Genomic DNA, 56,689 nt, shown 5'->3' with positions numbered 1-56,689 from the left:
TGAGCGGCGATCCGCCGCGATTCGCCGGATCATCGCTGGCATCGACCTCGTCGTCCTCCATCATGCCGAAGTCGACGTCCGCCGCGGCTTCGCCGAGCATCGGCTCCTCCGGTGGATACTGCTCGTCCCCGTGCCGGTAGCGGGCCTCGGCCGTCTCCTCGCGGAGGGTCTGGTCACTGAGGACGCCTTCCTCGCCGACGCCGGAGACGCCGTTCTCGTCGAAGTCGCTCTCGTCGTCGCCCGTCTCGGTGGCGCCGGGCTCGTCCTGCAGGAGTGGATCCTCCTGCCAGCGGTCCGGGTTGAGCTCAGCCGCATCCTCGTAGCTGTCCGGCTGGCCCTCGAGGACCGGGTCGAAGGCTTCGGGGGCAAGCGAATCATTAGGCACCTCGGGCTCCTCGCCCACGATAGTCAGTTCCTCATCGGGAAGGTTCTCTGTCATCTTCTCTGCCTTTCGTCGGTGCTGTGCATCCTTGGATCATCAGCCTACTGATGATCCTGCCCGGGCGACAGTCGGCGCCGTCGCCCGGGCAGGACTCGGCACGTCTAGGCGTGGTCACGCCAGCTGTGCATGGGTTCGAATCCGAGGAGGCGACGGGCCCTGTCGATGGACAGGAGGGTCTCGTGCCGGCCCACTTTCCGCGTCACCCGGACTCCGGGAAAGACCTCGGCGGCCAGTTCGGCACTTGGGCGGCTCATCACGGTGTCCGCTGCCGCGATGATGAAACGGTCAAAGCCGGGCGCCGCGTTCTGCAGGGCGCGCTCCACGGCCTGTGCGCCGTCACGCCCATCGATGTAGCCCCACAGATTCCACTTGCGGGCCAGGGCATCGGCATCGAAGGCTGGGAACTCGGCGTAGTCCTCCGGATCCATGACGTTCGAGAACCGCAGCGCCGTGATGCTCAGCTCCGGGTCCCAGCGGGCCAGCTCGATCGCGAGTTGCTCCTCGAGGTGCTTGACGAGGGAATAGGTGCTCTCGGGCCGGGCCGCGTACTCCTCGTCCACCGGAATGTAGGGCGGAGGGGTGTCGAAGGGCAGGCCGAGCACTGTCTCGCTCGAGGCGTAGACGATTCGTTTGATGCCTGCCCGCCTGCATGCCTGGAAGACGTTGTAGGTGGCCGCCATGTTGTTGTGGAAGGTCGCCGAGTCCGCTTGGAGGCCGGGGGCCGGGATGGCGCCCAGATGCACGACGGCGTCGAGTCCGGTGTGCATGTCGTCGACGCCGAGGAGGGCATCGATCACCTGCCCGTAGTCGCGCAGGTCGATCCGGAGGAAGGATGGGCTGCGTTCCCCGAACTGATCCAGCTCGAGGACGGTGTGGCCGGCGCCGCGCAGTCCGCGCACCACGCTGCGCCCCAGCTTGCCGTTCGATCCGGTGACCGCGACTGTGAGGTCCGCCATCAGACGGGGCGCGTCTCGGGCGAGACGGTCTTCGCCACGTCGGTCTCGGCGAGGTCGCCGATCGCGTCGTCGATCGCCTTCATGACGTCGTCCTCGAGCTTCACACCGGCGGCGACGGCGTTCGATTCCACCTGCTCCGGCCGTGACGCCCCGATGATCGCAGAGGCGACGTTCCTGTTCTGCAGTACCCAGGCGATGGAGAGCTGCGCCATGGTGAGACCTACGCCGTCGGCGATGGGCGCCAGTTTCTGGACGCCGGAAAGGACGTCATCGCTCATCCAGCGCTTGATCATGTCGGCGCCACCCTTGTCATCCGAGGCTCGGGTGCCCTGTTCAGGCTGCTGGCCCGGCAAGTACTTGCCGGTCAGGACGCCCTGGGCCACAGGGGACCAGACGATCTGCGAGAGGCCGAGTTCCTCCGACGTCGGCACGACCTCGCCCTCGATGACGCGCCACAGCATCGAGTACTGGGGCTGGTTCGAGATGAGCTGGAAGCCGAGGTCCTTGGCGAGGGCGTGCCCGTCGCGGATCTGCTGGGCGGTCCACTCACTGACACCGATGTACAGGGCCTTGCCCTGGCGCACGATGTCGGCGAACGCCTGCATCGTCTCCTCGAGGGGCGTCTCGTAGTCGTACCGGTGGGCCTGGTAGAGGTCCACGTAGTCGGTCTGCAGGCGTTGCAGCGACCCGTCGATGGACTCCATAATGTGCTTTCGCGAGAGTCCGACGTCGTTGGGGCCCTTGGGCCCGGTGGGCCCCCAGACCTTCGTGAAGATTTCGAGCGACTGGCGGCGCTCGCCCTTCAGCGCCTCTCCGAGGACGGTCTCCGCAGCCGTGTTGGCGTAGACGTCAGCGGTGTCGAACGTGGTGATGCCGACATCGAGCGCGGCGCGGACGCACTGTGTGGCGACGTCGTTCTCGACCTGGGAGCCGTGCGTCAGCCAGTTGCCGTAGGTGATTTCCGAGATTTTGAGTCCGCTGTTTCCGAGATATCTGAAGTCCATGATCCTGATGCTAACCACCCTGATCAGGCGAGTACAGGGCAATCCGTTCACTCAGGCAACATTCCTGTCATGCTACGCGGGAGGGTGATGTGCAGCCGCTAGACTTGAGGGCGTCCTTCCGTTGCCGCCCACCAGTGAATGAGGAATCTTGGTCCACTTCAGCGCTCGTTTCGCCACCGGGACAGAGCAGCAGGACTGGGATTCGCTCGTCACGGCGAACCCCGGCGGGGGCAACATGCTCCAGTCCGCAGCGTTCGCGGAGGTCAAGTCCCACCACGGCTGGAGGCCGAGGTTCGTGGTGATCGAGGGCGGGGGGTACACCAGCCACACGCTCATCCTCGAGAAGAAGGTGCCCCTGATCGGGGCGCTGTGGTACCTCATCAAGGGCCCGGCAGTCACCGAGGCGGCCCACGTGCCCGCAGCGGCGCAGGCGGTCGCCGACCTAGCGCGGCGGGAGAAGCACAGTGTCTTCGCCATCAAGGTCGAACCGGACCTCGTCGACGGCCCCGAGGTGCGCGAGGCCTTCCGCGCGGCCGGACTCGTCAAGACCTTCAACCTGCAGCCCAATGACAGCACGGCCATCCTGGACACGACGCCGGAGTCCAACCAGTTGCTGCGGAACCTGCACTCCCGCGGGCGCAATGCGGTCCGCAGGGCTATCCGCGAGGGCGTCGAGGTCCAGCGTATGGAGCCGACCGAAGAAACGTTCCGCGCCATGTACTCGCTGATGTCGCACATCGAAGACCGATCCGCCGCCCGCATGCGCTCGTTCGAGTACTACAGCCGCTTCTGGCAGAACTTCGTGGACGCAGGCCAGGGCCGCTTCTACTTCGTCCATGAGGACGGTCAGCCCTCGGTCGGCGCGTTCGTCATCAACTACGGCTCGAAGGGCACGTACAAGGACGGTGGGTCGCGTCCCGGCCGTACCCAGTACGGCGACTCGCACCTCGTCCAATGGACAGCCATCAACGATCTCAAGGACGAGTTCGGGATTGTCGAGTACGACTTCTGCGGCACCCCGCCGAGCGACCAGCTCAAGGACACGAGCCACCCGCACCACGGGCTCGGGCTGTTCAAGACGAGCTTCACCAAGACCGTCACGGACTATGCCGGCTGCTACGACCTCGTGGTCAGCGGCTGGAAGTATCGTGTGTGGAACACGATCGCTGAACGTGTTGCGCGCCAGGTGCACTGGCGGCGCACCCACCAGCCGTTCTACTGACCTACCATCGCGGACTGCTGCGGTGAAGCACGCATGAAAGGCGGCTGTGAAAGACGGTTCCACACCTGGGGACGGCCGATCGCCTTCCACCAACCCTTCGCCCGTGGCGGAGGCCCTGCCCGTGATCAAGCGTCCCTTCGATCCGTCCGAGAACGAGAAGAAGAAGATGGCGGGCGCTGCCGGTGGAGGTAAGGGCCCTCGGGTGCCGGCCCCGCCGAAACGCCCGAAGGCGGAGCCGAAGGCAGCACAGCAGGGTCGCCAGCGACGACCAGCGTCCCGCCCTACCGATGCGCTGCCCACCACCCCGCACAGCGTTCCACCGTCCGGCCGTTCCAACGCCGCCGCCCGCACCATGCTGCGCCGGCTGGTGCAGGGGGAGGCTCCACCGACCCAGGCGATGAGCATCGTCGAACGCCTGGCGGGAAGTCCCTACGCGAACCCCATGATGCACGTGGGCGGCCCCGACGCGAGCGCGCGCAAGGCGCTCGACTTCGCCCTCAACCTGGCCGAGACCATGTTCCGATACGGAGCGGGTGCGCTCGAGGTGGAGACGAGCATCATCGCCGTGACGGCTGCCTTCGGGCTGGAGAACATCGAAGTGGACATCACGAACCAGTCGGTGGTGCTGAACTACTCGGCCAAGGACCAGACTCCGACAACGGTCCTGCGCGTGGTGCGTTCCTGGACCAACAACTACGCCGGGCTCACGGCCATCCATCGGCTCGTGTCGGACATCGCCGGCGGTGGCGTCTCACGGACCGAGGCGGCGCAACGGCTCGACGAGATAACGCACCGACCCAAACCCTTCCCGCGCTGGATGGTCACCGCGGCCTTCGGCATCTTCGCTGCGGCCATCGTCGCCTTCGTCGGCGGAACGCCGCTCGGATCACTCATCGGCTTCGTGAGTTGCATCCTGGTGGACCTGGTGGGCCGCAAACTCGGCGAGTGGCGTGTCCCGGAGTTCTTCGCCGTGGCCACCTGCTCGGTCCTCGTGACACTGATCGCCATGATGTTCTGGTGGATGCAGGTACCGATCGCCCCTGCGCTCGTGGTGGTGGGTGGCATCCTCCTGCTCCTGCCGACGGGTCGGCTCGTGTCCGCCACACAGGACGCCATCAACGGGTTCCCGGTCACAGCTGCTGGCCGCTTCCTCTCGGCAGTCCTGATCTTCGCGGCACTGGTCGCCGGTATCGCCGTCGCCCTCGTGGCAGGGAACGCGCTGGGCATACCGCCCCTCGAGGTCCTCGAGTCATCGGGCTCGCAATATCCGTGGCCGGTGGTGGCCGTGCTGACCTTCATCGCCGTGGCAATGATCTGTATCGCCGAGCAGACGGACGTGAAGCTGGTGATCCCGACGTCGCTCGTCGCCGTCGCGGGGTACCTGCTCCTGATCAGCGCCACGGCCGCGGGAGTCGGGTATCGGCTCGCCCCGGCCCTCGCCGCCATCCTGATCGGGGCGCTCTCCCGCGTGGTCGCCCTGCGCCTCGGGGCTCCACAGCTCGTCGTCGCCGTACCCGCGGTGCTGTTCCTCTACCCGGGGCTGACCATCTTCCGGTCCATGTACATGCTCACCCTCGACTCCCAGGTGGTGAACGACGGCGCCCTGGGGCTCTTCAACGCGCTGACCGTGGTGCTCGCGATCGCGGCGGGAGTGGTGCTCGGTGACAACCTCGCCCGACCCTTCACGCGCAGGCTCAGTTCCGACGAGAGACAGCGGAACCGGCGGCGCTAGGGACGCCGGCGTCCGACGGCTCGCACTGCTGTGCCGGGGGCTCTGCGCCGTGGTTCTGTTGATGGCAGCGGCCACCGGTCCTCCTCCCGGCCGGGCGATGTGCTGCCGCGCCTGTTCGTCACGCGCCTACGCCGCGCCTGTTCGTCACGCGCCTACGCCGCGCCTGTTCGTCACGCGCCTACGCCGCGCCAGTTCGTCACGCGCCTACGCCGCGCCAGTTCGTCACGCGCCTACGCCGCGCCAGTTCGTCACGGGCCTACGCCGAGCTAGGACCGGCCGAGGTCCTCGACCAGTCGATGGGATCGGCGCCCTGCTGCACCAGCAACGCATTGGCACGGCTGAAGGGCCGCGACCCGAAGAAGCCGCGTGAGGCCGAGAGCGGGCTCGGGTGCACGGACTCGACCGTCGGCGTGGTGCCCAGCAGGGGCTTCAGGCGGAGAGCATCCTTCCCCCACAGGATGGCGACGAGGGGACCGCCCCGAGCCACGAGTGCCCGGATGGCCGCGTCCGTCACGAGTTCCCACCCCCGGCCCCGGTGCGATGCGGTCTCGCCGGCGCGGACCGTCAGCACGCGGTTGAGGAGGAGTACGCCCTGTTCCGCCCATCCGGAGAGATCGCCCGACGGCGGCACGGGGGAGCCAGTGTCGGACGACAGCTCGCGGTAGATGTTGGCGAGGCTGCGGGGGATCGGCCGCGTCGAGGGATGCACGGAGAAGCTCAGGCCGACCGCGTGGCCGGCGGTCGGATACGGATCCTGACCCACGATGACCACCCGCACCCTGTCGAGCGGTGTGGTGAAAGCCCGCAGGATGTCCCGGGCATCGGGCAGGATGCGGTGCCCCGCGTCGAGGTCGGAGGCGAGGGACGCTGCGAGCTGATGCAGGACGGGCTCGACCGGCTCGAGTGCTGCGGCCCAATCGGGACTGACCAGATCACCGATCGAGGCCGGTGCCGCGAACGGGAAGACCGACTCGTTGGGTGAGGGAGCAGTGTTCCCCGGCCTTCCCGGCGGGCCGGCTCGGCGGTTGGACGCCCTGTCGGGGAGTGTTGCAGGAAGATCGAAGAGTGCGCCGTCGTCGTGGACCATGCCCCCATTCTGACGTGCCGGACTGCGGGGGTTACCGCGAATGACACGCGTGTAATTCCCCTCTACCATGGGGTGACACGTGTGCGAGAAGGCGAAGAACGGAAGGCGGGAGCGGACATGGCGGAACCACAGCGGCATGTAGACGGCCCGGCCTCCGGACAGGATCCAAGGCTGGCGTTGGGCGACCGCGAGCAGCGCATGCTCGCACTCGAGCGCGAATGGTGGAAGTACTCGGGCGCCAAGGAACAGGCGATCCGCGACCTGTTCAACATGTCTGCCACGCACTACTACCAGCTGCTCAATGCGCTCATCGACACGGAAGCAGCGCTCGCACACGATCCGATGCTCGTGAAGAGGCTGCGTCGCCTGCGATCGACCCGCCAGAAGGCCCGCTCGGCGCGCCGTCTCGGCGCGGACATCTAGACCTGCCCGCACCCTCGACGAACGAAGGATCTCCCCTCACCCATGACAGACCATCCGCGGGACGAGTTCGACAAGGTCCCGGAGGCTTCGGCGCGCCAGGGTGTCCACCGCGAGCGGCTCGTCCCCGCTTCGTCAAGCGGCCTCGCGCTCAAGATCACTGTCGGGATCCTGGCCCTGCTGATCGGCCTGGGTGCCTACTTCATCCTCCCGCGCCTGGGCCTCTTCGCCGGTGGCGACGGTGCTTCCATGACCTCAGCCTCCTCGAGCGCCGATGGGTCGCCGGCCGGAGGGACGGCGGATCCCCCGGAATCGGCCGAGGCAGCCCCGGACTCGAGTGCGAGCTCCACGAGCGGGCCCGACGACGGTTCCACGAAGGAGCCGGACAACGAGCCGACGGCGTCCAGCGGCGCGGACCCCGCGGGGAACGCGGACCTCGCCCAGACCGTGAATGTGCTCAACGGTACCGGCGCGCCGGGCCTGGCCAGTGTTGCGGCCGGGCGTCTGGAATCTGCGGGCTGGAGCTCAGCACTTCCCGGCAACTGGGCGGGCGCCCCTCTCGACTCCTCGGTGGTCTTCTACAACGGCGAGGCGCAGCGTGCCAGTGCCGAAGCGGTGGCAGCGGATCTCGGGATCTCGGATTCCGTCGACAACCCGGACATCTCGCCGGACATCTCCGTAGTGCTCGGCCCCGAGTTCCAGTAGGCCCGGCTCTCTGCCGGTGACGAACCGAGGTCTGCCATCAGTCCTTCAGCGGGATACCGTTCGCGTCCCTCCGGAACTGCTCGGTCCCGACAAGGATCATGATGCCCTCGATCAGTCCCCAGATACCCGCAGCGATGGCGCTCAGGCCGAAGGTGAAGATCGCTCCTACCGTCGACATGAGGATCTGGATGATGCCGATGGTGGTGAAGCCGAGGTAGAACCGGTGGATGCCGAGGGATCCCAGCAGGATGCCGAGGATGCCCGCCACCACGCGTGATTTCTGGGGAGCGTAGGGCTGCCCGAAGGGCCCTTGGTTGTACCCGCCCTGATTGTAAGGACCCTGAGCGGAGGGCGACTGCTGATACTGGCCTTGTGGGTACTGGCCTTGGGAGTACGGTCCCTGGGAGTACGGTCCCTGGTGGGAGGGCGGCGATGGATACGGGTTCGGCTGGTAGGGACTGTGCGCATCGGCAGGGGGGCCGTAGCTGCCCCGACCTGACGTGCCCTGTCCGTACCCTCCGCCATAGTTGCCATGTCCGTAGGTGCCTTGCCTCTGCCCGCTGCGGGCGTCGTCCCCACCCTGGCCGGGAGCGCCCTCGCCAGGGGTGCCCGGATCCGCGGAGTCCTCGGGAGACGAGGGCGGGGTAGCGGAGTAAGGCGGGGTATACGGGTTCGCGGGGGTCGCCCCCGATCCGTCCGTACTCGTTGCGTCCGCCTCGGGTGCGGGGGTGTGGTGATCGTCTCCGACGGGTTTGCCTCCCATGCCCTGCTCGTCGTGGTTTCCGCTGTCAGGGCCGGTTGCTGGCGTCGACACGATGCCTCCTGTTGCTTGTGGTCCGCCCAACCTATGCCCTGAGGGGAATCGGCGCCATGGCGGGCACTGATCGTGCCCGATCCTTCTGGGGAGGAGGTGCCGGGACGCGCTGCAACAGGTTGCACTCAGTGGGTGGGAGTGCTAATTATTGAGTTAGCACTCGCGCGCGCAGACTGCTAAAGCTGTGCGTGGTGGGTGAAGCAGGCAAACCTGTGTGGTGGGGGTGGAGCCGGAACGTGAAAGAGATCGTTCAGGCGCTGCCCGGCCGTCGCGGGCACCACACGCAGGCAAGCATCATGTGCTGAAATGCAACCGTCCCCGAAAGGACCTACGCCGTTATGGCCAAGATCATTTCTTTTGATGAAGAGGCCCGCCGTGGCCTCGAGCGAGGCCTCAATATCCTCGCTGATGCCGTCAAGGTAACGCTCGGCCCCCGTGGTCGCAACGTCGTGCTCGAGAAGAAGTGGGGCGCGCCCACCATCACGAACGACGGCGTGTCCATCGCCAAGGAGATCGAGCTCGACGATCCGTTCGAGAGGATCGGCGCCGAACTCGTCAAGGAAGTCGCCAAGAAGACGGACGACGTCGCAGGCGACGGAACCACCACCGCCACCGTGCTCGCCCAGGCCCTCGTCAAGGAAGGCCTGCGCAACGTCGCGGCCGGAGCGGACCCCCTGAGCCTCAAGCGCGGCATCGAGAAGGCCGTCAAGGCCGTCATCGACGAACTCCTCGCCTCGGCCAAGGAAATCGAGACCAAGGAGCAGATCGCCGCCACGGCGTCCATCTCCGCCGGCGATACGCAGATCGGTGACCTGATCGCCGAAGCGCTCGACAAGGTGGGCAAGGAAGGCGTCATCACCGTCGAGGAGTCGAACACCTTCGGCCTCGAGCTCGAACTCACCGAGGGCATGCGCTTCGACAAGGGCTACATCTCGGGCTACTTCGTCACGGATGCCGAGCGCCAGGAGACTGTCCTCGAGGATCCGTACATCCTGATCGTCAACTCGAAGATCAGCAATGTGAAGGACCTGGTTGCTGTCCTCGAGAAGGTCATGCAGTCCGGCAAGCCGCTGCTGATCATCGCCGAGGACGTCGAAGGCGAAGCACTCGCGACCCTCGTGGTCAACAAGATCCGCGGCACGTTCAAGTCCGTCGCCGTCAAGGCTCCGGGCTTCGGTGACCGCCGCAAGGCGCAGCTCGCCGACATCGCCATCCTCACCGGTGGTCAGGTCATCGCGGAGGAGGTCGGACTCAAGCTCGAGACCGCCACGCTCGACCTGCTCGGTACCGCCCGCAAGGTCGTCGTCACCAAGGACGAGACCACCATCGTCGAAGGAGCCGGCGACGCCGACGCCATCGCCGGTCGCGTGGCCCAGATCCGTGCCGAGATCGAGAACTCCGATTCGGACTACGACCGCGAGAAGCTGCAGGAGCGCCTGGCCAAGCTGGCCGGCGGCGTTGCAGTCATCAAGGCCGGCGCCGCTACGGAGGTCGAGCTCAAGGAGCGCAAGCACCGCATCGAGGACGCCGTCCGCAACGCGAAGGCGGCCGTCGAGGAAGGCATCGTCGCCGGTGGTGGCGTTGCCCTCATCCAGGCTGGCGCGAAGGCATTCGCCAACCTGGAGCTCACGGGTGACGAGGCAACCGGCGCGAACATCGTCCGCGTTGCCATCGACGCCCCGTTGAAGCAGATCGCCTTCAACGCGGGCCTCGAGCCCGGCGTCGTCGTCGACAAGGTTCGCGGACTGCCCGCCGGCCACGGCCTGAACGCCGCAACCGGTGTGTACGAGGACCTGCTCGCCGCAGGCGTCAACGACCCGGTAAAGGTCACCCGTTCGGCCCTGCAGAACGCAGCGTCGATCGCCGGCCTCTTCCTCACCACCGAGGCCGTCGTGGCCGACAAGCCGGAGAAGGCAGCACCTGCCGGCGGCGGCGACGACATGGGTGGCATGGGCGGGATGGGCGGCTTCTAGCCCCCTCCCGGCGCTGACCGCGCCACCCGCGCAAGCAGGAAAGGGCGGCACTCCCGACAGGGGGTGCCGCCCTTTTTGCTGGATCAACTCATGAACATGCGTGCGTTGCTCTGTTCTGCGTCTGCGTACTGCTGGGTGGCGACGTTGAGCGCCTCGTTGATGCCGGTGAGGGATTCCTCGACCTGCTGCTGCGTGGCTCGCCACTGCACAATGAGGTGCTGGAAGTTGGTGGCCGCCTGGCCGGTCCATAGCCCTTCGAGCTCCCGGAGCCCGGCCTGCATGGTGTTGACCTCCGCCTGCAGCCTCGAGATGGTGCCCTGGACCTGGCTGCTCTTGGCGGCCAGGCTATCGGTGTCTACGTTGAAGAATGCCATGCTGTGCTCCCGTGTGATCGCTCTTCCCTGACACTGTCGACGCTAGGTCACGGGAACGGGCGATCAGGAGTCGCTGCGGTTGTTGTGGATAACCGGCTTCCACGACGGCGCCTGTGGAGGAGTGATGCCGGATGCGTGGTCGTCGGGTGCCGCCGGACCGTTCTCAGTGATCCCGTCCCTCTCCGGGCCGTCAACCGGGTCGCTACCCCGGTCGTCGGAGGAATCCGCCGGCGTGTGGGGCAGCCTGATCGAGAGGGTGGCGCCGCCTCCGGGTGTCTCCTCCAGCCGCACCGTGCCGTCGTGCTGCGCAACGAGTGCGGCGACGATGGCGAGACCGAGGCCCGTGCCGCCGGTCTCCCGATAGCGAGACGAGTCCGCCCGGTAGAAGCGCTCGAAGACTTTGGCGGCGTCATCCTCGGAGATACCGGGGCCGTGATCGCGCATCTCGATGACGGAATCGTTGTGGCCGTGAAGCACGGGAGCCACGCCCACGGCGATCTCGATCGGGGAGCCCTCAGGGGTATAGCGGAGGGCATTCGTCATCAGGTTCGCCACCACCTGGCGCAGGCGTGCCTCGTCGCCCCTGGTGGGAGCGGACCGCGGCACGCCGCCGTCGAGTCCGATGACCGAGATGGACCGCTCCGGCGCTGTGGCGCGGGCGTCGAAGGCGGCATCATGCGCGAGGACCATGAGGTCCACGGGCTTGACCTCGAGGGGGCGCTGCTCATCGATCCGTGCCAGTGTCAGGAGGTCCTCGACGAGCTGGCCCATCCGAATAGCCTCGCTCTCGATCCGTCCCATCGCTGCGGCGACGTCCTCCTCCTTCTTCAGCGCTCCGTGACGGTAGAGCTCCGAGTACCCACGGATCGTGACGAGCGGGGTGCGTAGTTCGTGTGAGGCGTCAGCAACGAAGCGCCGCATCTTCGTCTCCGATGCCGTGCGCGAAGCAAAGGCCCGCTCGATATGCGACAGCATGGCGTTCAGGGATCGTGACAACCGCCCGATCTCGGTGGCGGGGCGCTCCACCGTCACGCGACGCGACAGGTCTCCCGCTGCGATGGCGGCGGCGGTCCGCTCGACCCTGGCGAGCGGCGCGAACTGCCGTGTCACCGTGACGAAGGCGATCAGCGAGGCGAGTGCGGTCGTCACGAGACCCGACGTGAAGATGATCTCCTTCGCTTCCTGAAGGGACTCGTTCACGGTGTTGAGCCTTGAGGCGATAGCCAGGTAGCCCTGACCGTTGGCGAAGGGCAGGATCCTCACACGCCAGTCGGCGCTGGCCCTGTCCGTACTCGGCAGGTCGACGCCCTCGCCGTCCAGCTCGGCGAAACGCTCGAGAGTCATCCCGGAGAAGTCGGGGACGTCCGTCACATCCTCGGCCTGGTTCGCCGACTGGATGGCACCACTCTGGTCGAGGATGGCGGCGTAGTAACGGAGCGAGAAGCCGTTGGACGAAGGTTCCTCCGCATAGATGTCCTCCGCGACTTTCCCGGCGTTGGTCAGGAGGTCGGCGTCGACGCGGTCCACGAGCCCCTCGCGCAGGAGGGACACGGTGGCCAGGCCCGTGATGCCCACCGTGACGATCATGAGCAGCATGATAATCGCGACGAGCTGCGAGCGGAGCGACGCCGCGTTCCAGCGCTTGACCAAAGGGCCCCCGCTACCGCTTGTCGGCGGTGCGTAGGAGGTACCCCACGCCGCGCTTGGTCTGGATCAGCGCGACCGAGTCCGAGGCCCTGTCGATCTTCCGGCGCAGATAGGAGATGTAGGACTCGACGATGGACGCGTCGCCGTTGAAGTCGTATTCCCACACGTGATCGAGGATCTGGGCCTTGGACAGGACCCGGTTCGGATTCATCATGAGGTAGCGCAGCAGCTTGAACTCGGTGGGGGAGAGGTCGATGACGTCGCCGGCGCGCCGGACCTCGTGGGCGTCGTCGTCCAGTTCGAGGTCGTCGACGCGGATGACGGCGTCGTCGTCCTCGAGCGGGTGCGTGCGGCGGAGGACAGCGCGGATGCGGGCAACGACCTCGTCGAGGCTGAACGGCTTGGTGACGTAGTCGTCACCGCCGACGGTGAGACCCATGACCTTGTCATCCGTGTCGTCACGAGCCGTCAGGAAGACGACGGGGAAGTGGCGGCCGGCAGCACGCAGGCGCCGGGTGACCGTGAACCCGTCCATGTCCGGAAGCATGACGTCGAGGACCGCGAGGTCCGGGTTGTGCAGTTCCGCGGCGGCGAGGGCGTCGCGCCCGTTGGCGGCCGCAACTACCTCGAAGCCGGCGAAGCGCAGCGAGGTCGAGAGGAGTTCACGGATATTCGGTTCGTCGTCGACGACCAGCAGCTTGGCTTCGGGACCTGTTTTCTTCACCCCACCAGTATCCGCACGTTGTCTGGTAGTTCGCTGGGCACCGCCTGCAGAGTCTCTGCTCATTCGCTGGGCTTGGTGTCACCGATGGAAGCGGCGTCGAGGATCCGGTAGGCATAGCCCTGCTCAGCCAGGAAGCGCTGGCGCTTCGCGGCGAAGTCCTGATCCAGCGTGTCCCGCGCGACGACGGTGTAGAAACGGGCAGCTCGGCCGTCGGCCTTCGGTCGCAGAAGGCGTCCGAGCCGTTGTGCCTCCTCCTGCCGGGAACCGAACGAGCCCGACACCTGGATCGCCACGGACGCCTCCGGCAGGTCTATGGAGAAGTTCGCGACCTTGGACACGACGAGCACATGGATGTCGCCCGCCCGGAAGGCGCCGAACAGCCGCTGCCGCTCCTTGACGGAGGTCTCACCCTTGATGACAGGGGCGTCGAGCCGGGCCGCGAGGTCATCGAGCTGGTCGATGTACTGCCCGATCACGAGCAGCTGTTCGTCCTTGTGCGCGGCGACCAGCTTCTCGACCACGTCCGACTTCGTGTCCGACGTCGCGCACAGCCGGTACTTGTCGCCGTCGTCAGCCATCGCATAGGCGACCCGCTCGTCGCGCGGCAGGTCCACCCGGACCTCCACGCAGTCGGCGGGCGCGATGTAGCCCTGCGCCTCGATGTCCTTCCACGGCGCGTCATAGCGCTTGGGCCCGATGAGCGAGAACACCTCGCCCTCGCGACCGTCCTCGCGGACGAGGGTCGCCGTGAGCCCCAGGCGGCGACGGGCCTGGAGATCTGCCGTCATCTTGAAGATCGGCGCAGGGAGCAGGTGCACCTCGTCGTACACGATCAGCCCCCAGTCGTTCGCGTCGAGCAACTCCAGGTGCGGGTACAGACCGCCGCGCTTGGTGGTGAGGACCTGATACGTCGCGATGGTCACGGGCCGCACCTCCTTCACGGCACCGGAGTACTCCCCGATCTCCTCCTCCGTCAGGGATGTGCGCTTGAGCAGTTCGTCCTTCCACTGTCGCGCGGACACCGTGTTGGTCACGAGGATCAGCGTGGTGGTCTGGCTGGTGGCCATCGCCGCGGCTCCGACCAGGGTCTTGCCCGCACCGCAGGGCAGGACCACGACGCCCGAACCCCCCGCCCAGAAATTCTCGACCGCCAGCTTCTGGTAAGGACGCAGGGTCCAGCCGGCCTCGTCGAGGACGATCGGGTGCGGCGTGCCGTCCACATACCCGGCGAAGTCCTCGGCGGGCCACCCCAGCTTGAGCAGCAACTGCTTCAGCTGGCCGCGCTGGGAGGAGTGGACGACGACGGTCTCGCCGTCGATCCGCGGACCGAGCAACGGCTGAATCTTCTTGGCGTGCAGGACTTCCTCGAGTACCGGATAGTCGGTGGTCCGCAGCACCAGGCCGTGCTGCGGATCCTTCTCAAGACGGAGCCGCCCGTACCGGGACATGGTGTCCTCGATATCGATCAGGAGGGCGTGCGGCACCGGGAACCGCGAGTACTTCAGGAGGGTGTCGAGGACGCGCTCGGCATCGAGGCCGGCGGCGCGGGCGTTCCAGAGCCCCAGCGGCGTCAGGCGGTAGCTGTGCACGTGTTCGGGGGCGCGCTCGAGCTCGGCGAAAGCCGCTATCGCATGGCGTGCTTCCGTGGCCTGCTCGTGGTCCACCTCGAGCAGGATGGTCTTGTCGCTCTGGACGATCAGTGGCCCGTCAACCATCTGCGGGGCTCCCTTCAAGTATTTCCACGTCCATGACGCGGTGCACGGACACGACTTTCTCCACCTGCTTCTCGGGATCGAAAACCCGCAGGCGGCCTCCCGACACCGAGAGTGGAACAAGGACCTGCCGGACGTGATTCCCCTCGCTGTCCGCGGTGCCGAGGCGGATGCGGCTGCGTGACCGGATGGCGGCCCGCAGTGCCTCGAGCCCGAGCAGCGTCTCGCTGTCGGACCCGATCCCGTGATCGGCGGACCCCTGGCCTGATGTCCGCAGGGCGACCAGCTGCGCGCTGATCTCCTCTTCGGCCACCGACCACGGGTTGAGCCGTGACCTGAGTTGTTCCGGCGTGATCCGGACGGGTGGGATGGGCTGCCCCGAGTCGGCGGACCGCGCCACGGCAACGGCGTCCGACGCCGGTGAGAACCCGAGGTCACGCAGAAGTGCTGTCAATTCCTGCGGCGAGGCAGGAGAGACGAGGACGGTCGGGGCGACCTGGACGACGCCGAGGACGGCTGCTCGCGGATCCGCCATGACAGTGGCGGCGACGGCGTCGTCCTCCGTGCGCAGGTAGCTGCCCGCCCGGCCTATGCGCAGGCTGCCGTACCGCGAGGCGGTGTCCTCGACCAGATAGGTGAGGGCCTGCGGGATCTCTGTGGCGGAATGGGTGCGCAGGAACGCAAGGATCGACGACGCGTCCTCGCCGGCGTCGAGGGCCGAGCGGATCGAATCGGCGGAGAAGCGGTACGTGGTGGCCGGCCCCTGGCCCTCGGGCGTGGACATGCGGAGGAGCCCCCGGGCCACCTCGGGCTGCAGGTACCCCGGCGCTACGGCGGTGAGGTCGGCCTGCAGGACGACGTGGGAGACCGGCGCAGGAAGCGCTTCGCGGATGCCGAGCGCGGCTTCTTCGAAGAGCCCTGCCGCGACGAGGCGGCCCGCATCCGTGACCGCTCCGCCGCCCGTCAGCCCGAGGGAGGCCGCCTCGGTCAGCATGCCGGGCAGCAGGCGGGCGAAGCGTCGCTGGAGACGGGGCTGGTGCCAGGAAGCGAGGCTGACGACGGACCGGTCGGTGAGGACCGGCAGGGCGTCGCTAGAGCCGGCATCGTCCTGCCCGCCTTGACCGGCCAGTTCCATCGCGACGGTGAGCAGGCGCTGGCGCACCATCGGAGCATCGGGACGGGATGCCTCGGCGGCAAGGGCGTTGATCGCCGTGCCGTCGGGCAGCTTCGACCCGACGAGGGCCGGCGCTCGATCCACGGCCAGCCACCCCTCCACGAGGAGCAGCCACTGAGCATCACGATCGAGGGATTCCCAGGCGTCGAGCCGCGACGTCTTCCAGCGCGAATCGTCGGGGTCGAGGGTCAGCAGCCCGACGGCGGCCCCGAGTTCCAGCAACCACGCGGCTTCACCTTCGGTGGTCCGGAGGACATCACGGACGCGCCGCAATTCGCGGACGCCGACACCGCCGGAGCGAAGCGTGGCCACCGGTGTGGCGGCGGCGGAGCCGAGGAGCGCGGTCATCAGCCGGAGGGTCTCTGCGATCGCACCGAAGGCGGCGTTGTCCCGCAGGCTCGTCCGCGTGGTGCGCTCGACCGTGACGGGCGGCGCGACGTCCAGGGCAGTGAACACGGCATGGCCCCGCAGCGCGATACCGACGCCGCGGGGGAGCTCGACGTGCAGGGCGTCCAGGGGTGCCAGGAGGCAGCGGTCCAGGAGCCATTGCACTGCCGGTGCGACGCCGCCGTCACCCGCTGTCGCCGTCGAGCCGACCGGTGCGTCCCGCAGCCGGGCGAGGAGTGCGGCCGCGCCGTCGGGGGCGTCCGCCATGAGGCTGTCCCACCGGGTGGGATCAGCCGTCACGACGTCGACGACATGCGCAGCGGAAGCGGAGGTCATGTCATTGGTGTCCGCCTCGGGCGCGACCAGCCCGACTGCGCCGATGAGCGCCGGCCCGAACCGGGGGATGGACCGCGCGAGGGTGCGGAACGGACGGCCGAGGCCGGCCGGATACGGGCCGAGTGCGTCCGCCAGCGCACCGACGGGGAGGAAGCCCGACGTCGGGGTACCTGCGACGAGCGCCCGTTCCACCAGGCCGGCGAGGATCTGGTCGATGGTCTCCGGATCAGCGTCCGTGAGGGCGGTGAGCAGACGCGAACGTGCCACGGGGCCGCCGTCGTCCTCGCTGAGCACCGTGACTGCTTCGAGGACCTGGAGCTGAGGTCGGCTGACGGTGTCGAGCGCACGTTGAAGGCTGACGCGGGTAGAGGCCCTGGCGGCGAGCGCGGCGAAGTCGGGCACCGCGGGAAGGATGAGATCGGGCCGGACGGCGAGGAGGCGGCGCAGGTCGTCATCGCTCCGGTGGGCCAACTGCTCGGCCAGTGCTCGGATTGCGGACATCACATCAAGGCTACCCGTCACCTCTGACAGATCGGCAGCCACAGATCGCCGACGCGGGCCGGGCGATGACCGGTGGAAAGGCCGGGGGCTTCAGGACCTGCGCCGGGCGAGGACCGACCAGACGACCAGGGCGGCCATGAGCAGGAACGCGATGGGGAGGCAGAAGTAGGACGCGAGCACGAATCCGGGCCATACCGTCCCCTGGAGGAACGCCGTCGCGAGGATGGCGGCGAGTGACACCAGCCCGATGGCTGCGAAGACGACGGCGAGCACCGTGAGGACGTGCCGACCGCGGCCGGCGGGCTCGGTCAGGTCGGGCGCCAGCGGATCCCGGGGGTCGCGGGCGGGGGAGTCGGAGGCCGATTCGTCTGGGAGCATAGCCGTCCAAGACTACAAGAACCACGACCCGGGAGCCGCCGGGAAAGCTATATCCTAGGCGGTACAGACTTCCCCGGCGGAGGTGGTCCGCCTCGACACCAGGCGATGCCACGGACCCGGGACCACCACCGCAGGCGAACGCCGCCCGGTCAGCTAAGAAGAGGTAGACGACGTGCCCATCGGCAAGGTCAAGTGGTTCGACGTGGACAAGGGCTTCGGTTTCGTGGCCACGGACGACGGCAAGGAAGTGTTTCTCCATTCCTCGGCGCTGCCCACAGGTGTCAGCGAGGTGAAGATCGGCACCAAGCTCGAGTTCGGTGTCGCTGACGGTCGCCGTGGGCCTCAGGCCCTGTCCGCACGCATCCTCGAGCAGGCGCCGTCCGTGGTCAAGGCCACGCGCAAGAGTGCGGACGACATGGCCGTCATCACCGAGGACCTCATCAAGCTGCTCGACGCCGTGTCCAATGACCTCCGCAAGGGACGCTACCCGGAGAAGGGGCACGGGACGAAAGTGGCGGCGGTCCTGCGCGCGGTTGCAGACGACCTCGACGCGTAGGCTTCCATCATGACCTCGACCAATCTGGGGACCGCCGCCGGCGCCGTCCCGACCGACGACGCTGCGACGCCCGCCGAGGGGGACGCCGTCGCGCCGACGACGACCGAGGCGCCGAGGAAGCCCCGCGCCTCCCGCCGTATCCCCAAGTCGGATGCCGTGCTCGAAGCCGCCGTCGAGCGCGCCCGCAGCGCTGTCCTCGAGGTCGCACCCGAGTCCCAGATTGGCCGCCACGTGTCCGCCGTGATCGAGGGCGAACGCCTCGTCACACACCGGTTCGAGGCTTTCCTGCCCGGCTACGGAGGCTGGCAGTGGTATGCGAGTGTGGCCCGCGTGGCACGGAGCAAGGACGTGACTGTATGCGAGGTCGGCCTGCTTCCGTCCGCGGCTTCCCTGGTGGCCCCCGAATGGCTGCCGTGGTCCCAGCGCGTGCGCCCGGAGGATTCCGAGTCCGACGACGGCGTGCCGCAGGTCGGCGGATCGCAGGATGGCGGCCCCGCACCGGTCGAGGCCCTGGATAGTACCGACACCGAGGGTGCAGACAGTGACGGTGCCTACACCGACGCGGTGGTCCCGGGCGAGTCGGCGGACAACGCTCCGGAACACCCCGACTCCGAGTGACCTGTCCGTGGCGCCGAGACGAGGACGGGACCGCTTGAGTACCTTCCGATCGCTCGGCATCCACAACTACAGGCTCTGGTTCATCGGAGCCTCGATATCCAATATCGGCACCTGGATGCAGCGGACCGCCCAGGACTGGTTGGTGTACGACATCCTGACGCCGCAGAACGCGTCCGCCCTCGGCATCGTGATGGCACTCCAACTCGGCCCACAGCTCGTGATCTCTCCGTGGGCAGGGCTCATCGCCGACACGGTGGACCGGCGCAAGCTCCTCGCCATGACGCAGATCGCCATGGCGCTCCTCGGCGCGGGGCTCGGGCTGATGGTGCTCCTCGACGTCGCGGTCCTCTGGCATGTCTACGCCTTCGCCCTGGCCCTCGGCGTGGTCTCCGCCTTCGATTCCCCGGCCCGGCAGGCCTTCGTCTCGGAGCTGGTGCGCGATGAGAACCTTCCCAATGCCGTCGCCCTCAACAGCGCCTCCTTCAACGGCGCCCGGCTGATCGGTCCCGCTGTCGCCGGGCTCCTCACTGCGGCGGTCGGTCCGGGCTGGGTGTTCATGATCAACGCGCTGACGTTCGGCGCGATGGTGTACGTACTGCTGGCGCTCCGCACGTCGGAACTCAACAGGCAGCCGCGGCAGGCGCCGGGCAAGGGGCGCATCCGCGCGGGATTCAGCTATGTCCGCCACCGGCCCGACCTGATGATCGTCCTGCTCGCGATCTTCATCGTCGGGACGTTCGGACTGAACTTCGCCGTGTTCATCGCGTCCATGGCCCGTACCGAGTTCGGCCAGGATGCCCGGGTCTTCGGGATCCTCTCGTCGGTGATGGCGGTCGGCTCCCTCGCGGGCGCACTCCTGTCCGCCCGACGGGAGAGGCCGCGGCTGCGCTTCATCTTCGGGGCGTCCGCGGCGTTCGGGGTCGCCTGCCTGCTGGCCGCCCTGGCGCCCAACCTGTGGCTGTTCGGGCTGGCACTGGTGCCCGTCGGACTGTGCGCGCTGACACTGATGACCAGTGCCAACGCCTACGTCCAGACGACGACGGACCCCGTCATGCGCGGCCGGGTCATGGCGCTCTACTTCGCCATCTTCCTCGGCGGCACGCCCCTCGGAGCGCCGGTGGTCGGCTGGGTGTCCGACACGTTCGGTCCCCGATGGAGCCTCGGTGTCGCTGCGGCGTCGGGCCTTGTCGCCGCAGCAGTCGGCATCTTCTGGGCCTGGAAGTACCACGAGGTCCGGCTCCGCTACGACCGCTCCGCGCCCCGCCGCCTCCGGCTGGATCACGAACCGGGAGCGGCGGACACATCGCCGTAGTACTTCGTGCCCCCCATCGGGAGTCCTAGAGCAGGTTCTCGACCACGTAGTCGATGCAGGCGATGAGCGCCGACACGTCATCGGGTTCGATCGCCACGAAGGTGGCGACGCGCAGCTGATTGCGGCCGAGTTTCCGGTAGGGCTCGACGTCGACGATCCCGTTGGCGCGGAGGATCGCGGCGATGCGCGCGGCGTCCACGGAGTCGTCGAAGTCCACCGTGACGATGACGTTCGAGCGGTCCTCCGTACGCACTACATAAGGGCTCGCGACGGGGGATGCCTCGGCCCAGCCGTAGAGACGTCCGGCCGAATCGGCGGTACGGGCTGCAGCGAAGGGCAGGCCGCCCTGGGCGTTGAGCCACTCGACCTGCGCGTCGAGGGTCACCAGCGTGGACAGCGACGGCGTGTTGTAGGTCTGGTTGAGCCGCGAATTATCGATGGCCGTCTGCAGGTTCAGGAAATCCGGGATCCACCGGCCTCCGGCCGCGATCCGGGCAGCACGCTCGATCGCAGCGGGGGAGAAGAGCCCCAGCCACAGGCCGCCGTCGGAAGCGAAATTCTTCTGCGGGGCGAAGTAGTAGACGTCCGCCTGGGACACATCGACGTCCAGGCCACCGGCGGCGGACGTGGCATCGACGATAACCAGTGCTCCTTCATCGGCGCCGTCGACCCGCCGAACCGGAGCGGCGACGCCGGTGGACGTCTCGTTCTGCGGCCAGGCGTAGGTGTCGATCCCCGCTTCCGCGACCGGGTCCGGGCGCGTGCCGGGCTCGGAGGTGATGACGCTCGACGTTTCGAGGAAGGGGGCCTTGGTGGTCGCGGACGCGAACTTGGAACCGAACTCCCCGAAGGAGAGGTGCTGCGCCTTCCTGTCCACCAGTCCGAAGGTCGCGACGTCCCAGAACGCCGTCGAACCGCCGACACCGAGAACGATCTCGTAACCCTCCGGTGCGCCGAAGAACGACGACAGGCCCTCCCGGAGGCGGCCCACCAGGGAGCGGACCGGCGCCTGACGGTGGGACGTTCCCAGCAACGACTGGCCGGCGGACACGAGCGCATCGATCTGGCCACTGCGTACCTTGGACGGACCGGCGCCGAAGCGGCCGTCCGCGGGCAGGAGGTGGTGGGGGACACGGGGGGTTTCGCTCATGGGTGCTCCAGCTGTTCGGCGGCGGGTATCGCCATCATTGTGCCCCAGAGGCCCGGGGGCCTCCATTTGTGAACACCCCCGATCGGCGTTCCCGGACGGCCGTCGTCGCGCCCAGGTTGATTGCCGGGCCTGTTGCCGCATGGGTTAACCTTGGGAGGCGTGGGGCGGAACCGGCTGTGGCGGCCGTGGCACCCACCGGCGTGAGGCAGTCCAGCCGCGCACCCGCACCGCACCAAGGAGCTGACCCGGATGACGGACCTCATCGATACGACCGAGATGTACCTGCGGACCATCCTTGAGCTCGAGGAGGAGAACATCGTAGCTCTCAGGGCGCGCATCGCCGAGCGTCTGCGCCACTCCGGCCCCACCGTCTCCCAGACCATCGGGCGCATGGAACGCGACGGCCTCGTCGTCGTCTCCGGTGACCGGCACCTGGAGCTGACGGAACTGGGCCGGCGCCGCGCCACCGGCGTCATGCGGAAGCACCGCCTCGCGGAGCGACTGCTGAGCGATGTCATCGGCCTCGACTGGGCCTACGTGCACGACGAGGCCTGTCGTTGGGAGCACGTGATGAGCGAGCGCGTGGAGCGCCGCCTCTATGAACTCCTCGGGAAGCCGTCCGAATCGCCCTACGGTAATCCCATCCCCGGACTCGAGGCGATCGGCGGCGTCCAGTCGAAGCTGTTCACCGATGGTGTGGTGACCCTGCTGTCCGCCATGGACACATACTCACCCGAGAATCAGGTCACGCTCCTTCGGTTGGCCGAGCCGATCCAGGTGGATCCGGAGCTCCTGACGCAGCTCGACGAGGGCGGATTGCGCCCGGGTGCCCAGCTGGCCCTGGAATCCGTAGGCGGCTACGTGTCCGTGCGTGTCCCAGGCGTCGAGGGGGCCCTCGAGCTGCCGCCCGAGGTCGCATCGCATGTCTTCGTCTCCGTCGCCTGACCACGCCACGACCGTTACGCCGGAAACAGTGTCACGCGACGATCCCGCAGGTCCGCACCAGCTATTTCCAGCCTGCTGAGCCATACCCCACCTAGCCACCGTCACCAGAAACATATCGTTCCGTGATCGGAACGTGACATATGAAGCTTTCTCAGGTAGCCTACATCTCGTGCCAAATTCGCTCTAGATCCGGCACCCTCCTGCAAATCGCCTAGCTCTGCCATTGCCGGAGGTCCGTTCGCACCATCGCATGGCAGAGGCGGGGGAACCAATTTGTGGATCTCTGACAAGAGATCCTTGGGGTTAAGTCGCTGTTCAACCAGTGGCCGGGTGACTCCCATCCGAATCCGACAGCTCACCTCGCAGGCGTTGGGAGAGGCAATCCAACGTGTCCACCAGCTCTTCGCTGGGCCGCCATCGCGCGCCCAAGACCGTCAGTCCGCTGACCACCCTGTCCATCGCAGTCACGTCGAATGCAGGATCGGTCGGCCGCCAGGCAGCCGTGATCGTCGCCGCTTCCGGGCTCGTCCTCACCGCGGGCCTTCCTGCCCACGGCGTCACCGCCCCCGAGCGTGAGGTGCAGTCCTCTGCGGCACTGACCGTCGACCGCGTCGTAGCCGCGGAGATCACGGTTCCCGCCAACGCGAAGGTCTCCTTCGAGCGCGTGGCCGTCGAGGTCACTCCTGCTCCCGAGGTCGTCGAGGAAGCTCCCGCTCCTGTGGTCGAGGCTCCCGAGCCTGTCGCCGTCGTAGCCGCTGCTCCCGTCGTAGCCGCTCCCGTCGCTGCGGCTCCCGTCGTGGCCGCTGCTCCGGCCGCCGCTCCCGTCACCGTGGTTCCCGCCGCAGTGCCTGTTGCGCCCGCTGCAGCACCGGTTGCCGCAGTCCCTGCCGCTCCTGTCGAGCAGCCGGCTCCCGTCCAGTCGTCGGGTGTCGGTGCCGGTCTGGTTGCCTCTGCCTACGCCCAGATCGGCGTCGCCCAGGACTGCACCGCGATGGTCGAGACCGCTCTGCGCTCCGTCGGCAAGTCCGTGGGCGATCTCGCTCCCGGCCAGTTCTTCCAGTTCGGCGATGTCGTCGGAACGCCCGCAGCGGGCGACCTCGTCATCACCGGCGGCCACGTCGCGATCTACGTCGGCAACGGCCAGGTCATCAGCGGTGGCCTCAACGGCATGAACACCGGCCTCCACAGCCTGTCAGACCTTTCCGGCGCCAGCTTCGTCCGCGTCCGCTAGAACCCCACACACCCTTTCCGGCGCCAGCTTCGTCCGCGTCCGCTAGAACCCCACACACGGAGAACTCCCTCATGTCCTCACGCGCCACGATCGCCCGCCACCGAGGAGAAGCGCAAACCACTGCCAGCTTCTCGGCCCTCGCCAAAGCAGTCACCACCAACGCAGGCGGGATGGGCCGCCAGGCCGCCGTCATCGCCGCGGCCTCCGGTCTCGTCCTGACCAGCGGCGTCGCAGCCAATGCGGCGGATCTCCAGCCGCAGCGCGAGGTCGCCACCTCGAACGTTTCCGTGACAACGGCCCGCCCGGCCGTCGTCGCCTCCAGCTCGACGGTGCTTTCCTTCAACAAGACGCCGGTCAAGGTCAACGCCAAGCCGGTCGTCGTCGAGAAGGCCCCTGTGGTCGAGGCCCCTGTGGTCGAGGCGCCGGCAGCACCGGCCCCCGTCGTCGAAGCGGCTCCGGTCGCTGTTGCCGCGGCTCCGGTCGTGGTTGCAGCCCAACCCGCCGCGCCGGCCGCTGCTGCGGCTCCCGTCACTGTCGCGGCTCCTGCGCCCGCACCGGCTGCGGCACGTGCCCCGGCGCCCGCACCGGTCGCCTCCTCCGGAGTGGCCGCCAAGATCGCCGCAGCAGCCAAGGGCCAGCTCGGGGTTATGCAGGACTGCACGCGGCTGGTCAGCAACTCCCTTGCCGCAGCAGGCATCAACTTCCACGGCTGGCCGGCCGGTTACATGTCCCTCGGCCGCACCGTCAGCGCCGGGGAAGCCGTCCCGGGCGACCTCATCTACTACGCGGACGGCGGGGCGGGCGTGGCCCACATCGCGGTCTACATCGGTGGTGGCCAGGCCGTTCACGGTGGGTTCAACGGCAATACGACGGCGATCGCACCGGCCGAGCTCGGCTCGGGCGGCGTCTACATCCGCGTCGGCGGCTGATCAGGACACACCGTGTCGGAAGAAGGACCGCCGCCCTGCGCCGGTCCTTCTTCCGTTAAGGGGTAGCAGAAGCAACCCCTCGCGGCACGTCAACCGGTCGATAGCGGCGATTAGCCCGCGCCCGGTCTCCGGATTACCCTTGCAGTGTCAATCCGAAGCACTTCTCCCGAACCCCGGGATGGCAACCGGTTGCGGGGAACAGGTCAGCAAAGAGGCAAGTTGTATGCGCACTCTTGTTCTGAATGCAGGGTATGAACCACTGGCGGTCGTCACGTTCCGCCGGGCGCTGGTACTTGTCCTTACCGGGAAGGCGAGCGTCGTCGCCGAGGACGAGGAGCCGATCGTGGGACCGACGGAGATTCTGGGCAGGCCCTCGGTGATCCTGCTCAACCGGTACGTGAAGGTCCCGTACCGGCACGACGTGACAGCCACGAGACGTGGCGTCCTCCGCCGGGACAATCATCTGTGCGCCTACTGCGGCAAGACCGCCTCGACCATCGACCACGTCACGCCGAGATCCCGTGGAGGGAAGGACACCTGGGAGAACCTCGTGGCGTGCTGCCTCAAGTGCAACAACGCCAAGGGTGACAAGACGCTGGGCAGCCTTGGCTGGAGCCTGCGGATCGTCCCCCTTCCCCCGCGTGGACCCCAATGGCAGATCAGGGAACTGGAGAAGCCCGCACCCCAGTGGTCCGAGTTCCTCGCGGAAACCGCTGCATGACGGCGAACGCCCTCCGGTTCGACGCCGTCGTCCTCGCAGGTGGCCGGTCCTCCCGCCTGGGCGGCGTCCCGAAGGCGGGACTGATCCTCGACGGGCAGACCCTTCTCGAGCGGACATGCTCCGCCCTCGCGGGTGCCGGCCGGGTGGTCGTCGTCGGTCCGGATCCGGGTGCGGGAACGACGCCGGCCCTGGTCGGGTCCCCGACGTTCGTGCGGGAGGAGCCCGCGTTCGCGGGGCCTGCGGCCGCCCTCGTCGCCGGCTTTCTGAGCTTCGAAGGCCCCCGGGCACCCTGGTGCGCTGTTGTCGCCTGCGACATGCCCCGTGTCGGTGGCCTGCTCGACATCCTGCTCGCGGAGGCAGCCGCCGACGACTCATTTTCGCTGGTAGCGGTCGACGACGGCCGGGACCAGCCGCTGGCCGCGCTGTACCGGACCGCGGACCTGACGTCAGGCATCGACGCCGTCCTCGCCGGCGGGACCGCGGACAATCTATCGATGCGCAGCCTCCTTGCTACTGTGAGGACCAGACCGGTCCCGGTTCCACCGGGCACGACGCACGACGTCGACACCTGGAATGACGCGCGAGCGCTGGGCATCGACGTCCCCTAGAACGCCCGGAGGGCCCATGGACGACCGTCAGAAATTGCTGCAGGACTGGACCGGGAAGCTGCTTGCCGCCTTCGAGATCGACGGGGCGGAGGTCGATATCGATGCCGTCCTCGGGTTGGCCGGCAAGGCCGCCCACGGCGTGGTGCGTCCGGCGGCACCGCTGACGACGTTCGTCGTCGGATACGCTGCCGGCCTGGCCGTCGGTAGCGGTCAGGCGGAGGAACAGGTGGCCATGCGGTCCGCCATGGCGGTGGCCGATGCCCTGTGCGCGGAAGCAGCGACGGACGGCGGTTCCGAATGAGCGAGGCAACCGCGGCGCGCAACGTCGACTGGAAGACCGCCCGGGCCCTCGCGCACGGTGCCGGTAGACCACTGCCGTTCCAGACCGTCAACCTCGCGGACGGCCTCGGTCAGACCCTCGCCGAACCGATCCACGCCCTGCAGTCCATTCCGCATTACGCATCATCGGCAATGGATGGCTGGGCTGTGAACGGGGAGGCGCCCTGGACACTCGTGAGTCACGCCGAGCCGGAGGAGCACCCCCGGGGAAGGCCATCCCCGCACTCCGATTCCGGGGAGGTGTCACTCGCCCCGGGAGAGGCGACCTTCATCCTCACGGGCGGTGTCGTCCCTCAGAACGCGGTCGGCATCCTCAGGACCGAGCATGGCGCGATCCGCGGGAACGTCCTGGACCGCAACGAGTCCGCACGCCCCGACGAGCCGTCGCTGCACGAGCATGTCCGGCCCGCGGGGGAGGAGGCCGAGGAAGGCTCCGAGGCGGTACCCGCCGGCGTCGTCCTGAATCCGGCGCAGATCGCGCTCGCCGCGGTGTGCGGACACGACACCCTCGCGGTCCTCAGGGCGCCGCGCGTGTCCCTGCTCATGACCGGTGACGAGGTCATCGACCACGGGCTGCCCCACGCGGGCCAGGTCCGCGACACCTTCGGGCCGCAGCTGCCCGGCTTCGTGGCGATGCTGGGCGGGCATGTCGACGTCGCCGGCCGCGCGAAGGACGACCTCGACGACGTCGTGGCGGCTATCAGCGCCGAGGCCACGGATGAGTTCTCGCTGGTGAGGGCCTCGGGCGACGTGCTGATCACCACCGGCGGAACCGGTAGCTCGTCCGCGGACCACATCCGCCGGGCCCTCATGGAGCTGGGCGCCGAGATGATCATCGACGGCATCGCGATGCGGCCAGGGCACCCGACACTGCTGGCACGCCTGCCGGACGGTCGCTTCCTCGTGGGACTCCCCGGGAACCCGCTTGCCGCGATGATGGCCATGCTCACCGTGGCCGGACCCCTGCTCGCCGGACTCCGCGGGTCTCCCCTGTCCGATCCCGTCACGGTGACGAGCGCGGACGCCTTCGAGCCCCTGCACGGCAGGAGCCGACTCGTGCCGTATCGCCTCGAAGCTGGCCGGGCAGTACCGAGTACCCATCAGCGGTCGGGCATGCTGCGGGGGCTGGCCTCCGCGGACGGCGTCCTCGTGGTGCCGGCCGAAGGCTGCGAGGCGGGCGACGGCGTACCGGCACTGACCCTGCCCTGGGTCGTCTGACAGGTTCCGGGTGCGCGGCGAGGGGCGCCGATCTCCCGGCCGGCACCCCTCGCGTCAGGCGGCGTTCTCGTCAGGCTGCCCTCGCGTCAGGCGGCCTTCTCGACCCTGATGATCACGGATTTCGACGTCGGCGTGCCGCTGATGTCCGCCGTCGAGTCAAGGGGCACCAGGACGTTCGTCTCCGGGTAGTAGGCGGCAGCGCAGCCCTTGGGCGTCGAGTAGGCGACCACGCGGAAGTCCTCGGCGCGGCGCTCGACGCCGTCGGCCCACTCCGAGACGAGGTGGACCATGTCGCCGTCGTCGAGCCCTGCCTCCGCGATGTCCTCCGGGCTGAGGAACACGACGCGGCGTCCGTTGGAGATGCCGCGGTAGCGGTCGTCCTTGCCGTAGATCGTGGTGTTGTACTGGTCGTGCGAACGCAGGGTCTGCAGGATGAGCCTGCCGGCCGGGACCTGCGGGTACTCGAGGATGTTGGCGGTGAAGTTCGCCTTGCCCGTGGCGGTGGTGAAGGTCCGGCTGTCACGCGGGCCGTTCGGCAGGACGAAGCCGCCGGGCTTGTCGATACGGTCCTCGAAGTCGTCGAAGCCCGGTATCACCGCGCTGATGTGCCTGCGGATGACGCGGTAGTCGGCTTGCGCGGCCGTCCAGTCGAGCTGAGGTGCGTTGTTCCGGAAGGGGCTGTCCTCCCGCGCGAAGAGGCGGTCGCCGAGCTCGCAGACGATCGCGATCTCTGAGCGCATCTCCGAGCTCGAGGGCTTCAGCCGTCCGGTCGACGCGTGCACCGCGCTCATCGAGTCCTCGACGGTGACGCGCTGGTCGCCGCCGGACTGGGTGTCCTTGTCCGTGCGGCCGAGGGCGGGGAGGATCAGTGCGCGCGTGCCGGTGACGAGGTGGGAGCGATTCAGCTTCGTCGAGACCTGCACGGTCAGCCGCGTGTTCCGCAGTGCCCGCTCGGTGACGTTGGTGTCCGGCGTCGCCCGGACGAAGTTGCCGCCCATGCCCATGAAGACCTTCGCCGTTCCGTCACGCATGGCACGGATTGCGGCCACCGTGTCATAGCCGTGCCGACGCGGCGACTCGAAGCGGAACCGCTTGTCCAGCGCGTCGTGGAAGGCTGCAGGCATGCGCTCGAAGATGCCCATGGTGCGGTCGCCCTGGACGTTCGAGTGGCCCCGGACCGGGCAGACGCCGGCGCCGGGCTTGCCGACATTGCCCTGCAGTAGGAGCACGTTCACGACGTCGCGCAGGGTGGACACGGAGTGCTTGTGCTGCGTCAGGCCCATGGCCCAGCAGACGATCGTGCCCGGGGAGGCGATCATGCGGTCGCCGACCTTCGTGATCTCCGCCTTGGAGATGCCGCTCGCCGTGGTGATCTCGTCCCAGCTGGTCTCGCGCAGGCTGGCGAGATAGTCCTCGAGGCCGAGGGTGTGCTCGGCGATGAAGGCGTGGTCGAACACCGTGCCCGTGGCTTCCTCGCGCTCGAGCAGGTGCTTGCCGAGGCCGCGGAACAGGGCCTGGTCACCGCCGATGCGGATCTGCAGGAAGTCGTCGGCCAGGGCGGTCCCGCCGCCGAAGCGCGTGCCGAGCAGTCCCAGCGGGTTCTGCGGGTTCTCGAACCGCATGAGGCCGGCTTCGGGCAGCGGATTGATGGCCACGATGGCCCCGCCGTTCTTCTTCGCCTTTTCCAGCGACGTCAGCATGCGGGGGTGGTTGGTGCCGGGGTTCTGCCCGGCGATGATGATGAGCGGCGCGGTGTCGAGGTCGAGCAGCGACACGGTGCCCTTGCCGACCCCGAGCGTCTCGTTGAGCGCCGATCCCGAGGACTCGTGGCACATGTTCGAGCAGTCCGGCAGGTTGTTCGTGCCGATACCCCGCACCATCAGCTGGTACAGGAAGGCGGCCTCGTTGGAGGTGCGTCCCGACGTGTAGAAGACCGCCTCGTCCGGGCTGTCCAGTGCTCCGAGTTCGTCCACGATGACCTGGTTCGCCTCGTCCCAGGACACGGCACGGTAGTGCGTGCCGCCGTCGTCGAGCAGCATGGGGTGCGTGAGTCGTCCCTGCTGGCCGAGCCAGTAGTCATCGTGGGTCAGGAGATCCTCGACGGAGTGCTCGGCGAAGAACGACGGCGGAACGGTGCGGCGCGTCGCCTCCTCGGCGACGGCCTTCGCGCCGTTCTCGCAGAACTCGGCGGTGTGCCGCTTGTCGCCCTCGGGCCAGGCGCAGCCCATGCAGTCGAAACCCTTGACCTGGTTGACGGCGAGGAGCGTCTGGGCACTGCGGACAGGGCCCATCTGGTCGATCGAGATCTTCAGCGAATTGATGACCGCGGGAAGTCCTACCGCCCGCGTCTTCCGGGCCCCCACCGCCAGTTCGGACTCGTCGATATTGTCCTTGGGCGCCTTGGTTGCCACGCTGTCCACATCCTCGTGTCGAAGTCGACGCACCACGTGGTGTCTGGGGTCAACTAACCTCATCATAGGGCCGAGATAAGGAGAGTCGATGAACCGGGTCACGCAGCGTCGCCGCATCACCAAGTTCCGGATCGGAGCGCAGACAGGGCGCCGTGAAGACGTCCTGGCGGGGGAGGAACCTCTGGAGATCCGCCTCGGCGGTCGGGCCTTCACCGTGACCATGCGGACCCCGGGTGATGACTTCGACCTCGTGGCCGGTTTCCTGGTGTCCGAGGGCGTGGTCTGGGAGCCGGGCCAGCTTCCCAGCCTCCGGTACTGCGCCGGCGTGGACGACAACGGCCAGCAGACCTTCAACGTTGTGGAGGCCCAGCTCCGGCCCGGTGTCGAACTGCCGGACACGGCCATGGAGCGCCACGTGTACACGTCGAGCTCCTGCGGCATCTGCGGTACCGCGTCCATCGACGCTGTCCGGAAATCGTCCCGGTTCGACCTCCGCGAGGACACCGCGTCCGTCGACCTCGGGGTCCTCGCATCCCTGCCCGACCGGCTGCGCGCCAGCCAGAAGCTCTTCGACCGGACGGGCGGCGTGCACGCCGCCGGTCTCTTCACCGCCGAGGGAGAGCTCCTGTGCCTGCGGGAGGACGTGGGCCGGCACAATGCCGTCGACAAGGTGGTCGGCTGGGCACTGCGGGAGGGGATGCTGCCCCTTCGCGGGACCATCCTGCAGGTCTCGGGCCGGACGTCCTTCGAACTGGTGCAGAAGGCGCAGCTCGCGGGCATCCCGGTGCTGGCAGCCGTCAGCGCGCCGTCGTCGCTCGCGGCTGACCTGGCGGACGACACCGGACTCACGCTCGTCGGATTCAGCCGCGGGACGTCCCTGAACTGCTACTCGCACCCGGACCGCATCACGGCCTGAGGGCTGGGCGGGGAAGCGCCTAGAACGGATTGAGCAGGCGCTGGACGAAGCGGCGCGTCCGCTCCTCGCGCGGATTGCGCAGCACCTGGTCGGGGTGGCCGTGCTCGACGACGACTCCGCCGTCCATGAAGACCACCTCGTCCGCGACCTCGCGCGCGAAGGCGAGCTCATGCGTCACGATCACCATGGTCCAGTTCTCCTCGGCCAGCTCCTTGATCACGGTCAGCACTTCGCCGACCAGTTCGGGATCGAGGGCCGAGGTCGGCTCGTCGAAGAGCAGCAGATCGGGCTGGAGCGCCAGTGCGCGGACGATCCCCACGCGCTGCTGCTGGCCGCCGGACAGGTTGAAGGGATAGTCGTCCCGCTTCGACGCGAGGCCCACCCGGTCGAGGAGCCGCTCCGCGTCCGCGACGGCGTCCCGCCGAGACCGCTTCTGCACCTGAACAGGGCCTTCGATGATGTTCTCGAGGACGGTCATGTGCGGGAAGAGGTTGTAGTTCTGGAAGACCATGCCGCTGCGATCGCGGAGGGACAGTGCGTCCTTCTTCGACACCCTGCCGGCGAAGTCCAGCGACGGCCCGCCCCGAAAGGCGACCGTCCCGCCGTCGGGCGTCTCGAGCCCGTTGAGGCAGCGCAGGACGGTCGTCTTGCCGGAACCGGAGGGGCCGACGAGGGCCACGACCTGGCCGCTGTCGAGGTTTAGGTCGATCGACGTCAGGACCTGATTGTCGCCGAAGGATTTTTGCAGGCCCGAGACGGTCAGCAGCGGTCCTTCGGTGGGGGGCGGAAGGAGCGGGTCAGTGGGCGACATAGCGGTCCAACCTCTTCTCGAGTGCGGACTGGCCGCTGGACAGGACGAGGCAGAAGACCCAGTAGATCGCTGCGGCCTCGACGTAGACCAGCATGAACTCCTGCGAGAAAGCGGCGATCTGCTGGGCCTCGCGGAACAGTTCCGTCACGAGGATGACGGACGCCAGGGACGTGTCCTTGACAAGGCTGATGAAGGTGTTCGACAGCGGCGGCACGGACACGCGTGCTGCCTGCGGCAGGATGACCCGGCGCAGGGCCAGGGTGCGGGACATGCCGATGGTGTGGCACGCCTCCCACTGGCCCTTGGGCACGGACAGGATGGCGGCGCGCAGGATCTCGGCCGCGTAGCCGCCGACATTGAGGGAGAACGCGATGATCGCACTCGGCCACGGATCGATGGTCAGCCCGATCGAGGGAAGCCCGTAGAAGATGACGAACAGCTGCACGAGCAGCGGGGTACCGCGAATGACCGAGACGTAGAACCGCGCGACGGCCGAGAGGACCGGCTGCCCGCTGATACGCATGAGGGCGACGACGAGCGCCAGCGCGAGGCCGATGGCGAAGGAGGCGAGCGACAGCGGGATGGTGCCCGCCAGGCCGCCGGAGAGCATCGGCCAGAATGACGTGCGCAGCAGTTCCCAGTCCATCAGTCAGCTCCTCCGGCCGGTGCGCCCCCGTACCCCGGGGGGAGCGGCCCTCCCCGGCCCTTCGACGGGATCACTCGCTGACGTCGGAGCCGAAGTACTTCTCGGAGATCTCGGTGAGCGTGCCGTCGGCCCGCAGTTCGCCGAGGGCCGTGTTGATGGCGTCGACGAGTTCCGTGCTGCCCTTGACGACGGCGACCGCGCTCTCGGAGGTCTCGTCGGTGGTGGCCGCGATCTTGATGCCCTCGTTGTTGTTCGTCTTCTGGTAGTCGAGGTAGGTCAGCTCGTCGTTGATGGTCGCATCCACGCGGCCCTGCTCGAGGAGGGTGACCGACTGCGCCCAGCCCTCGACGGGCTCGACGTTCGCGCCGCTCTCCGTCGCGAGCTCGTACCAGTTGCTCGTCAGGGACTGCGCGGTCGTCTTGCCCGAAAGGTCCTCGAACGAGGAGATGTCGTTGTTGTCGGCGCTGGTGACGATGACGCCGGAGCTCACCGTGTAGGGCTCGGAGAAGTCGTAGGTCTCCTTGCGCTCGTCCGTGATCGAGACCTGGTTCGCGATCACGTCGAACCTGCCGGCCTCGAGGCCCGCGAAGATCGCGTCCCACTGGGTCTCCTCGAACTCGGCCTCGACGCCCATCTTCTCCGCGACGGCGGTGATGACCTCGACGTCGTAGCCGGTGAGCTCGCCGCTGCCGTCCTCGTGGAAGCTGAAGGGCTTGTACGTGCCCTCGGTGCCGATGGTGAGGACACCGGAGTCCTGGATCTCCTGCAGCGAATTCGACGCCGCGGATTCCGAGGATCCTCCTTCGCCTGCCGGGGTCGACGACGACCCGCAGCCGGCGAGCGCAAGGGTGAGGGCGGCAGCGGCACCAAGGATGGACAGGCGGTTGTTCATGGGAATTCCTTCGGTCTGGTGGAACGGGCACGGCGGGTGGGAATGGGAGGAACCGACGAAGGCTTGAAGCCTAGGTACATCCGCTCCACCCGGCCGGGACCGGAGTCGAACACTACTGAGGTGAACACCGGAGCATGTACTTATTGTTCCGAAGTATTGCGGCGGGGGTCCAGGAACCAGCGGCCTAAGCTGGAACTGGCATCCATGGAAGGAAAAGCTATGAGCATGGAAGGCGCGGCCTGGAGCTCGCTGTACAAGATCTCCACGGCGAAGGACGGCAAGCATGGCTTCTCGAAGGAGTCGGTGCGTCGCATCCTCACCTTCGCGGTGCCCTATCGGTCCAAGCTCGTCCTCTTCATCGTCCTGTCCGTCGCCGGGGCGTTCCTCGCCGTCGCCACGCCGGTCCTGGCCGGTCAGGTGGTGGACGTGATCGTGGCGCAGGGCGAGGTCCGCACCGTCGTGCGGCTCGCCGTCGTGATCGCGCTGGTGGCTGTCGCGGACGCCGCGGTGTCCCTGGTGACGCGCTGGTACTCGGCGCGCATCGGTGAGGGTGTCATCCTCGACCTCCGCACCGCCGTCTTCAATCACGTGCAGAAGATGCCGATCGCCTTCTTCACGCGCACGCGGACCGGTGCCCTCGTGAGCCGCCTGAACAATGATGTCATCGGCGCCCAGCAGGCCTTCAGCGGAACCCTCTCCGGCGTCGTCACCAACCTCGTGGCGCTCGTCCTCACCCTCGCGGTGATGTTGAGTACCTCCTGGCTCGTGACGGTCCTCGCCGTCGTCATGCTGCCCATCTTCCTGGTCCCGGCGCGGCGCATGGGCAGCCGCCTCGCCGCCCTCCGCCGCGAGGCCGCCGACCACAACTCGGCCATGAGCACGCAGATGACCGAGCGGTTCTCGGCCCCCGGCGCCACGCTCGTCAAGCTGTTCGGCAGGCCGGACGAGGAGGCCGAGGAGTTCCGCGTCCGCGCGGCACGCGTGCGGGACATCGGGGTGCGGACCGCGATGCTGCAGTTCGTCTTCTTCACGGCCCTGATGCTCGTCTCCGCCCTGGCCCTGGCCCTGGTCTACGGCCTGGGCGGCTTCCTCGCCCTGAGAGGCCAGCTCGATACCGGCGAGGTCGTCACGCTCGCCCTCCTGCTCACGAGGCTGTACGCGCCGCTGACCAGCCTGGCGAACGCGCGGGTCGAGATCATGAGCGCCATCGTCAGTTTCGAGCGCGTCTTCGAGGTCCTCGACCTCGAGCCGCTCATCCGGGAGAAGCCCGACGCCGTCACCGTCCCTGCGGGTCCCGCCACCGTGGAGTTCGACGACGTCCGCTTCGCCTACCCGTCCGCCGACAAGGTCTCGCTGGCGTCCCTCGAGGAGGTGTCGACGCTCGATACGCGCGGCGGCGACGAGGTGCTTCACGGGGTGTCCTTCCGGATCGAACCCGGACAGACGGTCGCCCTGGTCGGCACCTCGGGAGCCGGCAAGTCCACTATCGCCCAGCTCCTGGCACGCCTGTACGACGTCGACAGCGGCGCGGTCCGGCTGTCCGGCACCGATGTGCGGGACGTGACGTTCGCGTCGATGCGGCACACCCTCGGTATGGTCACGCAGGACGGGCACCTGTTCCACGAAACCATCCTCTCGAACCTTCGCCTCGCCCGGCCCGAGGCCACGGAGGACGAGGTCTGGGACGCGGTCCGGCGTGCGCGCCTGGAGACTCTCGTCCGGTCACTGCCCGACCAGTTGGACACCATGGTCGGTGAGCGCGGCTACCGGCTGTCGGGTGGCGAACGCCAGCGCATGACCATCGCGCGGCTCCTGCTCGCGCAGCCGCGCGTCGTCATCCTCGACGAGGCGACGGCGGCGCTCGACTCGACGTCGGAGGCGGCCGTGCAGGCGGCGCTCAGCGAAGCGCTCGAGGGTCGCACGGCGATGGTGATCGCACACCGCCTGTCCACGATCCGGAGCGCCGACCTGATCCTCGTGGTCGAGGACGGCTCGATCGTGGAGCGCGGGACGCACGACGAGTTGCTCGCGCTGGGAGGGCGGTACGAGGAACTGCACCGCACCCAGTTCGCCGTGCAGAAGAACGTGGCGATGGATGAGGAGCCCGAGGCGCTGACCGGCGTCTAGGCTCGCGCGTCCCGGCGGTCCCGCAGGCGGGGGATGACGTAGTCGGTCAGCAGTGGGGCAAGGTCGTGGCGTACGGACGCCTGTCCGAGATCGAGCCAGTCCAGTTCCTCGATCTCAGCAGCGGGACGGGGCTCCGCCGTCAACGGGCAGAGGAACACCGTGGCGATGAGGAGGGTGTCGGCCTCGTTAGCCGCCGGCCCTTCCCAGGTGCCGATCAGCGTGAGTTCCTCGGCCGGGACGGTGAGGCCGAGTTCCTCGGACAGCTCCCGGACTCCGGTCTGCGCAGCAGTCTCGCCCGGCTCCGGCTTCCCGCCGGGTTGCATGAACATCGACGTCCCGCGCTTCCGCACCAGCAGCAAGCGGTTCGCCTCGTCGAGGAGGCACAGGGCGGTGACGGTGATCATCACACGCCCACCCCTTTCCGCCCACTCCGACCTTGCACCGGCCACGAGGAACGAACCCGACGAAAAGGGAGGATGGGCAGAAGCCCATCCTCCCCGCTGTGCGGCGGTAGCCGCCTAACGCTCGTGCCCCTGGCCGGATTCGAACCGACGACCTTCCCTTTAGGAGAGGGACGCTCTATCCTACTGAGCTACAGAGGCGCGGAAACGGTGCATTCCCGATCCGGCGGTCCCAGCTTACCCGTTCCGTGTCGTGGTGTCCGCGCCGTCCGGACGGGCACGCAGGTGCCGCGGCAGGAAGACGGACACCGCGCCCGCCACGAGGCTCAGCACGAGCAGTGTCCAGCGCAGGACCGTGAGCGTCGAGGCCAGGGCCACGGCACCGGCGTCGGGCGAGGCCTGCGCCAGCACGGCGTCGATGGCGATGTTCTCCCACAGGTCGACGACGACGAACAGGATCACGGGCGACCACAGTACCCAGCGGAGCCACCGTCGCCCTGCGTTGAGCTGTACGAGGAGCAGCCAGGCGAACGCGAAAATGAGGGGGAAAAGAGTTCCGGCCGTCTTGTGCAGGTAACTCAACTGGCCGCGGGCGTCGTCGTCCATCGCGTCGCGAAGGCGCTGCACGTAGCCGGCGTCGTACCCGCCCACCAGCATGTCCGGCATGGTGAGGCCGTCGGCGAGCTGCGTCATCTGTCCCAGGGTCAGCAGGTGGAAGTACCAGAAGAGGAGCAGCGAGGCCGCCGCCGCAGCGACGAGGACGAGGGTCCCGTTGTTCTTCTGGCTGTTGCGTCCACCGGTCGGCCCGGGGGGGGAGGGCGCCGGGGCGCGGGAAGCGTACCTGCGTGCGATCTGTGCCCTCGTCTTTGCCACCGTTCCAGTATGGGTGATCTCCGTCATGCATTCCGGTCGGCTCCGAACAGCCTCTCGGACGGATTCGGATGACAAGGCTCAACGGTCCGACAAGTGCGTGATTGCCTTCATGCCGGAAGCAGGGTTCATTAGTGGGACGAATATCTCCTCCGCACTACCCATGGCAGTCACAGAGGACGTCGGATGGCTCGCGGCCATCGACGAGGCGATCAACAACGCCTTCGCGAGACCGACCGAGATCTTTTCGAGCATCGTCTTCTTCCCCATCACCATCGGTGACGTCAGTTTCCCCGCCGTCGTCGCCTGGCTCATCATCGCCGGCATCGTCTGCACGATCTACTTCGGATTTCCCCAGATCCGGGGCCTGAAGGTGGGTTACGAAGTGGTGCGTGGACGCTATTCCTCCAAAAGCGATCCGGGTGAGGTCCCCCATTTCCAGGCGCTCACCTCGGCACTCTCGGGGACGGTCGGCCTCGGCAATATCGCCGGCGTCGGTGCGGCCATGGCCCTGGGTGGGCCTGGTGCGACCTTCTGGATGATCTGCGCCGGACTCATCGGCATGGCGACGAAGTTCGCCGAGTGCACGCTAGGAGTGAAATACCGAGAGGTGCACGAGGACGGCACGGTGAGCGGAGGACCGTTCAAATACCTCCCGATCGCCTTCCACAAGCTCGGCCGTATCCCTGCCAAGATCCTGACCGGCATCTTCGCCGTCGCCATCCTCATCTTTGGTGTCGCCGGCGGCAACATGTTCCAGGCGAACCAGACCTTTGCCCAGGTGCAGAACGTCACGGGCGGGGAGGACGGCTTCCTCGGCAGTGCGGGAGCAGCCCTGATCTTCGGCGTCGTCCTCGCGTTCTTCGTCGCGATCGTCATCCTCGGCGGTATCAAGTCCATCGGGGCTACCACCTCCCGCCTGGTGCCGGCCATGGGCGGCATCTACGTGCTCGCCTGCCTTTTCGTCATCATCGTCAACATCGGTCAGGTTCCGGCTGCCTTCGGAGCGATCATCAGCGGCGCCTTCAACCCGCAGGGCATCGCCGGCGGCATCCTCGGCGTCCTGATCGTCGGCTTCCAGCGAGCCTCGTTCTCCAACGAGGCCGGCGTCGGCTCCGCCGCCATCGCCCACTCCGCCGTCAAGACCCGCCGCCCTGTCAGCGAAGGCTTCGTCGCACTGTACGAGCCGCTCGTCGACACCGTCCTGATCTGCACCATGACGGCCCTCGCCATCGTGATCGCTGGAGCACCGAGCCTCCAGGCCGGCATCGACCAGGTGCAGGGCGGCGGGGACACCCCCGACGGCGTGACCCTGACCTCGGACGCTTTCGCCACCGTGCTCCCGTGGTTCCCGATCGTCCTGGCCATCGCAGTGATCCTCTTCGCCTACTCGACCCTCATCACCTGGTCCTACTACGGACTCAAGGCCTGGGAGTTCCTGTTCGGGCGGGGAAGGACGTCGGAGGTCGTCTACAAGGTCATCTTCCTGTTCTTCACCGTCGCGGGTTGCGTCCTGACGTTCAGCCAGGTCATCAGCTTCGCCGACGCAGCCCTCTTCGTATGCGCCTTCATCAACCTGCTCGGCGTCTATTTCCTGCTACCCGTCATCAAGCGGGAGATGCGCGAGTACCTCGCCGACCGCAAGAGCGGCAAGCTACTGGAACTGGGCGTGGAGAAGGACGAGCTCCAGATCGACAGGTAGGTCGACGGGTGCTCGGTGCGCTGTCCTCGCCGGTTCTCCGGCGAGGACAGTGTCGTGTCCGGCGTCCCGCGAGAGGGAGTGTCGGGGGCACGGCCTAGACTTGAAGCACCATGGACATGCTTTTCGACCCCTACGTCTCCCCGCCCACGCCCGCCGAGAAGAAGCAAGCACGCGAGGCCGCCATGGCAACCACGGCGAGGACGACGTCCCGGTCCGGAGACCCCGCGGCCGAACACGTGCCCTCGCGCGTCGGCGTCGACGAGCACCGTGCGCGCGAGCTCCTGCTGGGGATGAATCCGCAGCAGGAAGAGGCCGTGAAGCACGGTGGCTCGCCCCTGCTGATCGTCGCGGGCGCAGGTTCCGGGAAGACACGCGTGCTGAGTCACCGCATCGCCTACCTGCTGGCCACCGGCCGCTCCCACCCGGGGCAGATCCTCGCCATCACCTTCACGAACAAAGCCGCGGCGGAGATGCGGGAGCGTATCGAGGCCCTGATCGGCGACGTGGCGAAGCGCATGTGGATCTCCACCTTCCACTCCTCGTGCGTGCGGATCCTCCGGCGGGAGGCGGCGTCCGTGGGCCTCAACTCGAACTTCTCCATCTACGATTCCGCGGATACCCTGCGCCTGATCACCCTGGTGGCCAAGGGCCTGGACCTCGACCCGAAGAAAGTCCCGCCCAAGGCCGTCCAGCACAAGATCTCAGCCCTCAAGAACGAACTGATCGACGAGGAGTCCTTCGCCTCGACCGTCAACCTCTCCGACCCGTTCGAGCAGGCAGTCGCCGAGGTCTACACGGGCTACGCCCAGCGGATGCGCCAGGCCAACGCGATGGACTTCGACGACCTGATCGCCCAGACCGTCTACATGTTCCGGGCCTTCCCGGGGGTTGCCGACTACTACCGGCGACGCTTCCGCCACGTCCTCGTCGACGAGTACCAGGACACCAACCACGCGCAGTACGCACTCGTGCGCGAGATCGTGGGAGTGCCCGGGGAGTCGAGCGACGATCCGGCGGAGCTCACGGTCGTGGGCGATTCGGACCAGTCGATCTACGCCTTCCGCGGCGCCGACGTGCGCAATATCGTCGAGTTCGAGAACGATTACCCGAGCGCCCGCACCATCCTGCTGGAGCAGAACTACCGCTCCACGCAGAACATCCTCAGTGCGGCGAACGCCGTGATCTCCCGCAACCCGAACCGGCCGGAGAAGCGGCTGTGGACGGCCGAGGGGAGCGGCGAGAAGATCGTCGGTTACGTCGGCGAGAACGAGCACGAAGAGGCGCGCTTCATCGCCGAGGAGATCGACCGCCTCCAGGACGAGGAGGACATCCGCCCCGGGGACGTCGCCATCTTCTACCGCACGAACGCCCAGTCGCGGTCCATCGAGGAGATCCTGCTGCGCGTCGGCCTGCCGTACAAGGTGGTCGGCGGTACCCGCTTCTACGAGCGCAAGGAGATCAAGGACGCGCTCGCGTACCTGCGCGTCCTCGTCAACCAGGACGACGTCGTCAACCTGCGCCGTATCCTCAACGAACCCAAGCGAGGCATCGGTGACCGCGCCGAATTCGCCGTCGCGGCGCTCGGTGAGCGTGAACGGATCAGCTTCATGGAGGCCCTCCGCCGCGCGGATCAGGCGCCCGGTATGGCCACCCGCTCCGTCAATGCCGTGGTCGGCTTCGTGAAGTTGATCGACGACCTCGCGGAGGTGGCCAGCGGATCGGGCGCGTCGGCGGCCGTCGAGGCAGTGCTGGAGCAGACCGGCTACCTCGAGCAGCTGCGCACCAGCAATGACCCTCAGGACGAGTCGCGCGTGGAGAACCTCGCCGAGCTCGTGGCCGTCGTGCGCGAGTTCGAGCGCGACAACCCGGAGGGAACGCTGGGGGACTTCCTCGAGCAGGTCTCCCTCGTGGCGGACGCCGACCAGATCCCCGACGCCCCGGACGGGTCCGCGACCGATGTCCAGCGTGCGGTCGAGGAAGCGCGGCGTCAGGGCGTCGTCACCCTGATGACGCTCCACACCGCCAAGGGCCTCGAGTTCCCCGTGGTGTTCCTGACCGGCATGGAGCAGGGAATTTTCCCGCACCAGCGGTCGGCCACCGATCCGAAGGAGCTCGCCGAGGAGCGGCGCCTGGCGTATGTGGGTCTGACCCGCGCCCGTCAGCGCCTCTACATCACCCGGTCCGAGGTCCGCAGCATGTGGGGCCAGAGCCAGTACAACCCGGCGAGCCAATTCGTGAGCGAGATCCCGGAGGAGCTCGTCCACTGGAAGCGCGAGGGTGCCGCCAAACAGGCGTTCAGCTCCGGCGGGAGCATCACCGGACCGCGGTTCAGCGGATCCTATTGGGGGGCCAGCGGTGGCGGGTTCTCCGGCGGCGCCGGGCCGGCCAAGGCCGTGGGACGTGTCCAACCCCAGAAGGAGGTCCTCTCGGTGTCGGTGGGCGATCACGTCAACCATGCGAGCTTCGGCAACGGCACGGTGCTGTCCGTCGAGGGCGCCGGTGACAAGACCGTGGCGAAGGTCCGGTTCGACGTCGGCGAGAAGCGGTTGCTCCTGCGCTACGCACCCCTCACCAAGGTGGACCGGACAGGGTGATTCGCCGGGAGGGATCCCTACCAGCAGGGCCCCATTCTCTACAAAAGATAGAAGTGTGGCCTTACTCACTAAACGGATAGTCTGGAAAAGGTCTCAGGCCCGAGGGGGCTAAAGTTCCCTCTTGTAAACCTACTTCGACGTAGAAGGACTCTAGCCCGTGGACCTGTTTGAATATCAGGCGCGCGATCTCTTTGAGGCACACGGAGTTCCCGTGCTCGCCGGCATCGTGGCGCACACCCCAGAAGAAGCAAAGGCAGCAGCCGAGAAGATCGGCGGCGTCGTCGTCGTGAAGGCCCAGGTAAAGGCCGGCGGTCGCGGCAAGGCCGGCGGAGTCAAGGTCGCCAAGACCCCCGACGAGGCCTTCTCCTACGCTTCGGACATTCTCGGAATGGACATCAAGGGGCACACGGTCCACAGGGTGATGATCGCGCAGGGTGCGGACATCGCCGAGGAATACTACTTCTCCGTCCTGCTCGACCGGTCCAACCGCAACTACCTGGCCATGTGCTCGGTGGAGGGCGGCATGGACATCGAGCAGCTCGCCGTCGAACGCCCTGAGGCGCTGGCGCGCATCGCCGTGGATGCCGGAACCGGGATCGACCAGGCCAAGGCCGAGGAGATCGTGGACGCGGCCGGATTCGCCGCCGACATCCGCGACGGAGTGATCACCACCATCCTGAAGCTGTGGGACGTCTTCGTGAAGGAGGACGCGACACTCGTCGAGGTCAACCCGCTCGTGAAGACCGGCCAGGGCGACATCGTCGCCCTGGACGGCAAGGTCACCATCGACGAGAACGCCGAGTTCCGCCACGCGGACCACGCCGCCCTCGAGGACAAGGACGCCGCCGATCCCCTTGAGGCCAAAGCCAAGGAGAACGACCTCAACTACGTCAAGCTCGACGGCGAGGTGGGCATCATCGGCAACGGAGCCGGTCTGGTCATGTCGACCCTCGACGTCGTCGCCTACGCAGGCGAAGCCCACGGCGGGGTGTTGCCGGCCAACTTCCTGGACATCGGAGGCGGAGCGTCCGCCGAGGTCATGGCAGCCGGTCTGGACGTCATCCTCAACGACACCCAGGTCAAGAGCGTCTTCGTGAATGTCTTCGGTGGCATCACTGCGTGTGACGCCGTCGCGAACGGGATCGTCAAGGCCCTCGAGATGCTGGGCGACGAAGCCAACAAGCCCCTCGTCGTGCGCCTCGATGGCAACAACGTCGAGGAGGGCCGTCGCATCCTCGCCGAGGCCAACCACCCGCTCGTCACCATCGCCGACACCATGGACGAAGGCGCCGACAAGGCCGCCGCGCTGGCCTACGGAAAGTAAGGGTTCTGACACATGTCTATCTATCTCAACAAGGACTCGAAGGTTCTCGTCCAGGGCATCACCGGCGGCGAGGGCACCAAGCACACCGCCCTCATGCTGAAGGCCGGGACGCAGGTCGTCGGGGGCGTCAACGCCCGCAAGGCCGGCACCACCGTCACCCACGGTGACGTGACCCTGCCCGTGTACGGCACGGTCGAGGAAGCCATGAAGGAGACCGGCGCCGACGTGTCGATCGTCTTCGTGCCGCCGGCCTTCACGAAGGACGCCGTCGTCGAGGCCATCGAGGCCGGCATCGGTCTCATCGTGGTCATCACCGAGGGCGTGCCGGTCCAGGACTCGGCGTCCTTCTGGGCCCTGGCCCAGTCCAAGGTCGATGCCAACGGTCAGCAGGTCACCCGCATCATCGGGCCGAACTGCCCTGGCATCATCACGCCGGGTGAGTCCCTCGTGGGCATCACGCCCGCGAACATCACCGGCAAGGGCGGCGTGGGCCTCGTCTCGAAGTCCGGCACCCTGACCTACCAGATGATGTTCGAGCTGCGTGACCTCGGCTTCTCCACGGCCATCGGCATCGGCGGCGACCCCATTGTCGGCACCACGCACATCGACGCCCTCGCGGCGTTCGAAGCCGACCCCGAGACCAAGGCGATCGTCATGATCGGTGAGATCGGTGGGGACGCCGAGGAGCGTGCCGCCGAGTTCATCAAGGCCAACGTCACCAAGCCGGTCGTCGGGTACGTAGCCGGCTTCACGGCTCCGGAGGGCAAGACCATGGGCCATGCAGGCGCCATCGTCTCCGGTTCGGCCGGGACTGCGCAGGCCAAGAAGGAAGCTCTCGAGGCGGCCGGCGTCAAGGTCGGCAAGACGCCGTCCGAGACCGCGAAGCTGCTCCGCGAGGTCTACGCAACCCTCTAGTACGCGAGCACACCGCCTACAGCCTCCCCCGCGCACGTGCGGGGGAGGCTGTTGCGTTTCCGGTGCACCCCAGGACGCTGAAGCAAGGGGAGCACCAGTTCAAGCACGGGGAGGGTGCGATGAATCGGTAGGGGGTACCAGGGCGCGGCTTGTAGGGTGGCGAAGGGGACTACCGATTGCGTCAGGCAAGCTTCTAGGAGACAACATGCGCGCCACCATCATCCACGGGCCCGGCGATATCCGCGTCGAGGACCGCGACTATCCGACCATCATCCGCCCGACGGACGCCGTGGTCAGGGTCACCGCGTCCTGCGTCTGCGGGTCGGATCTGTGGCCCTACCGGGGCGTCCGGCCGACGAAGGAGCCGAAGGCGATCGGCCACGAGTTCGTCGGCGTCGTCGAGTCGGTGGGCGACGACGTCCGTGAGCTGTCGGTCGGCGATTTCGTGATCGCTCCGTTCGTGGACAGCTGCGGAAAGTGCCCCCAGTGCCTCAATGGCGTCACCGTGGCCTGCGACCACCTCGCGGGCTGGGGCAGCACGGACGAGCACGGCGACTTCCTCCAGGGCGGCCAGGGCGAGGCCGTCCGGGTGCCGCAGGCCGACGGCACCCTGCGGAAGGTCGACGGCGTGACCGAGCCCGACGCCGCCCTGACGGCAAGCCTCCTGTCCCTCTCCGACGTCATGTCGACCGGACACCACGCCGCAGTGTCGGCCAACGTGGGTCCGGGCAAGACCGTCGTCGTCGTCGGGGACGGCGCCGTCGGGCTGTGCGGAGTGCTCGCCGCCAAGCGCCTCGGCGCAGAGCGCATCATCGCCATGTCCCGCCACGAGGATCGCCAGGCCCTCGCCCGTGAGTTCGGCGCCACCGACATCGTTGCCGAGCGCGGCGACGAGGGCGTGCAGAAGGTGCGCGAACTGCTCGGGGGAGTGCTCGCGGACTCCGTCCTCGAGTGCGTGGGGACCAAGGAGTCCATGGACCAGGCCCTGCGGAGCACGCGTCCCGGTGGCCACCTCGGGTTCGTCGGGGTGCCCGCCGGCGGGCCGGAGCTGCCGATCGGAGTCCTCTTCGCGAAGAACATCACGGTGGGCGGCGGCATGGCCCCCGCGCACACGTACATCCCCGAGCTCCTGAAGGATGTGCTCGACGGGACCATCAACCCGGGCCGGGTGTTCGACGTCGAGATGCCGCTCGAGGACGCCGCCGAGGCGTACAGGGCGATGGACGAGCGGCGCGCGATCAAGGTGCTGCTCAAGCCCTGACCGCAGGTGCGCCCCCGGAAGGGCCCGCCGCGAGGAAGGCCTGCGGCACCGGCAGGGGGCGGCGGGTCCTTCAGGACCGGGCAGAATGGCCCCATGACACCCACAGCCGGCACGGACCCGGCCTACCTCATCTCCCGCGAGCGCCTCATCGATGCTCCGTCGGACCGCATCTTCGAGGTGCTCGCGACGCCCGCCCTGCACAGCGTGATCGACGGCTCGGGTACGGTGCGCGGCGAGCAGCCCAACGGCCCGGCCCGGCTGTCGCTGGGTGCGAGGTTCGGGATGGACATGCGCATCGGCGCGTCCTACAAGATCCTGAACCGTGTGGTGGAGTTCGAGGAGGGCCGCCGTATCGCATGGCGGCACTTCTCGGCACACGTCTGGCGTTACACACTGGAGCCGCGCGGGGAGTCGACCCTCGTGCGGGAGGAGTGGGACGGCAGGGAGGTGCGCTGGAGGTTCATCTTCCGGATCCTGGGTTTCACGCGCAGGCACCCGGCGAGCATCGAGGCGACCCTCGGGAAGCTCGAGGACTACGTGCTGCAGGAGCGCGGCGCCGCCTAGGCCACGGACGTGCCGAAGAGCAGGCCGAGGAGGTAGGTCACCCCGGCCGCGCCGAGTCCGATGGCGAGCTGCCGCAGCGCGAGGCGGAGCGGGGAGGCTCCGGACAGCAGGGCGACGACGGCGCCGGTGGCCAGCAGGGCCAGCCCCACCAGCACGCAGGCGACGACGACGGCCGGAACCCCGCTCAGCCCCACGAGGTACGGCAGCACCGGGATGACGGCGCCGGACGCGAAGAAGCAGAAGCTCGAGGCCGCGGCCCCGAGCCCGGTGCCGACGGCCTCGTGTTCGTCGACGGCGTCGTCCGCCTCGGGTTGCAGCGAGAAGCTCGGGTCGCAGTCGCAGCTGGAAATCCCGAGCCGCTCGGCGGCACGGTGTTCCGCGGCGGCCGGAGTCATTCCGCGTGCCCGATAGACGAGTGCGAGTTCGTTCGCACCGATGTCCAGTTCCTTCGCCGCCGTCAGGGTGATCTGCGTGGGGCGCGTGGCGGACAGCAACTCCCTCTGCGATCGGACGGACACGTACTCGCCAGCGCCCATCGACAATGCGCCGGCCAGGAGCCCTGCCAGACCGCTGAAGAGGATGAACGAGGTGGAGGCTCCGGTGGCCCCGATGCCCATGATCAGGGCGAGGTTGCTCACCAGGCCGTCATTGGCGCCGAAGACGGCGGCCCTGAAGTTGCCGGACAGCCTGTTGCGGCCACGGGTGGCGAGGCCGCGCACCACCTCCTCGTGGATCTGCTCGTCGGCTACCATGGCGCTCGTTGCCGAGGGGTCCGTCGCGTAGGGGGAACGGCCCTCTGCCCGCTGGGCGAGCGCGAGGACGAAGACCGATCCGAACTGCCGCGCGAGCACGCCGAGGATCCGGTTGCGCACGGACGGCCGGAGTGGACGGCCGACGTCGTTGCCGAGGAGGGCGAGCCAGTGTGCCTCGTGGCGGCCTTCCGCCTCGGCGAGGCCGAGGAGGATCTCACGCTCCTCGCCGGTCCTGCGGCGGGCCAGGTCACGATAGGTGGCGGCTTCGCCCCTCTCGTCGGCCAGGTACTGGCGCCAACGCTTGACGTCGGTGCGGGAGGGGGACTGCTCGGGAATCGTCACGGGGAATGCTCCGGGTGCTCGGGTGCGTGCGCACCCCACCCCGAAGCAGGAAGCTCCGGCCGGGGTACGCAGTACGTCGTGTCGGCCGAAGGTCTCGCTCGCCGGTCGAACCGGTGGAATGCCGGGCGCCGGTGGCGCCAGTATGTCGACAGGCCGCACATCCTGCGGACGCGGAGCTACTCCCCTTCGACCCACCATCCTACCGGACGGCCCGTCCCGGTCGATGCACCGCCTGTCCGTTCCGGCAGGCTCGGGTACCGAGTCCCGGCGCTGCGCGGTACAGTCGAAGGAATAACAGGAAGTAGGCTTATGAATCTGGCAGCCCGGCCGTGGGTCGCGAGTTACGCACCCGGCGTGCCCGCTTCCTTCGACGTGCCGGAGGGCACGCTCCCCGATCTGCTCGAGGACTCGGTGCGGACGTACGGAAGGGCGACAGCGCTGGAGTTCTTCGGTGCCACGACGACGTACCTGGAGCTCGGAGACGCCGTGGGCCGCGCCGCCGCCGGCCTGCGCTCGCTCGGTGTGACCGCAGGCGACCGCGTGGCGCTCGTCCTGCCGAACTGTCCCCAGCACATCATCGCTTTCTACGCCGTGCTGCGCCTCGGGGCCATCGCCGTCGAGCACAACCCCCTTTATACCGATCGCGAGCTGCGGCACCAGTTCGAGGACCACGGGGCGAAGGTGGCCATCGTTTGGGACCGCGTGGCACCCAGGGTCCAGCGGCTGCCCGCGGACATCCCCGTCACCTCGGTGGTCACGGTCGATCTCACCCGTGCACTGCCGGTGTCCCGCCGGCTCGCGTTGAGGCTACCCGTCCGCCGGGCGCGCGAGGCGAGGGAAGCGCTGACGACGGCGGAGAAGCCGACCGGTCCGCGGAAGGTCGTGCCGTGGCGGGAGTTGCTCCGGCACCGTCCCCTCCCTCCGAAACATCCGCGTCCGGATGCTGCGGACACCGCCGTCCTGCAATACACGAGCGGCACCACGGGCGTACCCAAGGGCGCCGTTCTCACGCACAGGAACCTGCTCGCCAACGCCGCGCAGGGCGCAGCCTGGGTCCCGGGGCTCGAAGCCGGGCGCGAAACCGTCTACGCCGTGCTGCCGATGTTCCATGCCTACGGCCTCACCCTGTGCCTGACGTTCGCGATGAGCATCGGCGCGAAGCTCGTCCTGTTCCCCCGCTTCGACGTGGAGCTGGTCCTCGACGCGGCGAGGAAGAGCCCGCCCACCTTCCTGCCTGCCGTCCCGCCCATCTACGAGCGACTCGCGGCCGGAGCGGCGGAACGGGGGACCGACCTCCGCAGTATCAGGTTCGCGATCTCCGGAGCCATGAACCTCCCGCATTCGACCGTCGAGACCTGGGAGGCGGCCACGGGAGGCTACCTGATCGAGGGATACGGACTGACCGAGACCTCGCCGGTCGCGGCGGGTAATCCCATCGGCCCCACGCGCCGTCCGGGCACCGTCGGCGTCCCGTTCCCGGGCACCGATGTGCGCATCGTCGACCCCGAGAACCCCCTGAACGACCGCTTACCCGGAGAGGCGGGGGAGCTGCTCATCCGGGGGCCACAGGTCTTCCAGGGCTACTGGCGCCGGCCGGACGAGACCCAGGCGGCACTGCTGGACGGCGGCTGGTTCCGGACCGGGGACATCGTCAGCATGGACGACGAGTACTTTCTGACGATCGTCGACCGCATCAAGGAGCTCATCATCACCGGTGGCTTCAACGTGGCTCCCACCGAGGTCGAGGACGCCCTGAGGTCCCATCCGGGCGTCATCGACGCAGCCGTCGTCGGGTTGCCACGGAACGGCGGCGGCGAAGACGTGGCCGCCGTCGTCGTGCTGGCCCCCGATACCGTCCTCGACGTCGACGCCCTGCGGTCCCACTGCCGCGGCGCCCTCGCCGCCTACAAGATCCCGCGCACCATCATCCAGGCGGAGGACCTGCCCCGGTCCCAGATCGGCAAGATCCTCCGACGCGAGGTGCGCACGCAATTACTCGACAATGGCCCTCGTGCCGAAGGAAAAGGTGACAGTCCATGACACAACCCACGCGTGCGAGAGCGGAAGCGTCCGCTCCGAAGGGCCCATGGCGCGACAGCCTCGGCAACGCCAGCATCCGGGCTGTGCAGGTGCTCATGCTCCTGGCGCTGGCCGTCGTGGCCGTGTACGCGCTGATCCAGGTGCGGCTCGTCGTGATCCCGATGCTCCTGGCTCTGATCCTCGCGGCCGCGATCGGACCCTTCGTGAACTGGCTGCGACGAAAGGGCTGGGGGCCGTCCCTCGCGACAACGGTGGCGTTCCTCCTGCTCCTCGTCGTCTTCGGCGGGCTGATCACCGGTATCATCCTCGCCGTCGTAGGCCAGGCCGGTGAGCTCGCGTCCTCGGCCACGGAGGGCTTCGACAAGCTCTACGCCCTGGTCCAGAACGGCCCCATCCCCATCGATGACGCCCAGATCCAGCAGGCGCGGGACCAGGCTGTCGACTTCGCGACGAGCAGCACCGTCGGCGCCGGCGCGATCTCCGGCCTCAGCGCGGCCGGTAACTTCACCGCCGGAGCCCTGCTGATGGTGGTCATCCTGTTCTTCTTCCTCAAGGACGGAGAGAAGATCTGGGCCTTCATGCTCCGTGCCTTCAAGGGCAGGCGCCTCGTCAAGGCCCGTCGTGTCGGGTACAGCAGCATGGCCGTCCTCGGTGGCTATGTGCGCGGCACGGCCATCGTAGCCCTGGTCGACTCCGTCTTCATCGGGGTGGCACTGCTGGTCCTCGGGGTTCCGCTCGCCCTGCCCCTGGCCGCCATCGTCTTCATCGGTGCCTTCATCCCCCTCGTGGGCGCCACGCTCGCCGGTGTCCTCGCCGCGCTGATCGCACTGGTGGCCAACGGGCCGTTCGTGGCGCTGATGGTCATCATCGTGGTCATCGTCGTCAACCAGCTCGAGGGCAACTTCCTGCAGCCGGTGGTCATGGGACGAACGCTCCAGGTGCACGCCCTCGTCATCCTGCTGGCCCTGACCGCGGGCACCATCCTGGCCGGCATCATCGGAGCCATCCTGTCCGTTCCGGTTGCGGCTGTCAGCTGGGCCGCGATCAAGGCCTGGAACCAGGAGAAGGACGACAGCATCACCGACGAGGAGGTCGAGGAGGCCGAGAAGCTCACGGCCCTCGACGAGACCGGTCACGGCTTGAGCTCGACTCCGAAGGAGGAGCAGGGTGCCGCATTGGCCGCTGCCGGCGTGGCAGCCGAGGAATCGACAGACCGTCCGGGAACACAGGATCGCAGGGTGGAAGGGCGCGACGACGGCGACAGGGACAACGAGGGCGGCCCCGCGGGTCGCCACGGGCGCCACGGCGGCTCCTCCATCGCGGGGCACTGATCGTCGCTTTATCGACCTGGCGGCTGTGACTCCTACCCGGACCTCCTCCCGGGTGCCGGGTCAACGGGAAGGTTCGACCGACGCGTCGTCGGGCACCTCGCCCGCGACGCGTCGGTCCCACGCCTCCATAACGGACGCGTCGGTGGGACGGGTCGCCAGCGAGACGACGACATACACGACGAGCGAGGCGACCAGGCCGAAGTAGATCGGCTCGTTGGCGTAGATGCCGTCGTACTGGTTCTCGGCGTTGACCTCGAGGAAGGTCATAACCCCGAGCGTCACCAGGGTCCCCGCGGCCATGGACGCGCCGGCGCCGATCCCGTTGCCCCGGCGCCAGACGAGGCCCCCGAGGATCGCCACGAGCAACCCGCCCACGAGGATGTCGTAGGCGATGGTCAGGGCCGCGACGACGTCCTGCACGATCACGGCGAGGGCGATCGTCACCAGGCCGAGACCCAGGACCCACCACCGGCTCGACGCGACGTCGTGATCCGACGTCGAACGCTCCTCGCTGCGTCCATTCGCGCCGCCCCTGCCGAGCCAGCCGGCCACAAACGGTACGACGTCGGTGCGCGCCACCGTCGCGGCGGCGATCAGAGCCCCCGATGCCGTCGACATCATGGCGGCCACGGCCGCGGCGAGGACGAGCCCGCCGATGCCGATCGGCAGGACGTTCAGTGCGATGTCGGCGTAGACGTCGTCGCGGGATTCGATGGCGGGCAGGATCACGCTGGCACTCATGCCGATCATGGCGCCGGCCACTCCGTAGAGGATGCAGTAGATGCCGGCTGCAGAGCCGCCCCAGCGGGCGATCTCGGGTGTCCTCGAGGTGAAGACGCGCTGCCAGATGTCCTGGCCGATCAGCAGTCCGAGCGTGTAGACCACGAAGTAGGTGATGATGCTCTGCGCGCCGATGCCGGTGATGCTGAAGAACTCGCCGCCCGCGCGCTCGGCTATTCCGGAGAATCCGCCGGCCGCTGCGAGGGAGAAGGGCAGCATGAGGGCGAAGACGCCGATGGTCTTGATGATGAACTGGGCCATGTCGGCCAGGGTGATCGACCACATGCCGCCGATCGTCGAGTAGATGAGCACGATCGTTCCGCCGACGGCGATGGAGAGTGCGCGGTCCCAGCCGAACAGCACCACGAAGATGGTCGCGTAGGCGCCCGTCGAGGTAGCGCAGAGCATGAGCGTGTAGGCGAGCATGACGATGCCTGACACGCGTGTGGCCCGGTGGCCGTAGCGCAGTGTGAGCATCTGGGACACGGTGTAGATCTTCAGGCGCTGGATGGTCGGGGCGAACAGCAGGCTGAGGAGCAGGACACCTGTGCCGATGGCCACCACGAGCCACATCCCGGAGATGCCGTATTGGTAGCCGAGTCCCACGCCGCCGACCGTCGATGCCCCTCCCAGGACGACGGCGGCCATGGTGCCGGTGTAGAGGAAGGGTCCGAGGCGGCGTCCCGCCACGAGGTAGTCGCTGGCGTTCCGCGTCCGGGACTTGCCCCACCAGCCGAACCCGAGCATGGCGACGAGGTAAGCCACCACGATGGCGATGTTCAGTGCTTGCATGAGGAGCCCTTCGATCGGGAAACGTGCCCGGATGCCTACAGGTCAACCGTTGTTGCCCCGTAAGCTACCGGTGACGCGGGTCACGCGTCAATCATGGCCGGCGGGGATGACGTCTCGTCCTCGCGGTGTGACGGTTATGCTTCCTTGATTGCCCCAGGAGAGGACACGCATGAAGGCCCTGCCCGTCGAGCCCACCAATGCTCCTGTCGTCATCGGATCCCGGATCCGGGCGGCGCGGCAGGCCCAGCGCATGACCATCGAGCAGGTCGCTGCCGCCACAGGCCTCACCAAGGGCTTCCTCAGCAGGGTGGAGCGCGATCTCACGTCGCCGTCCGTGGCGTCGCTCGTCACGCTCTGCCAGGTCCTGTCGATCTCCATCGGCGATTTGTTCCTCGTGCCGGAGACACACCTGACGAGGCTCGACGACGCCCCGCGGATCAGCCTCGGCGGTCAGGGCATCAACGAGCGACTCATGACGGCCAGGTCCGAGCGAAGGCTCCAGATGATACGCGCCGTCGTCGAACCGCACGGGCGGGGCGAGGACGAGCTCTACTCGGTCGACTGCGAGGTGGAGACCCTGCATGTCGTCGCCGGGCGCTTCGTGGTCATCTTCTCGAACGACAGGTATGACCTGGAGGCGGGCGACACCCTCACCTTCCCGGGCCGGGAGCCCCACACGTGGCTGAACCCGGACGGCAGCGAAGCCGTCGTGCTCTGGACACTCGTACCGGCTGCCTCGGGTAAGTAGCGGCCTCAGCCGACGTGGACCCAGGGGCGCTTGGTCACGTCGGGTTCGGCTGCCCGCAGTACTTCACGCGTGACAGGGGCGATCTCGCCCTCACCCGTGACGAGGAACCTGAAGAGGTTGCCGACGGGATCGCCCTCCGTCCACCGGAAATACACGTGGGGCATGAGACCCGTGATGTCGCGGATGTGCAGCATCACTGCCGCGATCGTATTGGGAACGTTGGAGCTGTGGACCTCGAGGATGCGGTACCCGTGGCGTACGACGCCGCGCACCTGCAGTTCCGTCTCGAAGTCGGAGGAATCGTCCACGGTGACCTCGATGAAGAGCGGCTTCGACGTACGGGGGAAGTGCGACACCGAGCACGCGTGCTGGAGCTTGTGGCGGTACGCTGCACTGCTCAGGCGCTTCGGTTCATGCGCGATCAGCAGGATGTCGCCGTCGTCCTGTGCGCTGACGAAGGAGAGCGCCGCCTCGTCCAGCCTGATACTCGTCGCCCGGAGCTCGAACGCCCGGCGTGAGCGGGAGATGAACGAGATCACGATGATGCCGAGGATGAAGCACAGTGCGATCTTCAGGCCATCGGGGCGCTCGATCATGTTCACCGCCGTCGTCAGCACGAAGACCACGGTAGCGATGCCGAAGCCGAGGGTGAGCCCCCGCTGGTGCTTGCGATGTGCCGACAGGGTGACGGCCACCGAGGCGGACGTGATCAGCGCGAGGACGCCGGTGGCATAGGCGCCGCCCTGCGCCTCGACGTCGGCCTTGAAGAAGAACGTGACGAGGATGGCGATGAGCGTGATGACCAGCACGAGCGGACGGACAGCTTTGGCCCATGCCGGAGCCATGCCGTAGCGCGGCAGGTAGCGCGGTACGAGGTTGAGCAGGCCGGTCATGGCGGAGGCGCCTGCGAACCACAGGATGCCGATGGTCGAGATGTCGTAGGCGGTCCCGAAACCGTCACCGAGGTACAGGTGGGCGAGGTAGGCGAGCGCCCTGCCGTTGGCCGGTCCGCCCTCTTCGAATGCAGCCGCCGGTATCAGCAGGGTGGTGACGAAGCTCGAGGTGATGAGGAAGCCGCTCATGATGAGGGCCGCCGAGGTGAGGAGCTTGTGTGCGCCCGCGATGCGGCCGGCGGGGTTCTCCTCCGTGTCGCCCGGCTTGCCCTCGATCTGGGGCATTACGACGACGCCGGTCTCGAAGCCCGAGAGGCCGAGGGCCAGGCGCGGGAAGATGAGGACGGCGAGGCCGATCATGACGAGCGGGTTGCCGTGCTGGGTGGTCAGCGCCGACCACCAGTTCTCCACCAGGCCGCCCTGCTCGATGATCTGGACGACGGAGACGAGGATCACGCAGAGGTTGAGCAGCAGGAACACGGCGACGAGGCCGACGGCGATGCCGATGGCCTCACGGAACCCGCGCAGGAAGACCCCGGACAGCAGGCCGAGGAACACCACCGTGATGAGGACTTCCTGTCCCTCCAGCCACGAGGGAGCGAAGGGGTTCTCGATGAGGTGGGCGCTGGCGTCCGCTGCGGACAGCGTCATGGTGATCAGGAAGCTGGTCGCGGCGAAGCCGAGCAGGACGAGCACGAAGATCTTGCCGCGCCATTTCGGCAGCAGCTTCTCGAGCATCGCGATGGAGCCCTCACCCCGCGGGCTCTCCGAGGCGACGCGCTTGTAGACGGGGAGTGCTCCGAAGAGGGTCACGGCCACGAGGAGGAGGGTGGCGAGCGGGGAGAGGACCCCGGCCGCGGCGGCGGCGATGGCGGGCTGGTATCCGAGGGTCGAGAAGTAGTCGACGCCGGTCAGGCACATGACCTTCCACCACGACTGCTTCCGTTCCGGTTCGGGTTGGGGCGACGCGGGCCGGCTGGACTCGTCGAGCAGCCAGCGCTCAAGGCGCTTCCTGCCCTGGGTCGCGGCCGGAATAGGTGTCTTAGTGCGTACAGAGGAGCTCACAGCATCACGGTAGGCCTGCGCCGACGCGTATCCGGGCGTCTTAACGCTTCCTTTATGGGTGCAGGCCCACCAGCCTGCGGGGCCGTGATCCTTGACCCTGCTCGACGGCCCGAATAGCCTTGAGCAAAACCTTTGATGCATATTAGGCAACTTCACGCCGAAGCGGCCCAGATAGGACGAACACCATGGAAGAGCTACGCGTCACCGGGGGCGGCCACCTCGGGCCTATCGATTCCTCCCGCATCCCCCGGTACGCAGGAGCGGCCACCTTCGCGAGGTTGCCACGGCTCGATCAGGTGGACCGCGCGGACATCGCCGTCGTCGGCGTCCCCTTCGACTCCGGTGTCTCCTACCGGCCCGGAGCCCGGTTCGGGGGAAACCACATCCGGGAGGCCTCGCGGCTGCTCCGGCCGTACAACCCGGCCCTCGACGTCTCCCCGTTCGAGCGCGTCCAGGTCGCCGACGCCGGCGACATGGCCGTGAATCCCTTCAACATCGGCGAGGCCATCGAGACGGTGCAGCAGAACGCACTGGACCTCACGGCGGACGGTACCCGCCTCGTCACCCTCGGTGGCGACCACACCATCGCCCTGCCGCTGCTGCGGGCGGCGGCGGAACGCGCCGGTACACCCGTGGCGATGCTGCACTTCGACGCGCACCTCGACACCTGGGACACCTACTTCGGCGCCGCATACACCCACGGCACACCGTTCCGCCGTGCGGTGGAGGAGGGCATCCTCGACACGGAGGCCATCTCCCATGTCGGAACGCGCGGGCCGCTCTACGGCGTCCGTGACCTCGAGGACGACCGCCGCTTCGGCTTCGGGATCGTGACGTCGTCGGACGTGTACCGCCAGGGCGTCGACGAGGTGGTCGACAAGCTCAGGGCCCGGATAGGCAACCGCCCGCTCTATGTCTCGGTGGACATCGACGTGCTCGACCCGGCGCACGCTCCCGGTACGGGAACCCCCGAGGCCGGTGGCATCACGAGCCGTGAACTGCTCGAGATCCTCCGCGGGCTGCGTGGCCTGAACCTCATCGGCGCTGATGTCGTCGAAGTGGCTCCCGCGTATGACCACGCCGAGCTGACGGGTGTCGCCGCGTCCCACGTCGCGTACGACCTCGTCACCCTCATGGCCGACACCCTGACGCCCGCCACGACCCCTGAGGACCGGTAATGGACATCACGGACGGCGCCGCCTCCGCGCCCCCCACTCCCGTCACCGGCCAGCGGAACGGTGGCGACCTCGTGGTCGAGACGCTGTCCGCCCTCGGTGCGACGACGGTGTTCGGCATCCCGGGCCAGCACGCCCTCGGCCTGTTCGACGCCCTCTCCCGCTCCGACCTGCGGTTCGTCTCCTCGCGGGTCGAGAACAACTCCGCCTTCGCCGCGGATGGCTTCTCCCGGGCGACCGGTGACGTCGGCGTCCTCTTCCTCTCGACCGGTCCGGGCGCGCTCACGTCGCTCGCGGGGCTCCAGGAGGCGTACGCGACGGGCGTGCCGATGGTCGTCGTCGCCAGTCAGATCCCGCTTGAGGGACTCGGGGCCCGCCGCAAGGGGATGCTGCACCAGCTCGACGACCAGAAGGCATCCGCGGCCAACGTCACCAAGAGCCAGCGCCTGATCCAGCACGCCTCCGGCATCCCCTCCGCCATCCAGGACGCGTGGACGGAAGCCGTGTCCTCGCCCCAGGGCCCGGTCTGGGTCGAGGTCCCGCAGAACGTGCTGCTGGATCCGGTCATGGTGCCCCAGGTCGAGGACGCACTCGCCGAGCCGTTCGACAATCCGCCGCGCATCGAGCTCACGCGCGAGGCGGTCGCCTGGCTGAAGGACTCGAAGCGGCCCGCAATAGTCGCAGGCGGAGGCACGCGGCGCGGCAGGGCCGAAGCCTGGCTGCTGTCGATCGCCGAGAAGCTCGGCGCCCCCGTGGTCTGCTCACCCGGCGGCAACGGTGCTTTCCCCTGGACGCATGAGCTGTCCCTGCAATCGTGGGTCGAGGACCGTCACGTGACTGAGGTGCTCGAGGACGCAGACGTGCTCCTGGTGGTCGGCTCGTCACTGGGTGAGGTCACCTCCAACTACTTCACGATGGAGCCGCGCGGACGCATCATCCAGATCGATGCCGAGCCGCGCGTGCTCGAATCGAACCGACCCGCACTGGGCATCCGGGCGGACGCCGGCCAGGCGCTCGCGGCACTCGACGAGGCGCTGGAGCCCCTTGCCCGGGACCGTGAACCCGGGTACGACGCCGTGGCCCTGGTGTCCGCGACCCTCGCGAAGGTGGCAGACCGGCTCGAGGCGCAGGACCTCGGCAAGGAGCGCACCTTCCTGCAGGACATCCGCGAAGCCGTTCCGGCCGGGATGCAGACGTTCTGGGACATGACCATCTCGGCCTACTGGGCCTGGAGCTGCTGGGACTCCCGGGACGGGCAGTTCCATTCGGCGCAGGGTGCCGGCGGCCTCGGCTTCGGCTTCCCCGGCGCCATCGGCGGGTCCGTCGGCCTCGAGTCAAAGGGACTGCCCGCCCGGGTCCTCGCGGTGTCCGGTGATGGTTCGGCAATGTACTCCATCGCGGAACTTGCAACCGCGCGGCAGCACGACATCCCCGTGACCTGGCTGATCGTCGACGACGGCGGCTACGGCATCCTCCGCGAGTACATGGAGGGGGCATTCGGTAAGGCGACGGCGACCGAACTCGCGCGCCCGGACTTCGTGGCGCTCGCGGAATCGTTCGGTGTGCCCGCCCAGCGGGTGGCGCCGGAGGACATCGGTGAAGCGCTCCGCCAGAGCCTTGCGGCCGAGGGTCCCAATGTCGTCGTGGTGGAGACGCTCATCAGGTTGTTCGCCCCGACCCACCTTGATCAGTAGGCTTTCTTTTTCGAGCGGGGGGTGAGAGTCTCGGAAGCATCACCGCCTCGAGGAAGGAGCGCCATGTCATTCAGCAAGGGCGACAAGGTCACCTGGAATACGTCCCAGGGCAAGACCGAGGGCAAGATCGTGGAGAAGCACGACAAGGAGTTCACCTTCGACGACCAGAAGTTCAAGGCGTCGAAGGATGAGCCCTACTACACGGTGGAGAGCTCGAAGTCCGGCAAGAAGGCCGCTCACAAGGAAAGTGCGCTGTCGAAGAACTAGTACTCCACAACGAGAAGGGGCCCCCCCCCCCGCGGGGTGCCCGTCTAGTTTCCCCACCAACGTCCCGATTTTTTGGGGGGGTGCCCCCCCGTAAAGAGGGAGTAGCGCCACAAAGAGGACACCAAGTCAAACATTGAAGGTTACAGCGCAAAGAGGCGAAG

General features: G+C 67.9%; 50 protein-coding genes, 1 tRNA gene and 1 riboswitch (1 of these 52 cut by a window edge). Of the genes, 29 read left to right on the top strand and 22 right to left on the bottom strand.

Features of this window, described 5'->3' with window-relative positions; translation table 11 throughout:
* From RCH21_RS15720 to RCH21_RS15710, 3 genes are all read right to left on the bottom strand, one after another.
* Positions 1–439 carry the 5' portion of a hypothetical protein gene (locus RCH21_RS15720; RefSeq protein ID WP_120149888.1) on the bottom strand. Its footprint begins 29 nt before the window's first position, so the window shows 439 of its 468 coding nt (coding positions 1–439); its start codon is at positions 437–439; its stop codon lies beyond the left edge, outside the window.
* Positions 440–543: 104 nt separating this feature from the next.
* Positions 544–1,398, bottom strand: a complete 855-nt coding sequence (locus RCH21_RS15715; RefSeq protein WP_326965167.1) for an NAD-dependent epimerase/dehydratase family protein — start codon at positions 1,396–1,398, stop codon at positions 544–546.
* Positions 1,398–2,402 (bottom strand): aldo/keto reductase family protein, encoded by a 1,005-nt coding sequence (locus tag RCH21_RS15710; protein WP_326965166.1) that lies wholly within the window; start codon positions 2,400–2,402, stop codon positions 1,398–1,400. Before RCH21_RS15710 ends, RCH21_RS15715 begins: the two co-directional genes overlap by 1 nt.
* 148 nt (positions 2,403–2,550) lie before the next feature.
* On the opposite strand from RCH21_RS15710, the gene RCH21_RS15705 reads away from it, so the two are divergent.
* Entirely contained in the window at positions 2,551–3,624 is a 1,074-nt protein-coding gene (locus RCH21_RS15705; RefSeq protein WP_326965165.1) for a lipid II:glycine glycyltransferase FemX, read from the top strand.
* Between the two features lie 166 nt (positions 3,625–3,790).
* Positions 3,791–5,356 carry a threonine/serine exporter family protein gene (locus RCH21_RS15700; protein ID WP_442784728.1) on the top strand — a complete coding sequence of 522 codons (1,566 nt, stop codon included), beginning with the start codon at positions 3,791–3,793 and terminating at the stop codon, positions 5,354–5,356.
* A 256-nt stretch (positions 5,357–5,612) separates the two neighbouring features.
* On the opposite strand, the gene RCH21_RS15695 is transcribed toward RCH21_RS15700, so the two are convergent.
* The gene (locus RCH21_RS15695; RefSeq protein WP_326965163.1) at positions 5,613–6,443 is read right to left on the bottom strand and encodes a uracil-DNA glycosylase; all 831 of its coding nucleotides are present in this window, start codon (positions 6,441–6,443) and stop codon (positions 5,613–5,615) included.
* A 117-nt stretch (positions 6,444–6,560) separates the two neighbouring features.
* On the opposite strand from RCH21_RS15695, the gene RCH21_RS15690 reads away from it, so the two are divergent.
* On the top strand, positions 6,561–6,866 hold the full coding sequence (locus tag RCH21_RS15690; protein ID WP_120149893.1) for a DUF3263 domain-containing protein: 306 nt from the start codon (positions 6,561–6,563) through the stop codon (positions 6,864–6,866).
* Between the two features lie 42 nt (positions 6,867–6,908).
* A complete protein-coding gene (locus RCH21_RS15685) occupies positions 6,909–7,568 on the top strand; it encodes a LytR C-terminal domain-containing protein (RefSeq protein ID WP_326965162.1) in 660 nt (219 codons plus the stop codon).
* Positions 7,569–7,605: 37 nt separating this feature from the next.
* On the opposite strand, the gene RCH21_RS15680 is transcribed toward RCH21_RS15685, so the two are convergent.
* A complete protein-coding gene (locus RCH21_RS15680) occupies positions 7,606–8,382 on the bottom strand; it encodes a TM2 domain-containing protein (protein ID WP_326965161.1) in 777 nt (258 codons plus the stop codon).
* A 338-nt stretch (positions 8,383–8,720) separates the two neighbouring features.
* Between RCH21_RS15680 and groL the strand changes: the two genes are divergently transcribed.
* A complete protein-coding gene (groL, locus tag RCH21_RS15675) occupies positions 8,721–10,355 on the top strand; it encodes a chaperonin GroEL (protein WP_120149896.1) in 1,635 nt (544 codons plus the stop codon).
* An 83-nt stretch (positions 10,356–10,438) separates the two neighbouring features.
* On the opposite strand, the gene RCH21_RS15670 is transcribed toward groL, so the two are convergent.
* The 6 genes from RCH21_RS15670 to RCH21_RS15645 form a co-directional block, all read right to left on the bottom strand.
* Complete coding sequence (locus RCH21_RS15670) at positions 10,439–10,729, bottom strand: WXG100 family type VII secretion target (protein ID WP_120149897.1); 291 nt, start codon at positions 10,727–10,729, stop codon at positions 10,439–10,441.
* Positions 10,730–10,792: 63 nt separating this feature from the next.
* A complete protein-coding gene (locus tag RCH21_RS15665) occupies positions 10,793–12,379 on the bottom strand; it encodes a sensor histidine kinase (protein WP_326965160.1) in 1,587 nt (528 codons plus the stop codon).
* A 10-nt stretch (positions 12,380–12,389) separates the two neighbouring features.
* Positions 12,390–13,100 carry a response regulator transcription factor gene (locus tag RCH21_RS15660; RefSeq protein ID WP_326965159.1) on the bottom strand — a complete coding sequence of 237 codons (711 nt, stop codon included), beginning with the start codon at positions 13,098–13,100 and terminating at the stop codon, positions 12,390–12,392.
* A gap of 59 nt (positions 13,101–13,159) precedes the next feature.
* Positions 13,160–14,815, bottom strand: a complete 1,656-nt coding sequence (locus tag RCH21_RS15655) for a DNA repair helicase XPB (RefSeq protein ID WP_326965158.1) — start codon at positions 14,813–14,815, stop codon at positions 13,160–13,162.
* Positions 14,808–17,210 (bottom strand): helicase-associated domain-containing protein, encoded by a 2,403-nt coding sequence (locus tag RCH21_RS15650; protein WP_326965157.1) that lies wholly within the window; start codon positions 17,208–17,210, stop codon positions 14,808–14,810. Before RCH21_RS15650 ends, RCH21_RS15655 begins: the two co-directional genes overlap by 8 nt.
* A 90-nt stretch (positions 17,211–17,300) precedes the next feature.
* Entirely contained in the window at positions 17,301–17,588 is a 288-nt protein-coding gene (locus tag RCH21_RS15645; protein WP_326965156.1) for a hypothetical protein, read from the bottom strand.
* 172 nt (positions 17,589–17,760) lie between these two features.
* Here RCH21_RS15645 and RCH21_RS15640 point away from each other — a divergent pair, with 172 nt between their 5' ends.
* Genes RCH21_RS15640 through RCH21_RS15630 form a run of 3 tightly spaced genes read left to right on the top strand, consistent with a single transcriptional unit; the run spans position 17,761 to position 20,074 of the window.
* Positions 17,761–18,144, top strand: a complete 384-nt coding sequence (locus tag RCH21_RS15640) for a cold-shock protein (RefSeq protein ID WP_326965155.1) — start codon at positions 17,761–17,763, stop codon at positions 18,142–18,144.
* Positions 18,145–18,153: 9 nt separating this feature from the next.
* Positions 18,154–18,762, top strand: coding sequence for a DUF3027 domain-containing protein (locus RCH21_RS15635; RefSeq protein ID WP_326965154.1), 609 nt, complete (start codon positions 18,154–18,156; stop codon positions 18,760–18,762).
* A gap of 34 nt (positions 18,763–18,796) precedes the next feature.
* Entirely contained in the window at positions 18,797–20,074 is a 1,278-nt protein-coding gene (locus RCH21_RS15630; RefSeq protein WP_182977041.1) for an MFS transporter, read from the top strand.
* A gap of 25 nt (positions 20,075–20,099) precedes the next feature.
* Here the strand turns inward: RCH21_RS15630 and serC are convergent, their stop codons facing one another.
* Positions 20,100–21,224: a phosphoserine transaminase gene (serC, locus tag RCH21_RS15625; protein ID WP_326965153.1), complete on the bottom strand. Its 1,125-nt coding sequence runs from the start codon at positions 21,222–21,224 to the stop codon at positions 20,100–20,102.
* A 249-nt stretch (positions 21,225–21,473) separates the two neighbouring features.
* On the opposite strand from serC, the gene RCH21_RS15620 reads away from it, so the two are divergent.
* From RCH21_RS15620 to RCH21_RS15590, 7 genes are all read left to right on the top strand, one after another.
* Complete coding sequence (locus RCH21_RS15620; protein ID WP_120149905.1) at positions 21,474–22,169, top strand: metal-dependent transcriptional regulator; 696 nt, start codon at positions 21,474–21,476, stop codon at positions 22,167–22,169.
* Between the two features lie 214 nt (positions 22,170–22,383).
* A riboswitch (cyclic di-AMP (ydaO/yuaA leader) is annotated at positions 22,384–22,552 on the top strand.
* A gap of 5 nt (positions 22,553–22,557) precedes the next feature.
* On the top strand, positions 22,558–23,400 hold the full coding sequence (locus RCH21_RS15615; RefSeq protein ID WP_326965152.1) for a hypothetical protein: 843 nt from the start codon (positions 22,558–22,560) through the stop codon (positions 23,398–23,400).
* 71 nt (positions 23,401–23,471) lie between these two features.
* Positions 23,472–24,329 carry an NlpC/P60 family protein gene (locus tag RCH21_RS15610; protein ID WP_326965151.1) on the top strand — a complete coding sequence of 286 codons (858 nt, stop codon included), beginning with the start codon at positions 23,472–23,474 and terminating at the stop codon, positions 24,327–24,329.
* Positions 24,330–24,552: 223 nt separating this feature from the next.
* Positions 24,553–25,050: an HNH endonuclease gene (locus RCH21_RS15605; protein WP_326965150.1), complete on the top strand. Its 498-nt coding sequence runs from the start codon at positions 24,553–24,555 to the stop codon at positions 25,048–25,050.
* Positions 25,047–25,658 carry a molybdenum cofactor guanylyltransferase gene (gene mobA / locus RCH21_RS15600; RefSeq protein WP_326965149.1) on the top strand — a complete coding sequence of 204 codons (612 nt, stop codon included), beginning with the start codon at positions 25,047–25,049 and terminating at the stop codon, positions 25,656–25,658. The genes RCH21_RS15605 and mobA overlap by 4 nt, the downstream gene beginning before the upstream one ends.
* A gap of 16 nt (positions 25,659–25,674) precedes the next feature.
* A complete protein-coding gene (locus RCH21_RS15595; protein ID WP_220725951.1) occupies positions 25,675–25,959 on the top strand; it encodes a DUF6457 domain-containing protein in 285 nt (94 codons plus the stop codon).
* Positions 25,956–27,215 (top strand): molybdopterin molybdotransferase MoeA, encoded by a 1,260-nt coding sequence (locus tag RCH21_RS15590; RefSeq protein ID WP_326965148.1) that lies wholly within the window; start codon positions 25,956–25,958, stop codon positions 27,213–27,215. The genes RCH21_RS15595 and RCH21_RS15590 overlap by 4 nt, the downstream gene beginning before the upstream one ends.
* Positions 27,216–27,301: 86 nt before the next feature.
* Here the strand turns inward: RCH21_RS15590 and RCH21_RS15585 are convergent, their stop codons facing one another.
* Positions 27,302–29,626, bottom strand: coding sequence for an FdhF/YdeP family oxidoreductase (locus tag RCH21_RS15585; RefSeq protein WP_326965147.1), 2,325 nt, complete (start codon positions 29,624–29,626; stop codon positions 27,302–27,304).
* Positions 29,627–29,714: 88 nt separating this feature from the next.
* Between RCH21_RS15585 and fdhD the strand changes: the two genes are divergently transcribed.
* Positions 29,715–30,542: a formate dehydrogenase accessory sulfurtransferase FdhD gene (fdhD, locus tag RCH21_RS15580; protein ID WP_326965146.1), complete on the top strand. Its 828-nt coding sequence runs from the start codon at positions 29,715–29,717 to the stop codon at positions 30,540–30,542.
* Between the two features lie 19 nt (positions 30,543–30,561).
* Here fdhD and RCH21_RS15575 read toward each other — a convergent pair whose 3' ends face one another.
* From RCH21_RS15575 to RCH21_RS15565, 3 genes are all read right to left on the bottom strand, one after another.
* The gene (locus RCH21_RS15575) at positions 30,562–31,353 is read right to left on the bottom strand and encodes an amino acid ABC transporter ATP-binding protein (RefSeq protein ID WP_326965145.1); all 792 of its coding nucleotides are present in this window, start codon (positions 31,351–31,353) and stop codon (positions 30,562–30,564) included.
* A complete protein-coding gene (locus RCH21_RS15570) occupies positions 31,340–31,999 on the bottom strand; it encodes an amino acid ABC transporter permease (RefSeq protein WP_326965144.1) in 660 nt (219 codons plus the stop codon). Before RCH21_RS15570 ends, RCH21_RS15575 begins: the two co-directional genes overlap by 14 nt.
* A 70-nt stretch (positions 32,000–32,069) precedes the next feature.
* Positions 32,070–32,891, bottom strand: coding sequence for an amino acid ABC transporter substrate-binding protein (locus RCH21_RS15565; RefSeq protein ID WP_326965143.1), 822 nt, complete (start codon positions 32,889–32,891; stop codon positions 32,070–32,072).
* Between the two features lie 219 nt (positions 32,892–33,110).
* On the opposite strand from RCH21_RS15565, the gene RCH21_RS15560 reads away from it, so the two are divergent.
* Complete coding sequence (locus RCH21_RS15560) at positions 33,111–35,018, top strand: ABC transporter ATP-binding protein (RefSeq protein ID WP_326965142.1); 1,908 nt, start codon at positions 33,111–33,113, stop codon at positions 35,016–35,018.
* Here RCH21_RS15560 and RCH21_RS15555 read toward each other — a convergent pair.
* The 3 genes from RCH21_RS15555 to RCH21_RS15545 all read right to left on the bottom strand — a co-directional run bounded on the left by RCH21_RS15555 (position 35,015) and on the right by RCH21_RS15545 (position 36,292).
* A complete protein-coding gene (locus RCH21_RS15555; RefSeq protein WP_326965141.1) occupies positions 35,015–35,422 on the bottom strand; it encodes an NUDIX hydrolase in 408 nt (135 codons plus the stop codon). The two genes, RCH21_RS15560 and RCH21_RS15555, sit on opposite strands and share 4 nt — an antisense overlap.
* Positions 35,423–35,546: 124 nt before the next feature.
* Positions 35,547–35,620: transfer RNA gene (locus RCH21_RS15550), tRNA-Arg, on the bottom strand.
* 36 nt (positions 35,621–35,656) lie between these two features.
* Positions 35,657–36,292 (bottom strand): hypothetical protein, encoded by a 636-nt coding sequence (locus RCH21_RS15545; protein ID WP_326965140.1) that lies wholly within the window; start codon positions 36,290–36,292, stop codon positions 35,657–35,659.
* A 160-nt stretch (positions 36,293–36,452) separates the two neighbouring features.
* Here RCH21_RS15545 and RCH21_RS15540 point away from each other — a divergent pair, with 160 nt between their 5' ends.
* The 6 genes from RCH21_RS15540 to RCH21_RS15515 all read left to right on the top strand — a co-directional run bounded on the left by RCH21_RS15540 (position 36,453) and on the right by RCH21_RS15515 (position 44,649).
* The gene (locus tag RCH21_RS15540) at positions 36,453–37,991 is read left to right on the top strand and encodes an alanine/glycine:cation symporter family protein (RefSeq protein ID WP_326965139.1); all 1,539 of its coding nucleotides are present in this window, start codon (positions 36,453–36,455) and stop codon (positions 37,989–37,991) included.
* Between the two features lie 110 nt (positions 37,992–38,101).
* The gene (pcrA, locus tag RCH21_RS15535; RefSeq protein ID WP_326965138.1) at positions 38,102–40,585 is read left to right on the top strand and encodes a DNA helicase PcrA; all 2,484 of its coding nucleotides are present in this window, start codon (positions 38,102–38,104) and stop codon (positions 40,583–40,585) included.
* Positions 40,586–40,742: 157 nt separating this feature from the next.
* Positions 40,743–41,909 (top strand): ADP-forming succinate--CoA ligase subunit beta, encoded by a 1,167-nt coding sequence (gene sucC / locus RCH21_RS15530; protein WP_326965137.1) that lies wholly within the window; start codon positions 40,743–40,745, stop codon positions 41,907–41,909.
* 12 nt (positions 41,910–41,921) lie between these two features.
* Entirely contained in the window at positions 41,922–42,824 is a 903-nt protein-coding gene (gene sucD / locus RCH21_RS15525) for a succinate--CoA ligase subunit alpha (RefSeq protein ID WP_120149920.1), read from the top strand.
* 205 nt (positions 42,825–43,029) lie between these two features.
* On the top strand, positions 43,030–44,085 hold the full coding sequence (locus tag RCH21_RS15520; protein WP_120149921.1) for a zinc-dependent alcohol dehydrogenase family protein: 1,056 nt from the start codon (positions 43,030–43,032) through the stop codon (positions 44,083–44,085).
* A gap of 93 nt (positions 44,086–44,178) precedes the next feature.
* Positions 44,179–44,649, top strand: coding sequence for an SRPBCC family protein (locus RCH21_RS15515; RefSeq protein WP_326965136.1), 471 nt, complete (start codon positions 44,179–44,181; stop codon positions 44,647–44,649).
* Here RCH21_RS15515 and RCH21_RS15510 read toward each other — a convergent pair.
* Positions 44,646–45,743: a VIT1/CCC1 transporter family protein gene (locus RCH21_RS15510; RefSeq protein WP_326965135.1), complete on the bottom strand. Its 1,098-nt coding sequence runs from the start codon at positions 45,741–45,743 to the stop codon at positions 44,646–44,648. The genes RCH21_RS15515 and RCH21_RS15510 overlap by 4 nt on opposite strands.
* A 309-nt stretch (positions 45,744–46,052) precedes the next feature.
* Between RCH21_RS15510 and RCH21_RS15505 the strand changes: the two genes are divergently transcribed.
* Together RCH21_RS15505 and RCH21_RS15500 are read left to right on the top strand one after the other, a co-directional pair.
* Complete coding sequence (locus RCH21_RS15505; protein WP_326965134.1) at positions 46,053–47,783, top strand: long-chain-fatty-acid--CoA ligase; 1,731 nt, start codon at positions 46,053–46,055, stop codon at positions 47,781–47,783.
* Positions 47,780–49,114 carry an AI-2E family transporter gene (locus RCH21_RS15500; protein WP_326965133.1) on the top strand — a complete coding sequence of 445 codons (1,335 nt, stop codon included), beginning with the start codon at positions 47,780–47,782 and terminating at the stop codon, positions 49,112–49,114. Before RCH21_RS15505 ends, RCH21_RS15500 begins: the two co-directional genes overlap by 4 nt.
* Before the next feature lie 60 nt (positions 49,115–49,174).
* Here the strand turns inward: RCH21_RS15500 and RCH21_RS15495 are convergent, their stop codons facing one another.
* Positions 49,175–50,686 (bottom strand): sodium:solute symporter, encoded by a 1,512-nt coding sequence (locus RCH21_RS15495; RefSeq protein ID WP_120149926.1) that lies wholly within the window; start codon positions 50,684–50,686, stop codon positions 49,175–49,177.
* 169 nt (positions 50,687–50,855) lie between these two features.
* Between RCH21_RS15495 and RCH21_RS15490 the strand changes: the two genes are divergently transcribed.
* A complete protein-coding gene (locus tag RCH21_RS15490) occupies positions 50,856–51,434 on the top strand; it encodes a helix-turn-helix domain-containing protein (RefSeq protein WP_120149927.1) in 579 nt (192 codons plus the stop codon).
* Between the two features lie 5 nt (positions 51,435–51,439).
* Here RCH21_RS15490 and RCH21_RS15485 read toward each other — a convergent pair whose 3' ends face one another.
* Complete coding sequence (locus RCH21_RS15485; RefSeq protein WP_326965188.1) at positions 51,440–53,248, bottom strand: amino acid transporter; 1,809 nt, start codon at positions 53,246–53,248, stop codon at positions 51,440–51,442.
* 329 nt (positions 53,249–53,577) lie between these two features.
* Between RCH21_RS15485 and speB the strand changes: the two genes are divergently transcribed.
* From speB to RCH21_RS15470, 3 genes are all read left to right on the top strand, one after another.
* Positions 53,578–54,570 carry an agmatinase gene (gene speB, locus RCH21_RS15480; protein ID WP_120149929.1) on the top strand — a complete coding sequence of 331 codons (993 nt, stop codon included), beginning with the start codon at positions 53,578–53,580 and terminating at the stop codon, positions 54,568–54,570.
* Complete coding sequence (locus tag RCH21_RS15475; protein WP_120149930.1) at positions 54,570–56,261, top strand: thiamine pyrophosphate-binding protein; 1,692 nt, start codon at positions 54,570–54,572, stop codon at positions 56,259–56,261. The genes speB and RCH21_RS15475 overlap by 1 nt, the downstream gene beginning before the upstream one ends.
* 63 nt (positions 56,262–56,324) lie before the next feature.
* Positions 56,325–56,528, top strand: a complete 204-nt coding sequence (locus tag RCH21_RS15470; protein ID WP_120149931.1) for a DUF2945 domain-containing protein — start codon at positions 56,325–56,327, stop codon at positions 56,526–56,528.
* Positions 56,529–56,689: the final 161 nt, after the last annotated feature.

This window comes from Arthrobacter sp. PL16, assembly GCF_035985055.1.
Classification (GTDB): Bacteria; Actinomycetota; Actinomycetes; order Actinomycetales; family Micrococcaceae; genus Arthrobacter_D; species Arthrobacter_D cheniae.
The sequence above is the reverse complement of the archived record's forward strand: the minus strand, read 5'-3'. Positions and strand labels throughout refer to the sequence as shown.

Excerpts from the sequence above, each read along its gene's own strand:
- RCH21_RS15715 (WP_326965167.1), bottom strand. The coding sequence starts at position 1,398 with ATGGCGGACCTCACAGTCGCGGTCACCGGATCGAACGGCAAGCTGGGG.
- RCH21_RS15710 (WP_326965166.1), bottom strand. The coding sequence starts at position 2,402 with ATGGACTTCAGATATCTCGGAAACAGCGGACTCAAAATCTCGGAAATC.
- RCH21_RS15700 (WP_442784728.1), top strand. The coding sequence starts at position 3,791 with ATGGCGGGCGCTGCCGGTGGAGGTAAGGGCCCTCGGGTGCCGGCCCCG.
- RCH21_RS15695 (WP_326965163.1), bottom strand. The coding sequence starts at position 6,443 with ATGGTCCACGACGACGGCGCACTCTTCGATCTTCCTGCAACACTCCCC.
- RCH21_RS15690 (WP_120149893.1), top strand. The coding sequence starts at position 6,561 with ATGGCGGAACCACAGCGGCATGTAGACGGCCCGGCCTCCGGACAGGAT.
- RCH21_RS15685 (WP_326965162.1), top strand. The coding sequence starts at position 6,909 with ATGACAGACCATCCGCGGGACGAGTTCGACAAGGTCCCGGAGGCTTCG.
- groL (WP_120149896.1), top strand. The coding sequence starts at position 8,721 with ATGGCCAAGATCATTTCTTTTGATGAAGAGGCCCGCCGTGGCCTCGAG.
- RCH21_RS15670 (WP_120149897.1), bottom strand. The coding sequence starts at position 10,729 with ATGGCATTCTTCAACGTAGACACCGATAGCCTGGCCGCCAAGAGCAGC.
- RCH21_RS15655 (WP_326965158.1), bottom strand. The coding sequence starts at position 14,815 with ATGGTTGACGGGCCACTGATCGTCCAGAGCGACAAGACCATCCTGCTC.
- RCH21_RS15650 (WP_326965157.1), bottom strand. The coding sequence starts at position 17,210 with ATGTCCGCAATCCGAGCACTGGCCGAGCAGTTGGCCCACCGGAGCGAT.
- RCH21_RS15645 (WP_326965156.1), bottom strand. The coding sequence starts at position 17,588 with ATGCTCCCAGACGAATCGGCCTCCGACTCCCCCGCCCGCGACCCCCGG.
- RCH21_RS15635 (WP_326965154.1), top strand. The coding sequence starts at position 18,154 with ATGACCTCGACCAATCTGGGGACCGCCGCCGGCGCCGTCCCGACCGAC.
- serC (WP_326965153.1), bottom strand. The coding sequence starts at position 21,224 with ATGAGCGAAACCCCCCGTGTCCCCCACCACCTCCTGCCCGCGGACGGC.
- RCH21_RS15620 (WP_120149905.1), top strand. The coding sequence starts at position 21,474 with ATGACGGACCTCATCGATACGACCGAGATGTACCTGCGGACCATCCTT.
- RCH21_RS15610 (WP_326965151.1), top strand. The coding sequence starts at position 23,472 with ATGTCCTCACGCGCCACGATCGCCCGCCACCGAGGAGAAGCGCAAACC.
- RCH21_RS15605 (WP_326965150.1), top strand. The coding sequence starts at position 24,553 with ATGCGCACTCTTGTTCTGAATGCAGGGTATGAACCACTGGCGGTCGTC.
- mobA (WP_326965149.1), top strand. The coding sequence starts at position 25,047 with ATGACGGCGAACGCCCTCCGGTTCGACGCCGTCGTCCTCGCAGGTGGC.
- RCH21_RS15595 (WP_220725951.1), top strand. The coding sequence starts at position 25,675 with ATGGACGACCGTCAGAAATTGCTGCAGGACTGGACCGGGAAGCTGCTT.
- RCH21_RS15590 (WP_326965148.1), top strand. The coding sequence starts at position 25,956 with ATGAGCGAGGCAACCGCGGCGCGCAACGTCGACTGGAAGACCGCCCGG.
- fdhD (WP_326965146.1), top strand. The coding sequence starts at position 29,715 with ATGAACCGGGTCACGCAGCGTCGCCGCATCACCAAGTTCCGGATCGGA.
- RCH21_RS15575 (WP_326965145.1), bottom strand. The coding sequence starts at position 31,353 with ATGTCGCCCACTGACCCGCTCCTTCCGCCCCCCACCGAAGGACCGCTG.
- RCH21_RS15570 (WP_326965144.1), bottom strand. The coding sequence starts at position 31,999 with ATGGACTGGGAACTGCTGCGCACGTCATTCTGGCCGATGCTCTCCGGC.
- RCH21_RS15565 (WP_326965143.1), bottom strand. The coding sequence starts at position 32,891 with ATGAACAACCGCCTGTCCATCCTTGGTGCCGCTGCCGCCCTCACCCTT.
- RCH21_RS15560 (WP_326965142.1), top strand. The coding sequence starts at position 33,111 with ATGAGCATGGAAGGCGCGGCCTGGAGCTCGCTGTACAAGATCTCCACG.
- RCH21_RS15555 (WP_326965141.1), bottom strand. The coding sequence starts at position 35,422 with ATGATCACCGTCACCGCCCTGTGCCTCCTCGACGAGGCGAACCGCTTG.
- RCH21_RS15540 (WP_326965139.1), top strand. The coding sequence starts at position 36,453 with ATGGCAGTCACAGAGGACGTCGGATGGCTCGCGGCCATCGACGAGGCG.
- pcrA (WP_326965138.1), top strand. The coding sequence starts at position 38,102 with ATGGACATGCTTTTCGACCCCTACGTCTCCCCGCCCACGCCCGCCGAG.
- sucD (WP_120149920.1), top strand. The coding sequence starts at position 41,922 with ATGTCTATCTATCTCAACAAGGACTCGAAGGTTCTCGTCCAGGGCATC.
- RCH21_RS15520 (WP_120149921.1), top strand. The coding sequence starts at position 43,030 with ATGCGCGCCACCATCATCCACGGGCCCGGCGATATCCGCGTCGAGGAC.
- RCH21_RS15515 (WP_326965136.1), top strand. The coding sequence starts at position 44,179 with ATGACACCCACAGCCGGCACGGACCCGGCCTACCTCATCTCCCGCGAG.
- RCH21_RS15505 (WP_326965134.1), top strand. The coding sequence starts at position 46,053 with ATGAATCTGGCAGCCCGGCCGTGGGTCGCGAGTTACGCACCCGGCGTG.
- RCH21_RS15500 (WP_326965133.1), top strand. The coding sequence starts at position 47,780 with ATGACACAACCCACGCGTGCGAGAGCGGAAGCGTCCGCTCCGAAGGGC.
- RCH21_RS15495 (WP_120149926.1), bottom strand. The coding sequence starts at position 50,686 with ATGCAAGCACTGAACATCGCCATCGTGGTGGCTTACCTCGTCGCCATG.
- RCH21_RS15490 (WP_120149927.1), top strand. The coding sequence starts at position 50,856 with ATGAAGGCCCTGCCCGTCGAGCCCACCAATGCTCCTGTCGTCATCGGA.
- RCH21_RS15485 (WP_326965188.1), bottom strand. The coding sequence starts at position 53,248 with ATGTGCCTGACCGGCGTCGACTACTTCTCGACCCTCGGATACCAGCCC.
- speB (WP_120149929.1), top strand. The coding sequence starts at position 53,578 with ATGGAAGAGCTACGCGTCACCGGGGGCGGCCACCTCGGGCCTATCGAT.
- RCH21_RS15475 (WP_120149930.1), top strand. The coding sequence starts at position 54,570 with ATGGACATCACGGACGGCGCCGCCTCCGCGCCCCCCACTCCCGTCACC.
- RCH21_RS15470 (WP_120149931.1), top strand. The coding sequence starts at position 56,325 with ATGTCATTCAGCAAGGGCGACAAGGTCACCTGGAATACGTCCCAGGGC.